Genomic DNA, 57671 nt, shown 5'->3' on the forward strand with positions numbered 1-57671 from the left:
AAATCTTTAAAGCACCTACATATAGACTTTCGAAAAAAAGAAACAATCTCTCTTATCATTGACATTACATGAGCTTAGCTTGATAGCGATGGGGTAGTTGCACATGCCCATCAACTTAAAAATGAAAACAAAGTGTACTTTCATTTTGTGGAGGTAAAGCATTCCTAAAATAGAAGCATACTCTTAATAATATGCATACCAAATAAACCCTAACGGGTTTCCTTTTTTAAATTATGCAACTTTCTTTTGTTTTTTCAACCCATTATACTCATAAACAACACCCATAATATCAAAAACAGTCTTCTTCTCATATCGATGAGATTTTCTTCCGTTCTTCTGTAGGAGGTGGAACAGGCTGATTAGGATCTTTGTTATTTCTTGGATGTTTTGTTGTATGGCTTGATACAAACTCGATAAGTGATCTTGAATCATTCCAATTGCTTTATATTCACTTAATTCTTGTTTCTTCTTTTGTAAAATTAATTGTCGCATCTTAAACATAGTAGAAGAACATAGAAAAATGGCAATGAGTTTTCCATAAACATGGCATTCTAATCGCTCTTGTTTAATATGTTGCCAATGATGAATTTGAAATAAGGATTTCCAAGTTTTAAAAATGATTTCAATTTGCCAGCGGAGAGAGTAAAAATTATGGATTTGTTCCATCGGAGCAATCTCCCAAGGTGTATTGGTAACATATAGGTTCATGCCAGCTAATCGTTTGCTTTTTTCCGAATATGTAATCCCTTTTTTACTTTCTGTGTACACTTGTTTTTTCATACGCTCACGAAGTTGTTTTTCTGTTAATCGATACATAATCACCCGAGTAAATAGTTTTTTATCCTTTCCAATATAAGCTTCTTTTATTTCATAGGACTGTCCTGGTTTTAAGGTATCCATGATGTGCTCTAAATCAACTTTGATGTACTGAGATTGTTTTTTTATTGTTCCGTTTCGAAAGTATTCAGGAAATTCATTTTTGACATATACCCTATTGTTTAATTTGAGTCGCGATATATAGTACACACCACGTTGATCCATTTGATCTAAATCATCCAGTGAATAATAGCCTAAATTCCGAATACATAGGTCACCAGGGCGTAATGTTGATAAACACTCTGTTCCAAAGGTTTTATCATTATTTTTCCCTGGTTCCACTTGGAAATTTAAAAACTGACCACTATGTAAATCATATTCTAACTGGATTTTTATACCCGCTGTTTGTGCACAACCACCTGATCCAGGATATACATTGGCCAAGTGTTTTGGTACGTGAAAAATGGTTGCATCTAAAATACGAATTCGCTGAAAATAGGTAAGTGAAGCACTTGGAATTGCTGACTTTCCACAAACTTTATTTTTTAATAATGTGGAGAAAATATGTTTCAAAAAGAACACTGCCTTTTTATTAAAGCGCTTATTTAGTCCTTCAGGACTCATAAGAGTTCCTGTTGATGCATGTAGCTGACTACACAATCGGACTAATGAATCACTCGCTACTCGTTGACTAATCCAGACACATATAGTAGCTAAATCATACCCTGAAAATTTACGTTTTCGTTTTACAAAACCTAGCTCTCTAGCGAGATTTTCCAAAAATGAAGGGGTAAGATGTTCATATAATTCTTCAGCAAATAATTGTAATTCGTCAGAAATTGATAGATACATACAAAAACGCCATCCTTTCCTATGATTCTACAGAAAGAATAGCGTATTTTTTGGTTCTGGTGCAAAGGTAGTGGAAAAGAAAATATAACATATATATTTCTAGCATAATGGTAGGATAATCCTGGTTCCTCATCATTTCTACTAAATCACGAAAAATTAAGTTGTACCGTACCAACGTACAGTTAACAAAATAATATCTTGCTGATAATGCTTCCATTTGAACAAATTTTCCTTTTCCATACCGATCACACATCTTTTGTAGAGTAATAGTATCAGCATATCCCAGTTTAAGAGGTTACTTACAAAATATTTAGAATTTTTTGCGAGAATCCTCCGAAATGTAATACGGACTTTAAATATTTTCATTTATAATTCTCTATTTGTCTATACTTTTCATATCGCTGTTGTATAAGCTCTTCCGAGGATAATAGTATCAATTTTTTTAGAGATGATTCGATTACAGATTCAATCATTTTTGCCTGTGATTTTATATCATTTTGTGCTCCACCTTTAATTTCAGGAATGATTTCATCAATAATTCCTAAATGTTTTAAATCTTTTGCTGAAATTTTCATATGTTCAGCAGCTTCTGGAGCATACTTAGCGTCCTTCCATAGGATAGATGCTGCTCCTTCTGGCGAAATTACCGAGTACCATGAATACTCTAACATATGGATATGGTTACCGACACTAATGCCAAGAGCTCCACCACTTGATGCCTCTCCAATTACAATACAAACAATTGGCACTTTAAGTGTAGCCATTTCAAATAGATTTCGAGCTATCGCTTCAGAAATTCCACGTTCTTCAGACCCTTTCCCTGGATAGGCGCCTATTGTATCAATAAATGTAATAATAGGGCGATTAAATTTATCAGCTTGTTTCATAAGTCTTAGCGCTTTTCTATAACCTTCTGGATGTGCCATTCCAAAATTTCTTTCTATACTTTCCTTTGTATTTCTACCTCTTTGATGACCAATAACCGTAACGGGCATCCCTTTAAATTTTGCAATACCACCTATCATTGCTTTATCATCACCATATAATCGATCACCATGAAGTTCGAGAAAGTTTGTAAACAATAAAGGTATATAGTCCAATGTCGTGGGCCGGTTACGTAGCCTTGCAATTTGAACTCGTTGAAAAGGTGTAATATTAGAATAAATTTTATCTTGCATTTTATTTAAACGTTTTTCTAATACATGAATTTCTGACGATAAATCTACATTATTTTCTTTCATAATTTTCTTTAATTCATCAAATTTCTCTTTTAATTCAATAATAGGACGTTCAAAATCCAAACTCATTTTATCCTCCAAATGTTATGATTTACCTCACTCTAATCAAAAGGCTTAGAAATAGAATCAATAAATAATTCAAAACCATCCACAACTATTTTTTGTTCTGATTCTGATAAATTATTGAGAATACTTTGATAAAATGTAATGGATTGCTCTCTTAAGCAATTAACAGTTATGTGACCTTTTTCTGTGAGGTGCAGAAAAAGTTCTCTTCTATTTTTTTCATTTACTTCACGATAAATAAGCCCCTTTTTTACTAACTTATCTACCAATCTACTTACAGTTGAAGTCTCTAATCTAAGTTTATTGGATAGTTGCCAAACAGTTAATTTTTCCACCTCTAGTTCCTCTAACGCCATCATTTGAGAAGTTGGTAAAGGTTTTTCAAATGGTCCATTGGGCAAATTTTGAGATTCAAAAACCCCAGTTATTATAATCATTTTCTTAATATCTGTTCTTAGTTTTAAGGCATCTTCTCTTTTCAAAAAGGTCACCCTCCTACAACTAATGTATCATACATCAATTGTATTATACATGAATATGATTTTTTCACAAGCTTAACGTAAGCCAATATTACAACATGGACGAGATATTTCTTCTTGTTAAAATGGTATAAGTGGATTGTTTTCTACAAATGGCAGAACATCAATTATGTATCAGGGGCCTTTATGGGGTACCGCTCATCGCAATCAAGCTAAGAAAATAAAACTACCCCAAAAACGAAATTTTGTGATAACTTGTAACAAAAAACTCATAATTTTTGGGGGGAATTCTAAATTCTTAAGTTGATGGGCATGGGGTAGTTGCAGCTATAGGTATTTTTATCCTTTCAATTATTTTTCTATATTTTAACCCTTATAGCAATCAAATGCTTGATAAGGAAGTATATATCACTGTATTTTTCATATTTTTGCTGCCTTCTTTTTTGGCAGTAATTGCGGCAGTTGCTAGGAAAAAGACTTTTATGATTGCTTGTAGCATTTGGTTGTTACCAGGATCTTTTTACTTTGGGATAGCAGTGATTCCGGGTGTTTGGAATTTATATATTGTTTTTCTAATTATTTATTTTATATCTATTGCTAGGATCAAAAAGGAGAGAAGAGTTTAATGAGGAGAGAATTATCTAAATTAGCAGATGTATTAGTGAATCATTTGACTAAAGTTAAACCTAACGATCAAGTGTTGATTCAAAGTGTTACTGAAATAGATCCTATGGTAGTTCGCGAAATTATTAAAGCTGTTGAAAAAGCAGGGGGATATGCGCATGTATCAATGCGTGACGTTTCTGTTACGAGGCAATTGATTTTGTCAGGATCAGAAGAACAATTTAAGTTATTTGCAGATTGGGAATGTTATCGCTTAAGTAAGATGCAAGTATATATTAATCTCCGTAGTCCTAGAAATGCATATGAATTAGCAGATGTACCATCAGAAAAAATGAAATTATATCAAAAGATATTTGGAAAAGCTCATAGTGAAGCAGTGTATAAAACAAGATGGGTGACAACTCGAATTCCGAATGCAGCTTCTGCGCAAGAAGCGAATATGAGTACTGAGGCTTATGAAAAATTTTATTTTGATGTATGTACGCTAGATTATAATAAGATGTCGAAAGCAATGGATCCGCTAAAAGAATTAATGGAAAAGACAAAACAAGTAAAGATTATTGGGGAAGGTACAGATTTGAAATTTTCAATTGAAGGAATTGGTGTTTTAAAAGGAGATGGCACAGATAATATACCTGATGGTGAAATATATACAGCACCTGTCAAAGATTCAGTAAATGGAGTAATAACATTTAATACAGTATCTGTTCAACAAGGTTTTGCGTTTCAAAATATAAAGTTACATATTAAGCATGGGAAAATAATAGAGGTATACGCAAACGATACAGAGCGAATAAATCAAATTCTTGATACGGATGAGGGAGCAAGATATATTGGAGAATTTGCACTAGCTTTTAATCCTTATATATTACAACCGATGAATAATACGTTATTTGATGAAAAAATAAATGGTAGTTTTCATCTAGCAATTGGAGATTCGTTACAAGGTGCAGACAACGGGAATAAATCAGCGATACATTGGGATTTAGTAAATATTCAAAGGCCAGAGTATGGCGGGGGTGAAATTTGGTTTGATGACGTACTGATTAGAAAAGATGGGAATTTCGTTTTACCAGAGTTGTTCGAATTAAATGAAGAAAATTTGAAAAGGTAAAGTATTTTATTGAGAGTGTGTAAAGTAGATTAAAACACAACATATCAAACTAAGCGATTGATTGTATAACTTTACATTCAGTTAATATCAATAGGTAAATAGAAAAATTGACGCCAATTGTTAAACGGATAGTGTAAAAAAGACAAAATCTCTTAAAAAATACTTAAATTTTTACTCCATCTATCTTTACAATCCCTCCTTATAATGTGAATTGGACAAGCACCTAAGAGAAAGCAGAACATGTCAGTTTATACATTCTATTATTAGGGGGAGAAATTGTATGAAAAAGGCAGTTGCTTCATTAGCTGTTGTGGCGGCATTATTACCGACGTTTTCAGCGCATGCGGAAGGGAAAGAGCAAGTTCGAAAATCAGCTACAACTTTTAACGTTATTAGTGATATTCAAGGGGATTTAGGGGATTTTGATCACGTATTAAAAGATATGAGCAAAGTGACGCCACTTTCTAGAGCGCTTATTATGAATGGGGATATAACGCCAACTGGACAGCAGTCACAATATGATGATGTGAAGCGTGTGTTAAACAAAAATAAGCATCCGGAGAATGTATGGTCAACGGTTGGGAATCATGAGTTTTATGCCGGGAAATGGAAAGCTGATGGAACATTAGCTCAAAATACATGGCCAAATGGTGTACCGGAAGAAACACTATTCAACCGCTACTTGCAATTTAGCGGGCAAGAAAAGGTATATCATAAAAAAGAATTAGACGGTTATCCGTTTTTGTTTTTAGGAACTGAAAAATATATGAGGTACCATGATTCAAAAATGTCAGATCAAGTGTATTTAAGTGAGGAACAATTAGGTTGGTTAAAACAAAATTTAGAAGATTACAGCCAAAAAGATAAAAATAAACCAATCTTCATTTTCTCTCATCACGTATTACCTGATTCGGTATCTGGATCAAGGCAATCACCATACTTACAAGATTATTTAAATGTAGATAAATTGTACGATATTTTAAAAGACTATCCGCAAGTTGTTTTCTTCACGAGTCATACGCATTGGGATTTAAATTTACCGGACTGGGCTGGTAAAAAGAAAATTGCAGGCGGAGATGAAAAAGGATTTACGGTTGTAAATACGGGCGGTATTGAAACAGGATGGAGGTCAGCTGGTCCAAATGGCGGCGAGATTCATGCTCCGGATGGTTCTTCTTTCAAACAAGGATTGCAAGTGAAAGCGTACGGTAACGATGTAGTTGTGACAGCTTATGATTATAAACGTGATAAGGGCATAAAGAACTTATTAATTAGTGATGCGAAAATTGCACAAATGGCACCAAATGTAACGGCTGATGATAGTAAAAATATAATCGTTGGTGCAACAGAATATATGGAGTACTCTATAGAAGGAACGAACGAGTGGTATACGTATAATCCAGGAAAACCACCAAAATTTAATGGGGACAAAATTGTATATGTACGCCATAAAGGAGAAATGAATTTAGAGCCAGGATTAACACAGCTTCTTCGTTTTTCGGAAAATAAGTGATTGGAGAGAGCCCGCATTTAAATGTGTGGGTTCTTTTTTGATTGATGAGAAATGGGGTTTTTATGTTGTTTTTTGTCGGTAAGTCGATATTCTATGTCGAATAGTCGATAAATTTGAATTATCGCCGATATAAATTTCATTTACCGAATTTCAATACATTTTTAATCCAGAAAGATGACTTCATCATTTTTACATGTAATAATAGTATGGTTACATATATTGTGAAAGAAGTACAAAAGGAGCGTTACAATGAATTTAGCTAAATTTCCGAGGAAAAAATATACAGAATCACATACACCAATTGAAAAGTTAAACAATTTTTCTGAGGCACTTGGTGGACCAACCATTTATTTTAAACGAGATGATTTACTTGGTTTAACAGCTGGTGGTAATAAGACGAGAAAGTTAGAATTTCTAGTTGCAGATGCACAGGCGAAAGGTGCAGATACGTTAATTACAGCAGGAGGTATTCAGTCTAACCATTGCCGTTTAACACTTGCAGCTGCGGTAAAAGAGAAAATGAAATGTATTCTTGTGTTAGAAGAAGGGCTTGAGCTAGAAGAAAAGCCCGACTTTAACGGAAACTATTTCTTATATCATTTATTAGGTGCTGAAAACGTAATTGTTGTGCCAAACGGAACAGACCTTATGGAAGAGATGCATAAAGTAGCGCAAGAAGTAAGTGAAAAAGGTAATACACCATATGTAATTCCAGTTGGTGGATCAAACCCTACTGGCGCAATGGGATACGTTGCTTGTGCGCAAGAAATTATGGCTCAATCATTTGAGCAAGGAATTGATTTCAGTTCAGTTGTTTGCGTAAGCGGTAGCGCTGGTATGCATGCTGGTTTAATTACTGGTTTTTCCGGAACGCAAAATAACATCCCTGTAATCGGAATCAACGTAAGTAGAGGAAAAGCGGAGCAAGAAGAGAAAGTTGCAAAACTTGTAGCGGAAACTTCAGCTCACGTTGGTATCCAAAACTCTATTTCACGTGAAGCTGTTACATGTTTTGATGAATATGTAGGACCAGGTTACGCGTTACCGACAGCGGAAATGGTAGAAGCAGTTCAGTTACTTGCGAAAACAGAAGGTATTTTACTTGATCCTGTGTATACAGGTAAAGCAGTAGCGGGACTAATTGACTTAATTCGAAAAGGTAAATTTAATAAAGAAGATAATATTTTATTCGTACATTCAGGTGGTTCACCAGCTTTATATGCGAATACGTCTTTATTTGCGTAAGGGTAAAAAAGCATTGGGTATCCAATGCTTTTTGTTTTGAATTAACATTGAAATTTGATACAATTTCGTGAATATGCGATGTTTTTTCAACGTTTATTAGTAAACAACGATATACATGTTTATAAAGGAGATTGAACTATGACGGAATTTTGGGAAGCGAGTTTTATAGAAAATCAAATGATGTGGGGATTTGAAGCTTCAGACTCCGCAATTTTGACGAAGGACTTTTTCCTTGAAAAGAAAGTGAAGGATATATTGATTCCTGGTATTGGATATGGAAGAAATGCAAAGGTTTTTATTGATAACGGAATACGTGTAACAGGTATTGAAATTTCTAAAACAGCGATTGAACTGGCAAGGAAAAATGAACTTAATGCTGATTTCTTCCATGGTTCAGTAACTGATATGCCTTTTGATAACAAACTGTATGACGGTATATTTTGTTATGCACTGATTCATTTATTGAATGAGGATGAGAGGGAGAAGTTTATTAAAGATTGCTATAACCAATTAAAACCAAACGGATATATGATTTTTACTACTATTTCAAAAGAAGCCCCAATGTTTGGAAAGGGCAAACAACTGGGTAAAGACTACTTCGAGATAATGGAAGGGGTAAAAATGTATTTTTATGATATTGACTCGGTAAAACAAGACTTTGGAAAATATGGACTGATAGAATCTACGGAAATTGTTGAGCCACATAAGAATGCGGAAAATAAGCCTCCATTTAAATTTATAATGATCAAGTGTCAAAAAAACTTTAATTACATAATAGAAACACCGAAATAGAAGCGAAAGCTGTGGTATATCAAATTTGGATTAGTTCTAAGTATAAAGTAGAAGTAATGGCGGGAGATAATCGGTATGCTCAATTAACAGAAAAAAAGCAGCCACTTTGTTTGGGATTGTTACAGGTGAGAAGTTATCTGAATAAAAGTATATGGGAGATTTTGCTCTTTTTATTGGTGTTCCATCACTTGCAGGCCTATTCATTTTATCAGCAACAGCATTTATTTTAGCTGGCATTGTACTTTTTATTATGTTTTGCCCAGATCCATTAGATATTTCAAAAAAGATATTAGCTTATAAAAAGAAATTTGAGAAGATCAAATCAATGGAAAAGGAAATATTTTGTTGAAATGTCTGGGATACGGACCTATTCTCTCGCTCTAATTAACTAAAAGAAGAACTTGCCCATGCCAATTAGACTACTAATCATTCCTATTCCATTCATGGTGCTTTTTCCTACTGTAAGTAAGTTTCCAAACATTCCCGGCTGGCCGTTACCTCCGTTATTCCCCCATCCCATGGGATTTACCTGTCCTCCCCAGCCTGCAGGGTTTCCAAAAACACCCCAGTTATTGGTACTAAAATTAAAAGGATTGGCTGGCGGCGATAGCAAAGCGGCAAGATGCCCTTGTGCGAACATCCCCGTATGATTGAATGGGTGGGCCCAAGGGAAGAGGGATTTTTGAAAATTGAAACCTGCATGGCCGGCTAATGGAGCCCAACTAGCAGGATGTCCTTGGGGCATCATCCCTGCATAATTGATTGGCTGGGCCCAAGAGAAGGGGGAGGTTTGGGAATTGAAACCAGTATAATCGGCTGATGAATTCCAGCCAACCGGATAGATTCGAAAACTCCAATTCTCAGGAATCCCAAGACTATTTATTCCCTCAGCTTTGGTTATTTGGGGCTGTGAATATAATGATGATATTGAAATTTGGTTATTATATAGTTGCCCGTTCCCCTTTGAATTCAAATACCAATATTGGTGCATACGCTTATTCCCCTCACTTTAAAAATGTAATGTTAGACTTAGCCTATGTAATATTCCTTTTTATGGATGGTTAAATAACTAGATCTACAAGCCCATATTTAAAGGAATGGGTGCGTGGACTTGTTGATTTATTATCAAGTGAAGGAAAAAAATCTAAACGACAAACTTTGTGAAGAAAGTTCATTCGTTTGTTCGTAATTTTTTCATAGAGTCTTGCAATTTGTAATCTAATTATCTTTTGATTTTTTAGAACCTTTCTTTTTGCGTAACAAAGACTTCTTTAAAGGTTAATCTATTTTCAGCTTTTCTCACCCATTTAGGAATTTCGTATGATAAGAAAACTTTTTTACAAAGAAATGCTTATTTCTTGTAAGTTAAATAGCTTATTTTTCATTTAACATTTCCGACGTTAAGGACAAGCAATGAATTATCAAATAGCCAACAGCACTAATTGCTATAAGAATGAAAAGAATAAGTTCTAGTGTAACAGGCATTTTATCTAATCCTAATCCCTTAATTGGTTTTTTTGCATAATAAGTCTATATATATATAATGATATATAGACTTATTAACATTTCCACTTTCAATTACCAAAGTTTCTAGGTTCTTGACTTATTTTAGAAGGGCATTTTCAATTGCTTCTTTTGTTTATTTCAGCCCTAATTTAATTTCGGTTAACAAACGCAGTATAGCGTCTCCTTTTTTCATTTTCAAAACAAGCTCATTTATAAATGCATTCAAAATCTTATTTAAATGTTTATAAAGGTTTAGTCAATGAAGAAGATTTAAAATGTTATGTTGAGAAAATGGAATTGCTAAAAAGAGAATATCTATTTGAAGAGTTTGGCAAAATACTGCGAGGGTAAAGTATTTTTGTACAGATATGCAAACGATTTAAACTAATCAATGAAATTTATAATGAAGGAGCAAACAAATATATGAGTGAAACATTACATAAAAGAAACCCACCATATTTAATGCTTGTAATTCTTTTTATTGGGGCATTTGTTTCATTTCTAAATAACTCGCTTTTAAATGTAGCTTTGCCATCAATAATGAAAGATTTAGGCATTAAAGATTATTCAACGATTCAGTGGCTTTCTACAGGGTATATGCTTGTTAGTGGTATATTAATTCCAGCATCAGCATTTTTAATAACCCGCTTCTCAAATAGGAGCTTATTTATTACATCCATGATAATTTTTATTCTTGGTACTGCCTTAGCAGCTTTAGCGCCGAACTTTGGTTTATTACTTACTGGCCGGATGGTTCAAGCAGCAGGTTCTTCAGTCATGGGGCCTTTGTTAATGAATATTATGCTAGTAAGCTTCCCAAGAGAAAAACGAGGAACAGCAATGGGGATTTTTGGATTAGTTATGATTACAGCTCCAGCAATTGGACCGACACTATCAGGTTATATTGTAGAGTATTATGACTGGCGTTTGCTTTTTGAAATGATTTTACCGTTAGCGATTATTAGCTTACTGTTAGGGATTTGGAAATCTGAGAATGTCATGAAACAAAACAAAAATGCAAAACTTGATTATCTCTCATTACTATTATCTTCTATCGGTTTTGGCGGTTTGTTATATGGATTCAGTTCTGCAAGCTCAGGTGGTTGGACGGATACAGTTGTCTTAACAACCTTAATCATAGGCGCTATTGCCCTAATTGCTTTCGTTATCCGTCAATTAAAAATGAATGAGCCGTTATTGGATTTACGTGTTTACAAGTACCCAATGTTTGCACTTGCGTCTGTAATTGCAATTGTCAACGCTGTGGCCATGTTTTCAGGTATGATTTTAACACCAGCTTATGTACAAAACGTCCGTGGCATTTCGCCGCTGAACTCTGGGCTGATGATGCTTCCGGGTGCAGTAATAATGGGGGTTATGTCACCAATCACAGGTAAACTATTTGATAAATATGGCCCTCGGCTTCTTGGCATAGTAGGACTTTCCATTACAGCTGTTTCAACTTATATGTTGGCAAACCTGCAAATTGACTCTAGTCACACACATATTATTCTTATTTACACACTGCGGATGTTTGGGATGGCAATGGTGATGATGCCACTTATGACAAACGGTCTTAATCAATTGCCAACTCGCTTAAATCCGCACGGTACGGCTGTTAATAATACAGCTCAACAAGTGTCCGGTTCGATTGGTACTGCTATTCTTGTTACGATTATGAATTCTGTAACAACAACACAAGCTGAAAGTCTAATGTCTGATGTAGATCCAACAACCTTCACAGAAACTACGAAGGCAATATTAACTCAGAAGGCTTTATTATCCGGAATTCAATATTCATTCTATGTAGCGCTTGGCATGAATGTTGTTGCACTACTATTAGTTTTTTTCGTCAAACGTGTAGATACAAGCGCGGAAGCTGTCGAGAGGTTAAATCGGTAGAGAAAAATAAAACTCTAGATAATGATTCCTACAAGTTTTTTGCTGATTAGTTAGACTATGAAGAAATGCAAATTTCTGCTGCTAAGGCGCCGGTATTTAAAGCTGGAAAAGAACTGAAAGAAGCAGTGAAATAATTGTATATAGTGAAAAAGGATCTGATATTCATATCAGATCCTTTTTCACTAGTAACACAGTATACTTGCTTATCGTATTTGTTTAACTAGACATTAGAAACTACCGGTTTTTCAAATACTACAATCTTAAGCTCGTCAACTTCTTTATTTTGGGGTACTCGTTTTACTTAGCTTAACGGGTATGTAGCGCAACTGTAGCTTTAAAATAAAGTTTGATCAAAATATGTGGGGAGTTTTTAGTGTGGAATTTGATTTATAAACAAATACAAGAGATGATATCTGCTTTCAATTTCTGATAAACAGTATAATGCTCCAATTATAATAATTCGCTTCATTTTAAGTTAGTATTTTTTTCTGCCAGTTATAACTCTAATGCCAACAAACAACTTAGATTACCAACCTTATAAGCAATATCATAATCATGAATAGTTAGGGAAAAGATAAATAAGGTAATCAATTACATATCTTTATCCCAGGCGATTCATTGCTATCTTCTCTTTATTGAATGGGATATTTTATTTCATGCTTTTTTGAAAGGGTGTTTCTAATGGAAAAAAAAGTATCAGCCATTCCTCAGCCGAAAACATATGGACTGCTGGGTAATCTCCCATTAATCGATAAAGATAAACCGACTCTATCGTTTATTAAGCTGGCGGAAGAGTATGGTCCCATTTTTCGAATTCAAACTTTAAGTGATGCCATCATTGTCGTTTCTGGACATGAACTGGTAGCAGAAGTCTGTGACGAAACACGGTTCGATAAAAGTATAGATGGTGCTTTAGCAAAGGTTCGTGCCTTTGCTGGGGACGGATTATTTACAAGTGAGACTCACGAGCCTAACTGGAAAAAAGCTCATAATATTTTGATGCCTACATTCAGCCAACGGGCAATGAAAGATTACCATGCCATGATGGTTGATATTGCCGTACAACTCGTTCAAAAATGGGCACGACTTAATCCGAATGAAAATGTGGATGTTCCGGAGGATATGACCCGCCTTACATTGGATACAATTGGTCTATGTGGTTTTAATTACCGATTTAATAGCTTTTATCGTGAGACCTCTCATCCTTTTATCACTAGCATGAGCCGTGCTCTAGATGAGGCGATGCACCAATTACAGCGACTGGATATAGAAGACAAACTCATGTGGAGAACGAAACGTCAATTTCAGCATGATATCCAATCCATGTTTTCTTTAGTAGATAATATTATTGCTGAACGTAAAAGGAATGGAAATCAGGAAGAAAATGATTTACTTTCCCGTATGTTAAATGTGCAGGATCCGGAAACTAGTGAAAAATTAGATGATGAAAATATTCGTTTCCAAATTATCACTTTTTTAATAGCTGGGCATGAGACAACAAGTGGATTGTTATCTTTTGCAATCTATTTTTTATTAAAGAATCCGGATAAATTGAAAAAAGCCTATGAAGAAGTAGATCGGGTTTTGACAGATCATACTCCAACATACCAACAAGTTATGAAACTTAAGTATATACGGATGATTTTAAATGAATCGCTACGTCTATGGCCTACTGCTCCAGCATTCAGTCTCTATGCAAAAGAAGATACAGTGATTGGTGGGAAATACCCAATTAAGAAAGGAGAAGATCGTATTTCTGTTCTTATTCCACAGCTACATAGGGATAAAGACGCATGGGGAGACAATGTGGAAGAATTCCAACCTGAACGATTTGAAGAGCCGGATAAGGTTCCTCATCATGCTTATAAGCCATTTGGAAATGGTCAACGAGCATGTATCGGTATGCAGTTTGCACTTCATGAAGCCACTCTCGTAATGGGAATGCTTCTTCAACATTTTGAATTAATCGATTATCAAGACTATCAGCTGGACGTAAAACAAACATTAACGCTAAAGCCCGGTGATTTTAAGATTAGGATTCTACCCCGAAATCAAACTATCAGCCATCCTACTGTCCTTGCACCTATAGAGGAGAAGCTGAAAGAACATGAAATCAAGCAGCAAGTTCAGAAGACTCCTTCTATTATTGGAGCCGATAATCTTTCGCTTCTTGTTCTGTATGGCTCGGATACAGGGGTAGCAGAAGGTATTGCAAGAGAACTAGCAGATACAGCTAGTTTAGAAGGTGTTCAAACGGAAGTGGTAGCTCTTAACGATCGAATTGGAAGTCTGCCAAAAGAAGGAGCAGTTCTTATTGTAACTTCTTCTTATAATGGAAAGCCGCCAAGTAATGCGGGGCAGTTTGTGCAGTGGTTGGAGGAATTAAAACCGGATGAGCTAAAAGGTGTTCAATACGCAGTTTTTGGTTGTGGAGATCATAATTGGGCTAGTACCTATCAGCGGATTCCAAGATACATTGATGAGCAAATGGCTCAAAAAGGAGCAACAAGATTTTCTACACGTGGAGAAGCGGATGCAAGTGGTGATTTCGAGGAACAACTCGAGCAATGGAAACAAAGCATGTGGTCTGATGCGATGAAGGCATTTGGATTAGAACTCAACAAAAATGTGGAGAAAGAGCGCAGTACTTTGAGTCTACAATTCGTCAGTCGTCTTGGGGGATCTCCTCTTGCGCGGACATATGAAGCAGTTTATGCATCTGTACTGGAAAATCGTGAACTCCAATTATCTAGCAGTGATAGAAGCACTCGACATATCGAGATATCTTTGCCAGAAGGTGCTACCTATCAAGAAGGAGACCACCTTGGGGTGCTGCCAAGTAATAGCCAGAAAAATGTCAACCGAGTTTTAAAACGCTTTGGATTAAACGGGAAAGATCAAGTTATACTGAGCGCAAGTGGGCGCATTGTAAATCACATACCTTTGGATAGTCCTATTAGTTTATTTGACCTTCTTAGTTATAGTGTTGAAGTTCAGGAAGCGGCCACTCGAGCACAAATACGGGAATTGGTGACATTCACAGCTTGTCCTCCTCATAAAAAGGAATTGGAATCATTATTGGAAGAAGGAGTTTATTATGAACAAATATTAAAAAAACGTATTTCGATGTTGGATCTTCTTGAAAAGTATGAAGCTTGTGAAATCCGATTTGAACGCTTTTTAGAACTTCTTCCTGCGCTCAAACCGCGTTACTATTCTATTTCAAGCTCTCCACTCGTTGCACAGGATCGTCTGAGTATTACGGTCGGTGTTGTTAATGCACCTGCATGGAGTGGACAAGGGACATATGAAGGAGTTGCTTCTAATTATTTAGCTCAGCGTAATAATAAAGATGAGATTATCTGTTTCATTCGAACACCACAATCAAACTTTCAATTACCTGAAGATCCAGAAACACCAATTATCATGGTTGGGCCAGGTACTGGAATTGCACCATTCCGTGGATTCTTACAAGCGCGTCGTGTTCAAAAGCAAAAAGGTATTAACTTAGGACAAGCGCATCTATATTTCGGTTGTCGTCATCCTGAAAAGGATTATCTCTATCGTACAGAACTGGAAAATGATGAAAGAGATGGATTAATCTCTTTACACACAGCTTTTTCTCGCTTAGAAGGATATCCAAAAACATATGTACAGCATTTAATAAAACAAGATAGAACCAATTTAATTTCGTTATTAGATAATGGAGCTCATCTTTATATATGTGGTGATGGAAGTAAAATGGCTCCGGATGTAGAGGATACCCTTTGTCAAGCATATCAAGAAATTCATGAAGTCAGTGAAAAAGAGGCAAGGAATTGGTTGGATCATTTGCAACATGAAGGGCGATATGGAAAAGATGTTTGGACTGGAATATAAATTATTCTTAATTAGATAAGTAATACTTAACTAATGAACTTCTTTCGACTAAGTGTTACTTATACAAAATAAACTTATTTATAAAAATCCCGTATTCTTTATGAAATACGGGATTTTCCTGTTTTAAATAAGCTGGACTGATAATGTTGCCGTTGTCATAAAATTCACTTGCTTACAAGCTTCCAACACCATTGTTTTTCTTCGCAAATTCTTGTCCAATTGCTTATGCAATTATAAAAAACGAAACCAAAACAAATAGTTGTCTATATACTTCGTAACCACACCATTAAAACGTTCCATCCATTCATATGCAAGAAAGTTTAGTTAGCTAATAGCATATGTTTTATTGAAAGGGTGTGATTGAATTATGGATCGGCCGAACTGGGGAATTGGAGGATTAGTATTCGTTGGCTGCATGTTTCTTGGTGGAGGAGTGGGATCTATGTTAGGAAGTGCCCAAACTGGATGGATGATAGGAATGGGTGTTGGATTTCTTGGAATGGCTTTAACGAGAATGATTAGAAAGTAATGGAATAAGGGTTCTTCTTCCAGTGAAAAAGGAAATATGCATGTAAGTAATTACTTACATACGAGCTCTATAATATGTAGTAATGGTACTTATACAAAGCCACTCTCTAACAGAAAGTGGTTCTTTTTGTTGTCGGTTCTGTTAAATTGCATTTTTGATTTTTATGTATTTACCAAAGTAAACTTTTGAATAGAAATTTACTTTCATTTCCACTAAAAGAAAAATGGAAGATGGTATTAAATAGGTCATCTTTTCTTTATGGAGTAGAATTATGAAAATACAGATTTACAACACTAAGCGATTTGTTGGTGCTACCTCATGCCCATCAAGCTAAGATTTTGAAACATCTCTAAAACGACAAAGCTAGATTCCTTGGATACTATCGATAATAAGATGTTATATAAATTAAGAATGAATATTATATACATCATTTAGACTCTGGTAACAATTCATATGATCAAAAATAATTTGGCTAACAGATTTCGTTAGTTTGCCATCATCTTTTTGTAACCAAATAGATTCATTACCGTTTCAGACCTATGTATGAATTCATAACCTAACAGTAAAAGGGAGATGATTGAAGGTATGACAATTAATGATGAATCAATTTGTCAACAGTTTGCAAGAATTATCGGTGGTCAAAAAGGATTCGCCGGTGGGAAATGCGTGGTAACAATAAATCGGGATGAAATACAAGCAACAATCTTGGGAAAACGTTTTAGGGTAACGACTTCTTTTTCATTCGAATCAAGAGATAATAAAACTGGACGGGCATTATGTCTAGGCCGGATAGCGCTCTTACAAAAGGAAGTCACTGAATTTGTTGCTACAATTATTAAACAAGGAATAATAGTTTCGTCTATACACAATGAGTGGTTATGTGATGATCCAAATTTGATTTACGTTAATATCGAAGACGTTGATGATCCACTAATTTTCGCAAGAAAAGTCAGAAGAGCGTTATGCAATTAACCAATATCTTTAGTTAAATGAGTGATTGTGTTAATTAGAATATTTCAGAGTGTTGAATGGTATATTTGGAAAATAGATTTAAGTGAATGATTTTATAAAATAAAAGAAGGCGTTCCATATTTGGAATGTCTTTTCCTGGTGTTGTGTTGTTTGTGTTCTTTTTAATGACAGGAACGAAAATTATATCCGGGAAAATGGCAGATGAGTTCAAACGATTTGGTTTACCTTCTTTTTTTAATTTCTTAACTGGAGCTTTTGAGATTGTAGGAGCGATTGGAATGTTGATAGGGATTTGGGTTCCAATACTAGCTTTATTGGCAGGATTGTTATTAGGCGGTACGATGCTTGCAGCTGCACTTACTCTTATTGTATTAGCGAGAGATCCCTTTAAGAAGGCAATACCTGCGCTTGTCTTGTGTGTCCTCAGTTTAGGGATAAGTTTTTATCATATTTTTTAAGCATACTCTAAAATAGTTAAACTCTATGTGTTTTGTAATTATTTTATAGATAGGGGGTGTGAGAACACATGAATGGATTATTATTATTTAACGTCTTAGCGGTGCTCATTCATTAGTAGTATTAATGTATTTAGATGAATAATAATTAACCGGACAATGTAGAATCCACTAAATAAAAAACAGGATCTGATATTCATATATCAGGTCCTGTTTCACTATGTATTATTATTTCACTGCCGCTTTTAATTCTTTTCCAGCCTTAAAAGCAGGTGCCTTTGAAGCAGCAATTTGCATTTCTTCACCTGTTTGTGGGTTACGTCCTGTACGTGCAGATCTTTCACGCACTTCAAATGTACCAAAACCAAGAATCTGTACTTTCTCTTCATTTGCTAGCGCATTTGTTATAGTATCTAATACAGCTTGTGTCGCTGCAGCTGCATCCTTTTGTGTAAGTTCTGCTTTTTCTGCTACTACTTTTGTTAATTCTGTCTTATTCATTTTCTGCACCTCTTTACATATAATTAGGTGACTATTATAACGTGCCTATACTCCTGATGCAATCAAAAACAGTACAAGCATCTCCGTGTAAAGCAGGTGTTTTAATATATAGGGGTACCGCCACATCAATATTAAGCTACCAAAATAAAATGCCCCATAACGAAAAAACGGTATTTTTTCTATCTAGGATGAGTACCGAAGTTCATTTTTAGCGTTTTTGGAGCGACTTGTTCTGTTAGATTGATAGGCATAGAGTGGGAACACTTTTTATAATGATTTATTACTTGTAAGGGACTATTTAGCGTGAATTGAAAAAAATATCTACCATTTTTATGTGTCGTTCTATTAAGAAATCTAAATAAAATCAATTAATTGCGATAAAATCTAGTCAAAAATAATGAAATTTCAGGAAAAATAAGGTACACTAGTCAATGGTTTTGGTTTAAAATCGATTGACGTTAATGTATACGGGGGAAAGATTGATGAACAACAATACAGTAAATGAATCAGTTGAAGAAGTTGATAGAAAACGAGTAAGATCAAGCAAACGTTTTACAAATTGGAAGTTTATCGCAGCGGGCATTGGTATAATTGTACTTCTCATTGGGGGAGTGAGTTATTATCAGGCAACTCACTTCAATTCGAATGTTACGATTAACGACACAAAAGTCGGTGGTTTGAGCGCTGATCAGGCAATACAGAAATTAAAAACATCTGGATTAGCAAACAAAGTCTATGTCGATCAACAACAAATTTTAGATGAAAAAGATACAAAAACGGAACTTACGGAAAAAGATTTGCCTCAAGTTAAGAAACTATTAAAAAGTCAGTGGACATTTTTCCCTTCCTTAAAGGAAAAAAATTATTCATTGCTACCAGAAAAGGCGGATCAGTATCGTAGTGAAACGATGAAAAAACTTGTAGAAGAAAAGCTCGTTTCAATGAATAAAGAATTAAAAGCACCTCAAGATGCTATGGCGAAGCTCGAACAAGGCAAAGTTATTATCTCGAAAAGTGTTGAAGGAAAGCAGTATGACATTACTAATCTACTGAAAGATTATGACAAGCAGAAGTATAAAAGCGAAATTCATCTGAAGTCTACATACATAAAGCCTATTAAAGAAGACGATCCGATTGTTAAAAAAGAGGAGAAAGCACTACAGGATCTTCTTCAACAGTCCATTGATTATAAAGTGCAGAATGAAGTGTATCCTTTAAAAGCGAAAGATTTAATTCAAAATGCTTCTATGTCAAAGGATATGAAAGTTACAATCGATGCGAGCGACATTAAGAATAAGATTGCTGAAATTAATAATGCTAAATCAACATTAAATAAAGATTTCACATTTAAAACTCATTCCGGTTCGGTTATACAAGTAAAAGGACAAGGCTATGGCTGGGCACTAGATGTTGAAAAAGAAACAAAACAAGTTCAACAAGCTTTTGAAAAGGGTGAAAAATCGCTATCTGCTTCAAATGTTCATGGAAATGGTTGGGAGAAGGAAGGTATCGGTTATAAAACAACATCGAATAATGGCATCGGAGACACGTATGCGGAAGTTTCAATTGCAGAGCAACAAATTTGGATTTACAAAGATGGAAAATTAGTAGTTACAACAAATGTAGTAACCGGTAAACATAGCACGAGTGAAGATACATCACCAGGTGTGTGGTACGTCCTATATAAACGAACACCATACACGTTGAAAGGCAGCGCAGTAGGTAAAGCTGATTATGCAGTTAAAGTAGATTATTGGGTTCCATTCACAAATAGCGGTCAAGGATTCCATGATGCTGGCTGGCGAACAAACTGGGCGAATAATGCCTATTTAACAGGGGGATCAGGCGGGTGTGTTAACCTTCTTCCTAATGTTGCAAAAACTGTGTATGATAGTTTGAATACTAATGATCCAGTTATTGTGTACTAGTAAATAGCAATTTCGCGTGAAGCGATGTATGTATCTAGAACTTAAATTTATAAAAGAAGCAGGAAATCGCGAGTGATTTTCTGCTTCTTTTTTATTATTTATACTATGCACTTCTCGTGTGCAGGGGGAGAGTTATAAGAAATACAAAATATAAGCTAGGTACATTTAAACATAAAATGTGGTTATCAAGTCAGAGAAAGGCACCCGATGGTGTCTTTTCTTTATTTCCAAAAGGACCTGCTCAATATCATAATGGATTTTTATTGATGGCATTTATATATATATTTACTCATAAGAATAGAACTAGCATAGTATTTACTGGGGGGATTAAGAATGAATAGGGATGAAACCTCATTACATCCTGATACGGGTGTTACGTCTGTAATGTTTGTTGAACGATCATTAAATGAAATTCGTTTTTGGTCTAGAATCATGAAGGAACATTCTTTTTTTCTTCGGTTGGGGTTTAGATGTGAGGATACCCAACTAATCGAAGAAGCTAATCAATTTTATCGATTGTTTGAACATATCGAACAAATAGCGTATTCCTATACAAATGAAACAGATCCTGGGCAAATAAAAAGATTTAATTCAGAAGTACAACAAGCTGCAACTAATATTTGGGGATTTAAACGGAAAATTCTAGGATTAATTCTCACATGTAAATTGCCAGGGCAAAATAATTTTCCACTGTTAGTTGACCATACGAGTAGGGAAGCTGATTATTTTAGAAAACGTTTAATTGAATTAAATGAAGGTAAATTAGATGCCCTTCCTGATGCTATTATTAAAGAAAATGTTTTCTTTTTAAGGATTATGGCAGACCATGCTAAATTTATTGGTCATCTTCTTGACCCATCGGAAAGAAAGCTCGTAGATACAGCACGGAATTTCAGCAATGATTTTGATGAATTAATGTATCAAGCAATTGACTTAGAATCTATGAAACCACAATCTCAAACAGTTCCTCTTTTAGATCAATTTTTAGATCAAAATCGTGTGTCAGTCACATCTCTTCGGGATTTTAAGAAAACGGCACGTGATTTAATTGAGCAATGTAAAATAAAGAGTATCATTCATCCATTATTAGCAGACCATGTATTTCGTGAAGCTGATAGGTTTCTTGAAATAATTGATATGTTTGATGCTCATCTTACCAATATTAAATCACAACCTAGATAGTAAAAAATAAGGAAAGATACTATTTTACCTTAAGCTGAGAAGTTAACAATTTATTGTTAGCTTCTTTTCCTTGTGATTTTTAATATTTCCAAGCAATGTAATGAAGCTTACTTAGCGTATAAGCTACAAGAACAAGGCAAACAGCTTGTGAAAATAGATAAGTGATTTCCTTCTACAAAGATGTGTGGCGGTTGTAGAAACAAAAAAGAAATGTTACTATCTGAAAGAACATATGAGTGTTCGTGTGGACTAAAAATAAGTCGTGGATATAATGCAGCTATCACTATCAAACAGGAAGCCATACACTTATTAGCGCTGACATGATTAGTAATGAAATAATCTTTGGAACAAGGGAGTTAGCTCGGCTATCTTAAGACAAATTCTTTAGCTATCAAAAGTAGCGATGAACTGAGAAGCCCACACTTCAAGTAAGCTCGTAAGAGGTACTAAGTGGTGGGGACTTCACATAACTTTATTAGTCTCTTACACATTATCCAGAAGAAACAAAGTGGAAAGTGATTGAGATGAAAAGAATGGTTATTCAAATCGGCACATTATGGAGACGATCGGAATTATTAAATAAAATTGACAATGAATATCATTTTCATTTAATATGAAGTCGTCACATTTAATTGGAGATGATTTTTGTAAAAAAGTCTACTTTTCTATTAATGTAATAGATTCCCATTAAGGTGTCACTTTCAAAAATTATCACTGATTTTTTATGAATTTAAACGTGGGAAGGGATAAAATAAAAATGAACTGGAAAAAAGGCGGGTTATGGATTATTATTTTTTTCATTGTAAAAGGTACGATTTCTACACTTTTAATTGTTACAGGTGCTAAATATTTTAATTTATCATTTATGCAACTTGTCGTACTAATACTGATTTTATTACTGATTTCCGTAATAGGGCGTAAACTCCTTTACAGACATAAACAAAATAAAAAGCAAAAAGAGCTAAATATATAATGAAGCCCCAGAGACCTTTGGATTTCTGGGGTTTTACTTCGACAGTCTTTTTTTAGGGGATAGCACCACATGCATATCAACTTAACAGAACAGGTTGCCCAAAATGATAAAAATGAAGTTCGGTGCTATAAAAAAATGAAATTTCCATTTATAGTGTACGTTAAAGTCTAAGTTTGATAGCGATGTAGCGGGCTCCCTTTTAGAATAGTAGAGTATAAACGTGAAAAAACTCCTAACAAATCTTGTTAGGAGTTTTTGTAAATACGTGATATTTTATTTATCAATATTTTTTAATCTTCATTATTGATTTCTATTGTGCCTGTTCTAGCACTAACCTTTAAAACATTTAATAGATTCTCAGGTGTCTTGATTTCCACTTCATATTCAAATTTAGATTGTGCTAAGTTGTCATCTTCTAATTCGAATTCTTTTTTCACATTAATAATTTCTCCATTTGTATGAGCTATAGAAATTTCACGAACTTGTTTCTCTGTGTAGTTTTCATTCTTTTTTGCATAATTGTAACCCATACCATAATATCCACCAACAATAGCGATACCGATTACTAAAATAGCAATTACACTTATAATTATTTTCTTTTTATGTTTTAACAATTTCATCTACTCCTTAATGATTAATCATCTATTCCAAATCTTGCTTCAAGTGCATTTTCTGCTTGCTCTAATTGATCTTCAAGTATATCTTGTTCTCTTTCTTGCGTTTGATATTGTTCAACAGTTATCGTTCCAGCGTGATAATCTGCTTCTAGCTGATCATCAGATAGATCTATCTTGTCATCTAATTGGTCAATTTCTTTTTTTGCTACTAAGTACGTATTTAAGTTATCTTCTTTTGCTCCAACTGGTTTCGTGTTATTTGCCTTTTCTACAATAGATGTGACTTCGTTTTTGAAATCTTGTGTTTGCTTAGTATCATTCATAGCAGGCCCTGTTTTGTGTGGTTCTTGTTGTAGTTGAGCACCTTCTTTTTGTGATTTATCGTTTTCTACTTTCAGTTGTTGTACTTCTGTATCGTTATCAGCTTGAGTAGAACAAGCGGTTAAGAATAAACAAGACATTGCTCCAATCATCATCCATTTTCCCATTATGTCCTCCTCCCTTTACATGTGCACCTTATCCATGTCTTTATATTACTGAACAAACATTAAAGGAAGATTAATGTGCAAAAAAATAAAATGATATAATTAAATAGTTTCTAATCTTTCTTTAATGTTTTGGAATTATAGTGATACATATGAATAAGAAAAAAGGAGGATGCTAATGCGAGTTCTTATTGTCGAAGATGAACAAGACTTACAAAATATATTGGTAAAACGATTAAATGCAGAATATTATAGTGTCGATGGATGTGGGAGTGGAGAAGATGCCTTGGATTATATAAGCATGGCTACCTACGATTTGATTGTGCTTGACATTATGATTCCCGGAATAGATGGTTTACAAGTATTACAAAGATTACGCGCGGACAATAATACAACTCCTGTCTTGCTTCTTACAGCTAAAGATACAATTGATGATCGCGTAACAGGACTCGACTTAGGTGCGGACGATTATTTAGTAAAGCCGTTTGCTTTTGATGAACTGTTAGCAAGAATTCGAGTGTTGATGCGAAGAAAAACAGGGAATGCATCTAATGTGTTTGAAATCGCTGACCTAGTGGTGAATTGCAATATGCATAAAGTAACAAGGGGAGATCAAGTTATCAATCTTTCCAGTAAAGAATTTGCTATTTTAGAATATATGATTCGTAATAAAGAAGTTGTGTTGACACGAGATAAAATTGAGCAACATGTGTGGAATTACGACTATGAAGGTGGCTCGAATATTATTGATGTTTACGTCAGATACCTTCGTAAAAAAATTGATAGCCAGTTTGAAACGAAGTTAATTCATACAGTACGAGGAACTGGTTACGTATTGCGAGTAGAATCATGAAAAGACTATCAATAAAAATGAGAGTGACCCTGTGGTATACGGGGCTAATTGTAATTATTATGGCACTCGTGTTAGCTTTTATTTTAACTTCTTCAGATAAAGTTTTGCTTTTTAATATGAAAAATCAATTGAAGAGCACAGTAAAAGAAAGTGTTGAAGATATCGAATATAAGCATGGACAGTTAGAGATTGACGATGATTTTGAAACCTTAGAAGATGGAGTAAATATCCTCATTTATAGTAAGCAAGGTGAGCTGCTGGCAGGACATATTCCAACAAGCTTTAATAAAAAGGTATCGCTTAAATCCGATGAAATACAAACCATTAAAGACGGTAATAAAGAATGGATAGTATATGATTTTCTCCATAATGTAGGCGGCGATGAGCAAGTCTGGGCTCGTGGAATAATGACCATGAATCAATTATCATCAACCATGAATACGATTATTGTGGTAACACTCATCTCATTTCCATTACTTATTCTCATTGCGGCAGTGGGAGGATATTTTATTACGCAAAGAGCGTTTCGACCTGTACAACAAATGAGTGATTCAGCCAGTAAAATTGGTGATGGTAAAGACCTTTCGAAGAGAATTAATTTACAAGGTTCATCGAAAGACGAAATGTATCATTTAGCACAAACCTTTGACAAAATGTTTGAACGATTGGAGACATCATTCGAAAGCGAAAAACAATTTACATCTGACGCATCTCATGAATTAAGAACACCAACATCTGTTATTATTTCGCAATGCGAATATGCTTTATCGCAGAGGAATAATCCGAAAGAACTGGAAGAATCGTTAGAAGTAATTTTAAGGCAATCGCGTAAAATGTCCGCTTTAATCTCGCAACTCTTATTATTAGCACGAGTTGACCAAGGAAAGTATAATACTTTTCAATTTGAATATATCGATATGAGTGAATTAACGGAAATCGTTGTAGAAGAGCTTTCATTAATGGTTCAAGAAGCTTCGATTGATATAACAACTAATATAGAGGAAGACCTGTTTATTAAAGCAGATCAAACATTGATGATGCGTTTATTAATGAATTTACTAACGAATGCGATTACTTATAGCAAAGCGAACGGCATTGTGAATATGCAGCTGTTCCGTGATGAAACCAACATAATAGGTAAAGTCTCCGATAATGGTATAGGCATCAGCGAGCAACATATTGCGAAAATATGGGACCGCTTCTATCGAGTTGACGCAGCAAGAACATCTTCAAACAATGGAAACACAGGTTTAGGATTGTCGATGGTAAAATGGATTGTCGAACTACACGGAGGAGAAATTACCGTTGAAAGTGAATTAGGAGAAGGCAGTACTTTTACATTTAAACTACCAATTGAAAAACGAACATAATTTATGCTCGTCTGTAGCTTCAGAATAAAGATTGGTTAGAAAACTCTCTTCAATCCTTATTTAAAAGTAAATACAAAAACTCCATTTTGAAAAAGAGTGATCAAAATGGAGTTATTCTTTTTAGTTATATATAAGATTTTTATAAAAAAATTGATTACATAAAGAGGGCTCACCACATCGCATCAAGCTAAGGGGCTAAGAGAGTGTATGTGAGTGTGATTGTTTGAGATTTTTACCACTACACTAAAGATATGCATAACAAATAAATCGATCAAAATCCCGATCCTTTTCTATCTCTCCGTCTCAAAAAACTCAATCCACTCTCCATCAGGACCAGCAAAAAATATGTAACGTGTTCCATCTGGTAATGTCTCGATTTCTTCTCCTAGTAAAAATGTTACTTCGTGTTTTCTTAGTCTTTCAATTTCATCTTCTAATGAATCTACCTTAAAGCAAATGTGATGTACTTTTCCTTCTGCTGGAAGGGAAGAGTTGTAGCCTTCAATTAGTTCGAGTATCGTTTCCTTTGATTCTTCCACACCTAAAAAAGCGAGTTTTAAGTCTGGATTTGGGTGACCCATACGTTTAATAAGCTGTAAGCCGACTACTTTTTCATAAAATGAAATAGATGTTTCTAAGTTTATAACCATAAGTCCGACGTGTTCAATTCTTCTAACTGGCATGTGTACTCCTTCTTTCTGAAAATTATATATAAAATAATATTGAATATTGAGAAAATAAGCAAGGTAAAAACCTTACAAATTTTAGAGCGTTATATGTTATAGTGAGAAAGTATGTTTGGGGAGACGGAAGGAGCTTATTTTATGAATACAACTACTCAAACTCCTTCATTATCGGAAACGATGAAAGAGTGGCATTATGCATTAGCTTATGAAATTAAACATTGGAAAACGATAGGTGGTAGTAAAATTTCTATCATTAACGGTCGTTTCTTATATACAGATTATGAAAGTACAGTATACGTATTTCAGCTTATTTCGGAAGTAAGCTTACCTGAAGGTTCACCGATTCGAATTGAGTTCGATGGTGAGGAAGCGACGGGGGAAGTATTATCTGTACATGGATTAGAAATCGAATTGAAATTAAATGATTATATACAAGGTGAAATAAGAGAAGCTGTTTTATACAGTGAACCGTGGCAATTGTTAGAACAGCTGCAAGAGAGATTGAAAGAAGCACATAAAGATAAGCTGAAACGTAATCGTATAAAGCGTCTTGTTGATGGGACGAGCAGTCCGAAACACCTTGAAAAGATGAAAAATACGAAAAATGAATTGGCTTACCGTTCTTTTTACAATCCGACAACGTATGTGTGGGGACCACCTGGAACAGGGAAGTCGTACAATTTATCACGTATTATTTCGGCTCATTATCAAAAAGGAAAATCGGTACTTGTGTTAGCTCATAGTAACGCGGCAGTTGACGTATTAATGAGTGAAGTAACGAAGCAAATTGAGAAGAAAAAGAAATGGACACCTGGTGAAATCGTCCGTTACGGTTTTAGCCAACATGAACATATACGAAATCATGAAACGTTACTTGCATCGAAGTTAGTTGAAACGACGAACGGATCTTGGGGAGAAGAAAGACTTTATTTAGAAGAGACACGACAAGATCTTCGTGAAAAGATTTTATCATATAAAGCGACTTCTGCTGATAAGAAGCGTATACAAGAGATTGAAAGTGATCTTCGAAAGCAAAAAGCGAAAATTAAAGAAGTAGAAAAAGAATATATTGAAAATGCGCAAGTAATCGGTGCGACTTTATCGAAATGTGCAATTGATTCGCTTATTTATGAGCGCACATTTGATTTAGTTGTCGTAGATGAAGTGAGTATGGCATATGTTCCGCAAATCGCATTAGCTGCTTCTCTTGGAAAACGTATTGTCGTTTGTGGTGACTTTTTACAATTGCCTCCGATTGCGATGGCGAATCATGAACTCGTTCGAAAGTGGCTCGGCGAAGATATGTTTTATCATGCAGGGATTGTTGATTCTGTAAATAAATCAGAAGCACATCCCAACCTTTTTATGTTGCAGGAACAAAGACGTATGCATGCTGATATATCGAAGTTTACGAACTCATTTATTTATAAAAATAGAGTATACGATCATCCGTCTGTTTCAGAGCGTAAAGAACTTGCGCAACTACAACCGTTCGCAAATGAGGCGAGTGTTTTATTTGATACGAGCTTAATGGGTGCATTTTCGTTAAAAGACGCTGCTTCAGGTTCGCGTTTTAATATTATGTCTGGTTTAGTGGCGATGCAAATGATGTTAATTGGACTGTTAGATGGTGTTCAATCAATTGGTATAGTTACACCGTACCGAGCACAGTCACGCTTTTTATCAACGTGTATTAGAGAAATGTTACAGAGAACGAAATATCAAAACATACCAGTATTAGCGGCAACCGTTCATAAGTTCCAAGGTTCTGAAAGAGATATGATGATCTTTGATACAGTGGATAGTTATCCGCAAGAACGTCCTGGCGTGCTATTCTTTGACCATAAAAACCATCGTCTCGTCAATGTAGCAGTAACGAGAGCGAGAGGGAAGTTCATTCAATTATCGGATTGCCATTATATGCGTAAAAATCTTTCAAGAAAACAAGCGTTATCACAATTAACAGCTCATATAGAACGTCACGGAGATGTGTATGATCGCACGACATCAAGACAATTATGGGAGAGAAAAATATCGAAACGATTACGCTGGTTTATGGAAATGAATCTTGAAGAAACGAAAGGGCTATTAAAAGATATTTTAGCCGCAAAACGAAAAATCATTATTTCACTTCCAAGTACGAAGCAAGTAGATAAACGAGTATGGCAAGCGTTAATGCGTACAAATGCGCAAATAACGGTTTATAGTGATGGACCAGTTCCATTAAAAAACGTAAAGTTACAAAGACAAAATAAAGCATTCCCGTTCCTAGTAATTGATGATGAAATTTTTTGGGCAGGGGCACCTCTCACATCGCAAATGATGTTTGAAGGTAGTACGGAATTCCCGTACATATGTGCAAGACTGCAAGCACCTGAGACAATTGGTGTATTAAAAGGATTTTTAGATATTCGGTAAATTCGGATAGGAATTCCTTGACTTTTAGTTGAAATGAACTTAGAATGAAAATAATTTAATATAATTTTATGAAAATTCTTATCACGAGAGGTTGAGGGACTGGCCCTATGACACCTCGGCAGCGGATTCTGTATGAATACTGTGCCAATTCCAGCAAGCGTACGACTTGAAAGATAAGAAAGAAGCTCATTTTTGAATGTATATTTCAAAGCCTCTTTCTATCTTTTAGAAAGAGGCTTTTTTACGTGAAAATAAAAGGAGGAAGAAAAAATGGGAGCGACAGGGATAACGTCACAAAGAAAAACAATTGAAGAGAGTATAGAAAGAAATAAGGAAAAGTACATACAAACAAGTCACGACATTCATGCGAATCCGGAGATTGGTAATCAAGAATTTTATGCATCAAGAACGTTAAGCTTATTACTAGGTAGTGCAGGATTTCAGTTACAGCACAATATAGCCGGTCATGAAACAGGTTTTATCGCACGGAAAAGTTCAGGAAAAAAAGGACCAGTTATCGCATTTTTAGCTGAGTATGATGCTTTACCAGGACTCGGTCATGCGTGTGGTCACAATTTAATTGGCACAATTAGCGTTGCGGCAGCAATCGCATTATCAGAAACGCTTGAAGAAATTGGGGGAGAAGTTGTCGTATTCGGGACGCCAGCAGAGGAAGGCGGACAAAATGGTAGCGCAAAATCGAGTTATGTAAAAGCTGGTTTATTTAAAAACATTGATGCGGCGCTTATGATTCATCCGAGCGGAAAAACAGCGACGACGAGTCCTTCACTAGCAGTCGATCCACTTGATTTTCATTTTTACGGAAAAACAGCTCACGCCGCAGCTTCACCAGAAGAAGGGATTAACGCATTAGATGCGGTAATTCAGCTCTATAACGGTATTAACGCACTTCGCCAACAACTTCCGTCAGATGTGAGAATTCATGGCGTTATTACAGAGGGTGGAAAAGCACCGAACATTATTCCTGACTATGCTGCAGCAAGGTTCTTCATCCGCGCAGCAACGAGAAAAAGATGTGCGGAAGTAACAGAAAAAGTAAGAAACATCGCAGAGGGAGCAGCACTAGCAACAGGTACAAAAGTGAAAATTCATCAATTCCAAAATGAAATCGATGAATTACTCGTAACAAAAACATTTAATGACGTCGTAGCCGAAGAACTAGAATTACTAGGTGAAGACGTAAACCGTAAAGAAAGAGTAGGAATCGGTTCAACAGATGCTGGAAACGTAAGTCAAGTCGTACCGACAATTCACCCGTACATTAAAATTGGACCAGACGATTTAATTGCGCATACGAATGAATTTAGAGAAGCGGCTCGTTCAGAACTAGGAGACAAAGCATTAATTACATCGGCAAAAGCATTAGCGAATACGGCGTATCGATTAATCACAGAAGAAGCTCTGTTAGAGAAGGTGAAGGAGGAGTTTAGAGAGGCGCAGAGGAATCAGGGATAGGGAAGAAGGAGAATTATACCCGGGATTTTTTAGTAGGAAATTGAATAAAAAAAGAACCAGCCTATGGCTGGTTTTATTATATTATAAAAGAATTTTTCCACATAAACTTGATATCTGCTACTCCTCTACTTTAGTACCCTCTTATTAGAACGACAATTTCTCTTCAAATTCACTCTTTAAAACAATTAAAGGAGACGATAATCCAAATTGCATTAAAGAATCTAAAAATGCAGCGAGAGAATCCATCGAATCGCTCATGACCTTCATCATATAATTAAACTCCCCGCTAATTCGATATAAATCTGTTACTTCAGGAGCAGCATTACAAAATTGGATAAAATCAGAGCATTGGCTTGTTTTGAACATAATGAATGATTGGATGTTTTTATTAATTTTGGAAGGCTCAAATTTCGTTCGGTAAGCCGCTATAACCCCTTGATCTTCAAGCTTGTTAATTCGTTCTTTTACAGCAGGCTGCGTCATTGATATAATTCGTCCTATTTCTGAAACAGAGATTCTCGCATTTTCATATAGCAAGTTCATAATTTTATGATCGATTTCATCCAGTTTTACTGTATTTTGCATTGTGTAGCCTCCTCATTTTGTTTTCTAAAGCAAAACACAAATTATAACTATAATATCATAAGTGAACGAACTAAATTACCTATAAATCTATATTTAAAATTAGTAGTATTTGAATAAAAATATAAGTATAGGATTTATTAAACGGAAATTTAGGGAGGATGGAAAAAATGAAAAATCTTGATGGGAAAGTAGCGTTAGTAACAGGAGCGAGTCGCGGCATTGGCCGTGCCATTGCAATGAGATTGGCGAAAGATGGGGCATTAGTTGCGATTCACTACGGCCGAAATAAAACAGCTGCAGATGAAACGATTAGTGAGATTGAATCTAATGGAGGAAAAGCGTTCGTAATTGAAGCTGAGCTCAATTCAATTGATGGTGTCAAAAAGCTAGTAGAACAATTAAAAAATGAATTACAAACAAGAGTTGGTACATCGGAGATTGATATTTTAGTAAACAATGCAGGCATAGGTACACAAGGAACGATTGAAAATACGACAGAAGAAGTTTTTGATGAAATTATGGCCGTAAATATGAAGGCACCGTTCTTCTTAATTCAGCAAACATTACCATTACTACGAGCAGAAGGGCGCATTATCAACATTTCATCAGCCGAAGTACGACTTGGTTTTACGGGATCAATTGCATATGGTTTAAGTAAAGGTGCACTAAATACGATGACACTTCCTCTAGCTAAACATCTTGGAGAAAGAGGCATAACTGTTAATACAATTATGCCCGGATATACGAAGACAGATATTAATGCGAAATTGCTAGATAATCCAGAAATACGAAATTTTGCTACGAATTCATCTGTTTTTGGACGAATAGGGCAAGTTGAAGATATTGCAGATGTGGTTGCATTCCTTGCTTCTTCTGATAGTCGTTGGGTAACGGGGCAGATTTTAGATGTTTCTGGAGGGTTTTGTTTATAGGGAGAATCACTCTATAATTATTAACTTAAGATTATTTAATGGCTATAGAGACTTCACCTCTCGAAAATATTTTAACTATTGAGTTGTAAAAAAAACCGTAGTTTTTCATATTTGGAAAGGCTATGGTCTTTTTTACTGGTGGCACGGATATGATGAGAGGAAGTTGGTTTATACTAATCAAAAAAAATTGATTAATCAGTTGCATAAAGAACTCATCAGCGTATATACTATAAATATCAAAAAAACTTGATGAAAGGGAGTGAATTATAGTGGCACAAGATTTCCAGCTATATGAGAAAAAATTCAAAGCGTTGGCTGATCAGAAACGTTTAGAGATTATGTATGAACTTTGCCAGCGAGGACAGACGTGTGTATGTGATTTAACAGAGATTTTTGAAATGACACAATCTAAGTTGTCATATCATTTGAAGATTTTATTAGATGCCGGTTTAATTGTAAAAGAAACAAAAGGTACGTGGAGTTATTATGATTTAAATGATGCGGAAGTTAATAATTTATTATCAGAAGAATTGTGCTGTGTTTTTAGAAAAACAGGAAAAGGTAGCTGTTGTTAAAATTTTACGCTATTAATCAAAAAAAATTGATTAATAGTATGTAAAGGAGAAGGATTAACTATGAGATATGTTCATGTCGGTATAAACGTTACTAATTTAGAGAAGTCTATTGAGTTTTATGAAAAGGTATTTGGTGTATCACCAGTTAAAGTGAAAACGGATTATGCAAAATTTTTATTAGAGACGCCAGGACTTAATTTCACGCTGAACGTACGAGATGAAGTGAATGGAAATCAGGTAAATCATTTTGGTTTCCAAGTGGATACAGCTGAAGAAATCACATTACATAAAGAAAGATTAGAAAAAGAAGGTTTCTTTGCGCGTGATGAGATGGATACGACTTGTTGCTATGCAGTGCAAGATAAGTTTTGGGTAACGGATCCCGATGGTAACGAGTGGGAGTTTTTTTATACAAAAGCAGATAGTGATGTTCACAAAATAGAAGAGTCATCTTGTTGCACGACTTCTAATGCGGTAGCTAAAAATTCTTGTTGTTAATAGGAGATGGAAAATAAAATGAAACGTTTATCTTTTCTAGATCGATATTTAACACTATGGATTTTTCTAGCGATGGCTGTTGGAATTAGTTTAGGATTTGTGTTTCCTAGTGTAGTAGACGGGCTGAATACATTACAAGTTGGAACGATGTCTATTCCGCTTGCTGTTGGTTTAATTTTAATGATGTATCCACCATTAGCAAAGGTTCGCTACGAGGAAATGGGACGGGTATTTAAAGATGTGAAAGTGTTAGTGCTATCTTTAGTACAAAACTGGATTATTGGCCCTGTACTTATGTTTGTTTTAGCAATTATTTTTCTTCCTGATAAACCAGAATATATGGTCGGACTCATTATGATTGGCTTAGCACGTTGTATTGCAATGGTAATTGTTTGGAATGATCTAGCTGATGGTGATAAAGAATATGCAGCTGGTTTAGTTGCTTTTAACTCGGTATTCCAAATGTTGTTCTTCTCGGTTTATGCATACGTGTTTGTAACAGTAATCCCGGAATGGTTAGGAATTGAAGGGGCTATCGTTAGTATTACAATGGCAGAAGTTGCGAAATCAGTGTTTATCTACTTAGGAATTCCTTTTCTTGCAGGTATGTTGACACGCTTTGTACTAGTGAAGCTAAAAGGAAGACAGTGGTATGAAAAGGTGTTTATACCTAAGATTAGTCCACTTACATTAATTGCATTGTTATTTACAATCATCGTTATGTTCTCTTTAAAAGGAGAAATGATTGTTAGCGTGCCACTTGATGTAGTAAGAATAGCGATTCCGTTATTCATTTACTTTATCGTGATGTTTTTCGTTTCTTTCTTTATGGGAAGAAAAATTGGTGCAAATTATTCGGTAACAACAACGTTAGCATTTACAGCAGGTAGTAATAACTTCGAGTTAGCGATTGCTGTAGCTGTTGGTGTGTTCGGTATTCATTCCGGTGCGGCATTTGCAGCTGTCATCGGGCCTTTAGTCGAAGTACCTGTAATGATTGCACTTGTAAATGTCGCTTTTTGGTTTAAACGTAAATATTTTAATGATCAACCAGTCTAAATTTAAAAACGAAGGTGGAAAACAACATGGAAAACAAAAAGACAATCTATTTTTTATGCACAGGAAATTCATGCCGCAGTCAAATGGCAGAAGCCTGGGGGAAGAAATGCCTAGGAGACAAGTGGCATGTATATTCTGCAGGCATTGAAGCACATGGAGTGAATCCAAATGCTATTAAAGCAATGAATGAAGTAAATATCGACATAACAAATCAAACATCAGATATGATTGATTCAACTATTTTAAATAATGCCGATTTAGTCGTTACTCTTTGTAGTCACGCAGATTCTGTCTGTCCTTCGACACCTCCGCACGTAAATCGTGTTCATTGGGGGTTTGATGATCCAGCGGGAAAAGAGTGGCCTGAGTTTCAACGTGTTCGCGATGAAATCGGTGAACGAATTCAACAATTTTCTGAAACAGGTGAATAAATAAAGGAAAGAGTCAATCTTCTATTGTATAGGGGATTGGCTCTTTTTTCTATACATAGTCACTACTGCATTGGTTTACAACAACTATCTCAACGAATGCAGAATATTATGTAAGAATGATATAGTTAGAATGGTAGTCTGCCTCTATTAAATTTATATATAGAAAAAAACACTATTGGTAATTAACGATGAATAAAATTTTGGTTTTTAGAGTAATCGAGATAGTAATCATAAAAAATAGCGTGTAATAAAAATTTTTTCACATGAAAGGAAAAAAGGATGAAACACATAATAAAAGACTTATTAATGAATTATTTTAAAGAAATTCATTCACTAGCAGTGGAAGAAGAATTACATAATAATAATTGGAATACAGATTTACACTATAAAATTATGGTGAATGGAAAGCGATATTCCGCACGGTTTATGAATAGCAAGCGAACAATTAATCCAGCTTTTGGGGCGTTATCAAACGAACAACTGAAAGAGCAAGTACGTTTTACGTATTATTTACGCAAGCATGGGGTTCCATTTATGCAGATGAACAAGAATAGGGTGGGAGATTCATTTACACTTGTCACTTGGAATGATGAACAGTACCGATTTGTATTGGCTAATTGGATTGAAGGAAAACATATTACACATTGTACAGAAGCTATCGCAGAAGCATTTGGAAAGGAAGCAAGAAAGATTCAAGATATTTCTAGTGCATTTCAAAGTTCGATTTTTCAAAAGAAATCTCATTTGGATGGGTATGTTGAGTTTATTAATATGTTAGAAAGTAAGGCAAGCGCATGTAAGGAATTGCGGGAGTATATAGATCTTGCTAAATATCATATAGAGTGCGCATATACGAGTGAATTAGAGTTTATCGTACAAACAGACTTAAATCCTTTGAATGTTTTATGGTGCTCAAGTCAACAGGTAAAAGGAATTGTAGATTTTGAATCTATTAGTTATGTTGACCGTATTGAAGGGTTAGCCTTTTTAATAAAGTGGTATTCCCGAACAGAAGGAATACCGTCTCATGAAGTATGTTCAAGTGTTGCTAGGGCATTTTTAGAAGGGTATAAGGCTCATAATATTGTAACCTCAAATGATTACAAAAGACTTTCTTCATTATTATGGTTATCCGGTAGTTTGAATTGGAATTTTGTGAAGAAAACGTTAAGTGTGTTAGATGATGAGAGAGGATTAGAGGAACATTTGAAAGTTTATAGAGTAAGGGGAGAAAGTTTGGCTTCATTGTTAATTTGTAGATAACATTTCTTCTCCTTTGGGATTTATAAAACAAAACATATGAGGTGTTCTAAAAATGAAAATACAAATTGTATTGTTTGACGGCTTCGGAGAGATTGTCTCTTTCACGCCGTTTGAGGTACTCAAAAGAGCGATAGAAGAAGGGGCTCCATTTACGGTTGAATTCGTATCAAGTGAACCGAAGCATGAGGTTACTACTTCGTTTGGAGTTACGGTTAAACTACATGATTTTTTACGAATGGATAATCGTCCAGATTTGTTAATTGTACCCGGAGGTGGCTGGAATCATAAAGCTGAACGTGGGGCGAGAAAGCAAGCAGAGATTGGAACTTTGACCAAAATGATTAGAGAGATGCACAATGAAGGAGCAATTGTTGCTGGAGTTTGTACAGGAGGTATGTTACTAGCTGCATCCGGTATATTGAATAATAAAAAGGCAACAATGCATCATTTGGCGCAGGATGAAATTAGTAAATATGGAGCAGAACTTCTTCATTACAGAATTGTGGATCAAGGCGATATTATTACTGCAAGGGGAGTTACTTCAGGAATTGATTTAGGTCTTTGGATCACGGAAAGGTTTGCAAGTCCCAAAATTGCAGCTGCTGTTGAATATAGAATGGAATACGAGAGGCGAGGTGTTGTTTGGAAGTGATTTGACTTTAATCATAGTTTTTTGCTGTAGAGCGTATTACATGTTCTAAAAGAGAAAGAGCCAACTCATACGAGTAGGCTCTTTCGTTTATACACTATATTGCCGTTTTTTACAGTAATATCCTTTCCAGAAGATCATAGAATGGATAATGTATTTTGTTTCATAGTGATAATGATTTTTATTATATATTCATAAATTAGTAAAAAGTAGTTTACAAATTTGTATTAGGCTTATATAATTTGACTCATATAAAAAAGTTTCCTCAAGGAAACTTAGGTGTGAATTTACATTCATATTATATTTTTTGTTCGAAAGTTGCCTTTGTGCAAAATAATTATATTAACGAAAAAAAGAAGGGGTAATACATAAAAAATGAGTGAGGCTATAATCGTCAAAGATTTGTTTGTATCCTATCAAGGGAATCAAGTAGTTCAAAACGTTTCCTTTGAAATTGAAAAAGGAAAACTCGTTGGAATTATTGGTCCAAACGGAGCGGGAAAATCTACTTTAATGAAAGCTGTATTAGATTTAATTCCAAATGATAAGGGATATGTTCAAATTCTTGGAGAAGATATTCGAAGCGTTAGAAAGAGTGTTGCATATGTACCGCAAAGAAGTGATATAGATTGGGACTTCCCGATTACAGTTTTAGATGTCGTGTTAATTGGAACGTATCCATCTTTAGGTATGATGAAAAGACCGAAGAAAGAGCAGCGGGATTGGGCATTTGAATGCTTAAAGAAAGTCGGAATGGAAGAGTTTAAAAACCGTCAAATTGGTGAGCTTTCAGGTGGACAACAACAACGTGTCTTTTTGGCGAGAGCTTTAGCACAAAAGGCGGAGATATTCTTTTTAGATGAGCCGTTTGTTGGAATTGATGTAACGAGTGAAGAGACAATCATTACAATTCTGAGAGAATTACGTAAAGAAGGAAAAACAATTGTCGTTGTACATCATGATTTAAGTAAAGCAGAATCGTATTTTGATAAATTACTATTATTGAATAAAAGCTTAATTCATTACGGAGAAGTACGACAAGTATTAGAACCAACCGTTATGTCAAAGGCATATGTAAATCAAGGAATATTGTTTAATAATGCAGCGGAGGTACATTCCTCATGAAGATTGTAGAATTTATAGATGCATTAACGCAGTACAGTTTTCTGCAGAAGGCGTTATTAACTTCCGTTATGGTAGGAGTTATTTGTGGTGTAATAGGATGTTTTATTATTTTACGAGGTATGGCATTAATGGGTGACGCCATCTCACATGCTGTTCTTCCAGGAGTAGCGCTTTCTTATATGATTGGAATGAATTATTTCATAGGAGCGGTTTTAACAGGTGTTATTACTGCAGTTGGAATTGGATTTGTAAGTCAAAATAGTAGAATTAAACATGATATGGCGATAGGGATTATGTTCACATCTGTATTTGCTATAGGGATTATTTTAATTACGTTTATGAAGAGTAGTTCTGATTTGTATCATATTTTATTCGGAAATGTCCTATCAGTTCGTTCTTCTGATATGTGGATGACACTTATTATCGGAGTGGTCATTATTGGGCTTGTGATGTTGTTTTACAAAGAATTACTCGTATCCACTTTTGATCCAACGATGGCGCAAAGTTACGGATTACCGAACAAATGGATTCATTATGGCTTAATGATTCTACTTACAATGGTTACAGTAGCATCACTTCAAACTGTAGGGATTATTCTAGTTGTCGCTATGCTTATTACACCAGCGGCTACAGCGTATTTATTAACAAATCGTTTATGGGTCATGATTTATTTAGCTGCAGGTATTGGTGCACTTTCATCTGTAGTAGGGCTATATTTTAGTTTCTCTTATAATCTTGCTTCAGGTGCAACAATTGTTCTTGTCGCAACATTCTTGTTCGCATTGGCATTCTTTTTCTCACCGTCACAAGGTTTGTTTTGGAGAGCTATCAAAATTAGAAAAAATAGAGCAGAGTTGTCATAATTGATTGGAGGATAAAAATGAAATTTAAAAATGTTTTATTATCGGTGATTTGTATTTTCGTATTTGCATTAACAGCGTGTTCTAGTAACACAAATGGAAAAGAAGAGGGTAGTGGAAAATTAAAAGTTGTAACTACATACTCCATTATATATGATATGGTGAAGCAAATTGGCGGAGATAAAGTTGAGATTCATAGTCTTGTTCCAATTGGGGCTAACCCGCATGAATATGATCCACTACCAAAAGATGTTATGAAAATGACTGATGCAGATATGGTGTTTTACAATGGATTAAACCTAGAAGAGGGCGGAGCATGGTTTAAAAAACTATTGAAAACTGCAAACAAATCAGAAAAAGATGCACCGGTTTATAAAGTAAGTGAAGGTGTAGAGGCTATTTATTTAGAAACTAAGGGATTAGAAAAAGAACCAGATCCACATGCATGGATGAATATTAAAAATGGTATTTTATATGCTGAAAATGTGAAAAAGGCATTAATTAAAGAAGATCCTAAAAATAAAGAGTTCTATACTAAAAATGCCGACAAGTATGTAGCAGAACTTCAAAAGTTACACGATGAGACAGTGAATAGAATTCATCAAATCCCTGAGGAAAAACGTTTTTTAATCTCTAGTGAAGGTGCTTTTAAATACTTTGGAAAAGCATATGACATTAAGACGGGATACATTTGGGAAATTAACTCGGAAAACCAAGGTACTCCAGATCAAATTAGAGATGTTGTAGGTGTAATTCAAACAAACAAAGTGCCAGCCTTATTTGTTGAAACAAGTGTAGATCGACGTAGCATGGAAACTGTTTCAAAAGAAACAAACGTGCCGATTGCAGGGACAATTTTTACAGACTCACTAGGTAAATCAGGTGAGGATGGAGATACTTACTTGAAAATGATGAAATGGAATACAGATACAATTATTAATGGGTTACAAAAATAAAATCTAGCTAGTGTAACTATTGAAGTTCTATAAGATCAGAAAGAGCCAACTCATGTGAATTGGCTCTTTCTTTTAAGTATCATGTTTATTAATAATTTGGCTGAATATATCTTAGTTATATTCGCTTCGTAACAGCTTCTAAAGAAGATGAAACAATATTACAAGAAGCATCACCTTCAAAAATCCCATTAGCCTGTAAAATGAGGGAAGTTCAACATAATGGACATAAACGGTGCTTATACATGTAAAGTAAGAGGTCACTAAAATGAATAAAGACTGCTAATATTGTAGGATTTGGTTGGGAGAATTTAAAGAATTATGAAAGATTAAAGGATAAAATACAACTCTTGCGCTTGCTAAGTATGAAGATGCGTTACAATTTTACGTATCTACTAAAATCAATATAAATTTACATCGTTCACCAAGTGATCAGGAATTGAATTGTAATTCTGTAAATATCCAAGCATATTCAGTAAATAATAGGACGTTTGAAATTAATGCCGTAGGTTCTTTTCAATTAACTGATATACGCCCAGATGTATCAAAGCATTATACACCAGGTGTCGAAATAGAAACTTTTTATAGTGCATCGGAGTATTATTTGGAACATGTACAAGAAAGAAAACGTATAGCAAAAAATGGGCTGGATAGGACTTTGAAAAATCACACATATGATAAACGAATGCTACAATTATTAAACTATATTAATTTCATGGGCGTGAAGATGTAGTCTAATTATTAACTTAAATATATTAGCATTGGTAAACATGAAGTTAAGCGTTTAGTGCTTTCAACTAGAGTTAACTCTCGCATTCTATAAAAATCATTTACGAAAAAGAAATTTGGATAATTTTGTCGAATTTATTTATTCTGAAAAAACAATTTCGTATTCGAACTAATTTACATCTAATAATTAGAGGAGATTAAAAATGAATCACTTTTTTGTAGAATTTGGCGAATATCAAGCAAGTGTTTGTGAATGGGGGGATAAAAGTAATCCTCAAATCATTTGTTTTCATGGTTTAGGAAGTACAAAATTAAGTTTTATAGAAATAGCGGAATTTTTAAAAGATAAATATCATATTGTATCGTTTGATCTACCTGGACATGGGAAAACACCAAATTTTGAGAAGGATGAAGATTACGGTGCATCCCATTTAACAAATTGGGTAGTAGCATTACCTGAGCAGATAGGAAAAGAAACATTTCATATAGTAGCACATTCATGGGGAGCAAGCGTTGCACTTCACTTTGCGGCAGAACGTCCAGAAAAAGTGAATAAAATGGTTTTGTTAGATGGTGGTTATCATCATGGTGAAATGAATGCAGATTATTTTGCGAAGTTATATAAAGATGCGAAAGAAGGAGAGTGTCCACCGCGATCATTAGAAGAAGAAATCAACCATTATGAAAAAGATTTTGATGAATATATTTTTGATAGCAAAGAAGCATTCTTCCAATCAGAAAAACTGGCTTACAGCAGGTGGTCACCATTAATAGAACGTGCGGTTTATGACTTAATGCGAGAAGAAGATAGTAAAGTAAAATGGCATGCTACTGGCGATACCGCTAGAGGGGTAATTAAGTTTCAATATACGGTGTATAAAACATTGAAATCTCATAAAATTAAAAGCGATATTTTATTATTGTATTGTGATCTTCCCGATAATTATTTGAAAATAAGAGAATTGCAGATTGCGGAATTTAAGAAGCATATTGATATTACGACTAAGCTTTATAAAGATACAGGGCATTTAATGCATTGGGATAGACCAGAAGAGATTGCTGAGGATGTTTTAAATTGGTTGATATAAAGAAGGTCCGTTGTTCGAATGTGAGCAACGGACTTTCTTTTGAAAAACTTAATTCAAGAGTGATAAGGGGACAAGCAAGAGCATTAAAGTTCTATCGCCAATTCTTTTTTTGATATAATAGATGTGAAGCAGGAAATAGATAGAAAGATACTGCTAGTAATTTATACTTAAAATGTAGGGAGATTGAACAGAGTTATGGGGAATGAAAAAGAAATTAGTTCCGCTAAATTAATATGGAAGATGACGCGCCCACATACATTAACGGCGACGTTTTCTCCTGTAATTTTAGGGACAGTGGCATCACTTTATGTTGCCGAAATTCATTGGCTTTTATTTATTGCGATGATGGTTGCATGTTTAGCATTGCAAATAGCAACGAATTTATTTAATGAGTACTATGATTTCAAACGTGGATTAGATACCGCTGATTCTGTTGGCATCGGTGGTGGAATTGTCCGTCATGGATTGAAACCAAAAAATGTTTTAACAGTTGCGCTTTTATTGTATGTAGTAGCAGCGTTTATTGGAATTTATATTTGTATGAATAGCAGCTGGTGGTTAGTCGTCATTGGTTTAATTGGGATGGCGGTTGGCTATTTATATACAGGTGGTCCATTACCAATAGCGTACACTCCATTTGGAGAATTAGTTTCTGGATTGTTAATGGGGACATGTTTTGTACTCATTGCTTTCTTTATTCAAACGAATACTATAACGATTGAAAGTATATTGATTTCCATTCCAATTGGAATTTTAGTAGGTGCAATCAACATGTCGAATAACATCCGAGATATCGAAGAAGATATTAAAGGTGGAAGAAAGACGTTGGTAATCCTCCTTGGGAGAGAAAAAGCAGTGGTAACACTAGCTGTAGCTTTTTTAATTGCTTATTTATGGATTGCCGTAATTGTGTTGATGGGTTATATAAGCCCTTGGGCATTAGTTATGTTCCTAGGTTTGAAAAAGCCAATCTCTGCTATTCAAAGCTTCCAAAAAGGAGCAAAGGATCCCGGGTATATGCGCATCGCGATGAAATCAACAGCGATGACAAATACGATTTTTGGTTTCTTATTATCAGCAGGATTATTAATTAGTTATCTATTTTAAATAAAAAACTATTGTTAAATGACTAAACTCCAATTTCTTAATTTTAATATAGAGAAATTGGAGTTTTTATCATTTTTAAACAAAATCGACATTATCTGCACTTTATCTTTATCAGCATTCATTACTATTTTCATTAGAAACTGAATGAAAAGCTGATAAGGAGATTGTTAAAATGAAAAAAAGAGCGATATTGCTTTTATTTATTATATTAATAATGGGCACAGGAGTTAGTTTAATACATGCTAAGGGGCATAAAAATATATCACAAGAGGATTTACGATTAAGGGGAAAAACAATTGTAATTGATCCGGGGCATGGTGGAGGAGATAGAGGGACGAAAGGAAAGAAATTTGGAACGATTGAAAAAGATCTTAATTTAAAAGTAGCACAAAATATAAAGAAAGAATTAGAAGAAAGAACGGATGCAAAAGTTATATTGACACGTGAAAAGGATACTAGCTTACTTCCAGAAACAAAGCAAAAGGAAGAATTACAAGCTCGTGTCAAAGTAGTTAAAGACCATTCGGCAGATCTTTATATTAGCATTCATCATGATGCTTTTAAGGATACAAGTGTAAATGGAATAACAACTCATTATGGGGCTAATAAAAGAAAAGATAAAAAGTTAGCTAAAATCGTACAAGAAGCTATTTTTGATCAAAATATAGATAATCACGATAGAGGCATTCATGGAAGTGATTTTCTTGTCTTAAGAGAAAATCCTTCCCCGGCAATTTTAATTGAGTTAGGGTTTACATCTAATGCGAGTGATGAAAAAAGAATGAATTCAGAAGAATTCCAAACAAAATCGCAAAAGGGTATTGTGGATGGCATTATTAATTATTTTATTATGTAATAAAAGGGGCAAATAGAAAAATACTATTCTTTCTAAATCTTAATTAGAAAGAGTAGTATTTTTCTATTTTGGATGTATATTCAGTTTTCAAATTTAACTGTATTAGAGAAACCAATATCTTGCTAAAGAGTGGATGCAATAAGTTATTCTTTAACTAATTTCGACATTATCTGCATTTTACCTTTATCTATCTCTATTAATCTATTTATTGTAAATACCGGTTGAAACTAATGATTCAGTCGAGGAAAGGCTCAGCCTTATAAATAATTAATATGAAAATCAAGAGGGAAGGATCGAAAAATAATGAAAGAATCACAAAATAAGAAAAAAACAAGTGTAGTAACTAAGGCAATAATATCTCTAGGAGTTGTTTTAGCAACGACCTTTTTCACGTTCTTTTTAATTGGGGAATGGAAGTCTATCCCAGCGAAGGGAGTAGCTAATGAAAGTATGAAACAAGTTAATACTCAACAACAAGAAAAGAAAAAGAAAACATCACCAGCAAAACAGAAAAGACCTGATGGAAAGCCAGTAGGAAAAGTTGTTTATTTAACATTTGATGACGGTCCTAGCGAATTGACTGGGAAATTTTTAGATGTACTAAAAGAGCAAAATGTTGCTTCGACATTTTTTATGCAAGGTAGCAATTTACAAAATACAGGTTTTCAGGAAAATGTAAAACGAGCAGTAAAAGAAGGACATTATATTGGTGCACATAGTATGACACATAATAGTGATAAGTTATACAAAAAAGGACAATTTGTACCAGAGATGAAAGAAGCGTTAGATCTTATCCATAATATTACGGGTACAACTCCTAAACTAGTCCGTCCACCATATGGATCTGCACCAGGATTAAAGGGTGAGGAAATTCGTAATCAAATTGTAGAAGCTGGAATGAAAGTTTGGGATTGGACAATTGATTCAAATGATTGGAAATTAAAAGATAATCCAACTCAGATTATCGAAAATGTAAAGAAACAGACAACAGAAGAAGTAGAAGTTGTTTTAATGCATGAAAAGGCACAAACATTACAAGCTCTTCCTGAAATTATTAAATTTTATAAAGAGCAAGGATATGAATTTGGGGTATATAATGATGAAAATCATTTTCGTCTAAACTTCCAGAAAGATCAACGTTTATAGTATAAACATAGTTATCTTAAAAAGGTGTTTTTTATTACTAAATTAACAACTAAACTAAAGTCGATTTTCTATACGTTAAAGAAATCGGCTTTTTCTTTATAAAATTTTATTTTAAAACGATATTTGAGGGCTCGTATTATTTTTTCTAAACTTATTAGTTAAGATTATTCGACAATTATATTAATAATAATTAAAGTATAGAATATACACATCTTAGGGAGGTGATATATGTGAAGAAATGGATGAAAATTACTCTATACTCTTTACTAGGCATCTTAATTGTAGGAAGTATTACTTTTTTGACTTGGTCTCAGTTTACTTACAAACCAACTAAAGAGGCTTTGGCTTTAGTAGATAATAAAAAAGATGAAGAGAATATAGTATTTGGACAGAAAGATGCTAAGGTAGGGATTGTTTTTTATCAAGGTGCTAAAGTAGAAGTTGAGTCTTATAGTTACTTGGGGGAAGCTCTTGCAAAAGATGGGCATTTTGTAGTAATGCCTAAGTTACTATTAAACTTAGCGATACTTGGAACAAATGTGGTAGACAGTATAATTGAAAAGTATCCTGAAGTTCAAAAATGGTATGTTGCTGGGCATTCAATGGGGGGAGCTATGATTTCTAGGTATGCCTTTCAACATGAAGAAAAGGTAGACGGTATTATTCTCTTAGGTTCTTATCCTGCAGATGATTTCTCTAACAAGCTGATGCCAATGCTATCAATTTATGGGGAAGTAGATGGCTTAGCCACTGTAGAAAAAATAATGAACAATAAAAAATTAATGTCAAAGAATACAACTATGCACATGATAAAAGGGGGGAATCATGCTAATTTCGGCATGTATGGCGAGCAAAAAGGTGATAATGCTAGCTTAATTACGTCAAAAGCACAACAAGATGAAACAGTTAAAGTAATTGAACAATGGTTATTAAAACAATGATAACTAATTTGATAAATCTCCTAAAAGAATTATCCTTCCTCCAGCATGTGAAGAAGGATAACCCAATGGTAGGTAGGAGAGGTAATAAAGAGCTAGCTCATACGAATAGGCTCTTTTATTTATCTTCTATCTTCAATTTCTCCCTTAGTTTCTCCGGAATGTCCTTTTCAGAAATAATGTCGTAAGAATAGACATACTTGCCTTTTACATGAACTTTTAAGTACGTTTTTCTTATAAAATCATTAGGAGTGTTCGTTCCTACTGTATATTCTTTCTCATTCCCTGATTCATCAATACCTTTTAGTGAGTATATAGCTCTTCCTTAAGGAGGCCTATTCCTAATATGTAAAGTAAAAATTTCTTCATGATTGTTTCTCCTTTTGTTAATTTACATTTTCAGTATAGAAAAAACTTCTTATGAATATAGAGGGAAATTCCTTAAGTTTTTCTTAACAAGATTTTTAAAGTGCGGTTATTTTAACCAATGTTTTCATGAAAATACCTGACAAAAGAACGAATGTTCTTTTGTCAGGAGTGATAACCTTAGTGAAAGCGCAATATCGAGTGAATAAAATAATACAGTTAATGAGTAAAGAAGGACAAAAAATCAATTTTAATTCAGTTTCAGAAAAAGCACTTGTTTCTAAAGCATATTTATATAGAGAACCCTTAATTAGAAAAAAGATTGAAGAGTTACTTCAACAGCAAGAAGGAATACATGATTTTAAAAAGACAAAAAAAGACATCCGATGCCTCAAAAGATGTAATCATAAAAACTTTGAAAAATAAAATCAACCATTCAAAACATAGGAACAAGTTATTAGAAAGTGAAAATGAGCATCTAAAAACACAACTAAAAAAAGAATTAGGAAAAGTATATGGAAATTTATAAATAGGAAGAAACATCGTATCATTTTTCAGATAACATACTTAACAGTACTAGGGTCTTTGCACACTTTTATGTTCAGAAAAAGAAGTTAAATCATAATTATACATAATAAAATCTTTTGCAAATATCTCTTGAACCAACTGAAGTGTTTCTGCGTCATAAAAACTATCATAAGTAGGTAATCGTGGGAAAAGAGGCTTGGTAATATCAGCTTCTGCATAAATCCCTTTGTAAATCATCTTGCTACTTTGATGATGCCAAGATTTTGATAATAGATCTAATGGTGATTTTTTTAATTTATAATCCTCTTCTAGTTTCGAAATTCCTGTGTTGAAACTTTCTAGATAAATATAGTTTGTAACAAATTCCTCTTCCCCTTGTATATATTGGTGGGTAAAGTGAGGATCTACTAGATCTAATTTGGTCATGTGTGCTTTTAAATAATACAAAAATAGTTTAAAGGAAATGGGTTTATTGCAGGTTTCGTCACCATACAGAAATAGTCGAATGGGCTTCCATGCGGGATGCTCAATATTTAGCGATGGAATCAGAGCAGCAAAAGAACTTACTGCTCTTCTATAAGGGTTTCTTACTAGTTTATACGTATTCTTTTCTTTTGCTTGTAATCCGTTGGCTAATTGTATTAAATGATCTGTAGAGTTTGTGTATACTTCATACTCATAATTATGAATAAAAGGGTCATAATTTATTGCTTCTTCAAATAAATTAATTTGATAAAAAAACCAGTGTGCTAGCGACGTACAACCACTTTTTTGGCTCCAAAATAAGATTAGAGGAAAATCTTTATGAAAATGAGGTACGCGTCCTCTCTTAAGTATAAAATTATATAGTTCTGTATGATCCATTTTGAACCTCCATTCTTATATAACAAAAGCATAAAACGCTTTCAATAAGAGGTGACTAACTTTAGTCCACTAATACAAATAATGATAGCTAGAAATATTTGAAGAGGTTTAACGGGGATTTTAGTGGAGCATTTACTACCAAGTATGACTCCTGGAATAGAACCGATAAGTAAATTAATTGTTAATATATAATCGACGTTTCCTAAATTCATATTTAATATGCTTGCCACAGTAACTAATATGAAAGCATGTGTAATATCTGTTCCTACTAATTCAGATGTTTTCATTTGATATAAATAGATCATTGCAATAGCAAATAAAGAACCAGAGCCAACCGAGGTAAGTCCAACGATAAAACCAAGTATAGCACCAATAAAAATAGTTAAATTCTTCTTTTGTTCTAAAGTTTGTTTTTGAAAATAATTTTGTGTAGATTCATTATAGAAAAAGGCTTTTATAAAAATAGAGATTGCTGCAAAGATTAAAACATAACCTAATACATATTTTATGATTCCCTCTCGATTGAAATGAAAAATTGGTAAAAAATGAATAGTTATTATTGCGATAACTGCACTAGGTATGCTCCCCATAGCTAGATATTTTACTAATCTAAAGTTTATAGTCTTCTGTTTCCAGTGTTGGGATATTCCAAACATTTTAGTGATAGAATTATATACTAGATCTGTTCCAACAGCGATGGAAGGACTTATACCTAATGTTAGGAGAAATGGAGTCAATAATGCTGCGCCTCCTATCCCTGTTACCCCAACTAATACCCCTATGATGAAACCCATCATTATAATAGAAACACTCATTATAATTCCCCTTCCATACCGCTGGCTTTTAGTAGTGGTTTTCGTTTTTAAAGAGACTCTATGCATAGTGGGGGTTATAGGTATATTAGTTAAAAATTAATTTCATTCTTTTTATATCCATATGCTTCAAAATCGTCATTATATATTTCTGAAACAAGCTTTAGAGCTTCTTCATCATAAAAACTTCGATAGGTTGGTAATGAAGGGAATTGTGGATTTGTAATATCTCTATTTGCATAGTTTTCTTTATAAATCATTTGATGTGCCCTATGATGAGTGGAGTTTGTAAGGAGTGATATATCAGAAGAAAGTAATCCATATTCTTTCTCCAGCTTCGGAATTATTGTATTAAAATTCTCTAGTTTTATATTTTGTTTGATGACCTTTTCTTCCCCCTCAATATATTGTTGTGAAAAATGTTGATCTAACTGACTGGATTTAGCTCCTATTTCTTTTACATAATATAAAAATTGCTTAAATGAAATTCCTTTCGAATCATTTTTATCATTATAAAAATATTCTCTAATCTGTTCCCATTGTTTCGAGGCATAAGGGTTGTCATAAAGTATTAAAAATGAGCTTACAGCTCTTTTATAAGGGTTGCACGCAAGTTTTATGGTATCCTTACTTAGTTTCAAGAGTTGCATTTCTAAATTTGTGTAGTAATCAATTTTATTTTTGTATATTTCAGATTCATAGTAATGAATGAACGGTGCATATTTCATTGCTTCCTCATATAACCCAATTTGGAAGAAAAACCAATTCGTCAGGGAAGTGCAACCGCTTCTGTGACTCCAAAATAAAATTATAGGGAAATCCTTATGATAGTGCGGAATCCGTTCGCCATACTCAATCAATTCTTTAACATTGTCCTTCATTATTTATGATATTTCATACTGGCAGTTATAACGAACGCTTAAATATAATGGTAACTACTCATACCATTGTATTTAAACATTACTGTAAAGGTACTCATTTGCATATAAAATCCCAGTGTATTAAAAATAACTTATATATGTACCTGAATTTTCTAAGCATATTGAAATGTAATAATTACTTATCAAATTTTAAAATATAGAAATCTGTTATAAGGAGAATTATGTATGAAGATATGTGTACAAAGATAGAGGGATTAATATCGCTACAATAATTTGAAAAATGTCTTGATAATATGGTGAAGTGGCAACCGTTTGCTAGTATGCCAGAGCAGTTTGTAGCTATTAAAGAAATTATAAGTGAGCAAACGAAAGTCCCGCGTCCAATCTTAACGCAGGATGCAAAGGAAATGATTGAAAATAAGCTGCTATGTTCATTTTTAGGTGAAGAAGAGTTTTTACTTACATATTATAAAGATGGCTATCTATATAAAAATTACATAACAGTGGTTGATATTAATCCGTTAAATGAGACGATTACTTGCACAGATGCTTTTCATAATCAAAGAATGTTTAAGTTTGTTGATGTGATTGAAGTGAATTAGAGGGGGGGAAATAAAAGTGATTATCTCTTCCTAACTTAATTATACCACGTAAATAACGTTCGAAATAGACTGTTTATTCTCATTTACTATTGCTACAATCAAGAACACATGCATAGTGAGGAGAGATGTTAAATGAGTTCTTTCGTTCTCGATTTTCAGGAAATAAAAAAGACGCAGCTTTCGCTCGTTGGTGGAAAAGGATTGAATTTAGGGGCGTTAACAAACATTCAAGGGATACAAGTGCCAGAAGGATTTTCTGTTACAACGATAGGGTATCAACAAGCCATCGAACAAAATGAAGAGCTTCGAACTTTGTTACAGCAGCTAACAAAGTTGAAAATAGAAGAGCGAGCTCAAATTGGTGAAATTAGTAAGAAGATTAGAGAAATCATTATGGCAGTAGACATTCCAGTTGATGTAGCGGAATCAGTAGCTCAATCTCTCTCTCGTTTTGGCGATGAGCATGCCTATGCAGTGCGTTCTAGTGCTACTGCTGAAGATTTACCATATGCCTCGTTTGCTGGTCAACAAGATACGTATTTAAATATCATCGGAAAAGAAGCGATTTTGCAGCATATTAAAAAATGCTGGGCTTCCTTATTTACAGATCGAGCTGTTATATATCGAATGCAAAACGATTTTGATCATAATCAAGTTTCTATATGTGTTGTCGTTCAAAGGATGGTATTCCCGGAGGCTTCGGGAATTTTATTTACTGCGGATCCGATTACTTCTAATCGAAAGGTGTTATCAATTGATGCCAGCTTTGGACTTGGCGAGGCGCTAGTATCTGGATTGGTATCTGCCGATAATTATAAAGTAAAAGAGGGCGAAATCGCCGGAAAGATGATTGCAACTAAAAAAATAGCTATCTATGGACGGAAAGAAGGCGGAACAGAAACAAAGCAAATTGCACCTAATCAGCAAAATGTTCAAACACTTACTGAACAACAACTATTACAACTAGCACGTATCGGAAGACAGATTGAAGCTTATTTTGGTTGTCCGCAAGATATCGAATGGTGTTTAGTTGAGGGTACATTTTATATTGTCCAAAGTAGGGCGATAACTACTCTATATCCAATTCCAGAAGCAAACCATCAAGAAAATCACGTGTATGTATCCGTTGGTCACCAACAAATGATGACCGATGCGATGAAACCACTAGGGTTATCTTTTTTCCTGTTAACGACTAGTGCTCCTATGCGTAAAGCGGGGGGAAGGTTATTTGTTGATGCTACACAAAAATTAGCTTCACCTACTAGCAGAGATTACTTAATAAACACTTTAGGAAAATCGGATCCGCTCATACGAGATGCATTAACGACTGTAATAGAGCGAGATAATTTTATCAAATTGTTACCGGAGGATGAAAAAGAAAAGAGTGTTGGTAAAAGTATGCCACCTGCAAGTTCGCAACCACAAATCGAAAACGATCCAGCAATCGTTACGGATTTAATAAAGAATAGTCAAGCATCGATCGAAGAGTTAAAACAAAACATTCAAACGAAATCAGGGGTGGATGTACTTGATTTTATTTTGGAAGATATTAAGCAATTAAGGAAAGTATTATTTAGCCCGCAAAGTATATCTGTCATTATGGCAGGTATGAATGCTTCATTATGGATGAATGAAAAGATGGAGCAATGGCTAGGAGAAAAAAATGCAGCAGACACACTTTCGCAATCTGTACAAAATAATATTACTTCAGAAATGGGTTTAGCATTAATGGATGTTGCGGATGTGATTCGTCCTTATCCGAATGTCATTGAATATTTACAACATGTAAAAGATAATAGCTTTTTAGATGAATTAGTTCAGTTTAAAGACGGAGAAAAAGCTCGAGATGCAATCGATGCTTTTCTAAATAAATACGGAATGAGATGCAGCGGAGAAATCGACATTACGAAAACGCGCTGGAGTGAAAAGCCAACAACCATTATCCCGATGATTTTAAATAACATAAGAGACTTTGAAGCTGGTGCTAGTAAGCAGAAGTTTGAAGAAGGACTGCAGGAAGCTTTGAAAAAAAAAGAAGAGTTATTAGATCGATTGCAGCATTTGCCGGAGGGTAAACAAAAAGTAGAAGAAACGAAGCGAATGATTCGTAATATCCGTAATTTTATCGGTTATCGTGAATACCCGAAATACGGCATGATTAATCGCTATTTCATATATAAGCAGGCAATATTGAAAGAAGCCAAGCAACTCGTGCAAAATAGCGTTATTAATGAAATAGAAGATATATACTATTTGACTTTTGAAGAGCTTCACGAAGTCGTCCGCACGAATAAACTAGATTACGAGCTTATTCATAAACAAAAAAATGATTACAAAGTATATGAAAAACTAACGCCACCGCGTGTGATGACGTCTGATGGAGAAATCATTACAGGTAAATATAAACGAGAAAATCTCCCGGCTGAAGCGATTGTAGGTCTGCCTGTTTCCTCAGGGGTTATTGAGGGGAGAGCTCGCGTTATTTTAAATATGGAAGATGCGAATTTAGAAGATGGAGATATATTGGTTACGGCATTTACTGACCCTGGCTGGACACCATTGTTTGTGTCTATAAAAGGGTTAGTCACTGAAGTTGGCGGGCTCATGACGCACGGAGCAGTTATCGCACGTGAATATGGATTACCAGCAGTCGTCGGAGTAGAGGACGCTACGAAACTAATAAAAGACGGGCAACGAATTCGAGTACATGGAACAGAAGGGTATATTGAAATATTGTAGTTGCGCTTCAAATGAAAGATCATCCGTTATGTGTAGTGGATGATCTTTTTATTTTTTTAGTCAGCTGCATACACGATTCAAATTCACATGCAAGAAGCAACCGTAAACATCGATGAATCAGAATGTATATCAATCTAAACCAAAGAATATTTTCAAAAATATTACAAATTAAGACAAAGTATTGTGAATTAACAGAATATTCTTTATTATATAAACGTTGGAACGTATTTAATATCGGGGAGGAATAGGGATGAAGAAAAAGCCTTTTAAGGTGCTGTCTACGCTCGCGGCGACAGCTGTGCTTAGTTGCACATTTGGATTTGGTAGTCAATCTGTTTATGCGGCAATGCCGTCTAATGCAGGAACTTTAAGTCCAATTGATGAAAATTTAATTCAAGAGGATCGTTTAGCAGATGCGCTCAAGAAACGCGGTGTAATTAGTGAATCTACGTCGAAAGAAGACACATTAAAAGCTGTTGAAAAATACGTAGAGAAGAAAAAAGGCGAAAATGCTGGAAAAGAACCAGCAGCAGGGGACAGTGTTACGAGAGAAGCTTCTGACTTTTTGAAAAAAGTTAAAGATGCAAAAGCAGATGAGAAAGAAAAAACAAATCAACCTGTTAGTGGTCCGGTAGCTGGACAAGAGTCGGTTAAAGGGGGATTAAACGGCAAAGTACCAACTACTTCAGCGAAGCAAAAACAATATAATGGTGATGTTCGTAAAGATAAAGTTCTTGTATTGCTAGTAGAGTTTGCGGACTTTAAGCATAACAATATTGATCAAGTACCAGGTTATATGTATTCAAATGATTTTAATCCAGAACATTATCAAAAAATGTTATTTGGTGATGAGCCGTTTACACTCTTTGATGGTTCAAAAGTCCCAACATTTAAACAATATTATGAAGAGCAATCTGGTGGTAGTTATACAGTCGATGGGACAGTAACAAAGTGGTTGACAGTTCCAGGTACAGCAGCGGATTATGGTGCAGATGCAGGAGATGGCGGTCATGATAATAAAGGACCAAAAGGACCTCGTGATTTTGTAAAAGAGGCATTAAATGCAGCTGTAGAAAGTGGTATTGATTTATCTGAATTTGACCAATACGATCAATATGACAATAATGGTGATGGCAATAAAAACGAATCAGATGGTCTTATTGATCACTTAATGGTTATTCACGCTGGAGTTGGGCAAGATGGAGGCGGTGGTAGACTAGGTGATGACGCAATTTGGTCACATCGCTGGAACCTTGGAGCACCGTATCCAATTGAAGGAACAAAAGCAAAGGTTGATAACTGGGGCGGTAAAATGGCAGCATACGATTACACAATTGAACCAGAAGACGGAGCAGTTGGTGTATTCGCACATGAATTTGGTCATGATTTAGGTCTTCCAGATGAGTATGATACAAAGTATTCAGGAGCAGGTGAGCCAATTAACTCTTGGTCTGTTATGAGCGGCGGTAGCTGGGCTGGTAAAATTGCAGGTTCAACGCCACCGAGTTTCTCTCCGCAAAACAAAGAGTTCTTTCAAAAGAACATGGGTGGGAACTGGGCAAATATTGTAGAGGTTGACTATGATAAATTAAATCGTGGTATCGGTTTGGCGACGTACTTAGATCAAAGTGTAACGAAATCAAATCGTCCTGGCCTGATTCGTGTTAACTTACCAGATAAAGATGTAAAAGGTATTCAGTCTGCATTCGGTAAGAAATATTACTATAGTACAAAAGGGGATAATCTCCATACAACATTAGAAACACCAGTGTTTGATTTAACAAATGCAACACTGGCGAAGTTTGATTACAAATCATTGTATGAAATTGAAACAGGTTATGACTTCCTTGAAGTACATGCAGTGACAGAAGATGGTAAGAAAACGTTAGTGGATCGAATTGGCGAAAAGAATGTGAAAAATGGTCTAGACACAACGGATGGTAAATGGGTAGATAAGTCATATGACTTAAGCCAATTTAAAGGTCAAAAAATAAAACTAGTATACGAATACATTACAGATGGTGGTTTAGCACCGAACGGTTTTACTTTTGATAACGCTACATTAACTGTAGATGGAAATGTTGTGTTCTCTGATGATGCAGAAGGCGAATCGAAATTAAAATTAAATGGTTTCGTTGTATCAAACGGTTTTGATAAGAAGAAACATAACTACTATTTAGAGTGGAGAAACTACGCTGGTGCTGATCAAGCATTAAAATATAGCAGTGGTGTACCGTATAATACAGGTCTTGTTGTATGGTATGCAGACTCTAGCTTTACAGATAATTGGGTTGGTATGCATCCAGGCGAAGGTTTCTTAGGGGTTGTTGACTCTCACCCAGAGGCAATTGTTGGAACGCTAAACGGCAAACCAACTGTTCAAAATAGTACACGATACCAAATCGCAGATGCTGCGTTCTCCTTTAACCAAACGCCAGCATGGAAAGTTGTATCTCCAACACGTGGAACATATGATTACAAAGGGTTACCAGGTGTAACGAAGTTTGATGATTCTAAATCGTATATGAACGATTTAATCCCAGATGCAGGACGTAAATTACCGAAGCTTGGATTGAAATTTGAAGTAGTTGGACAAGCAGATGATAATACTGCAGGTGCAGTTCGTTTATATCGTTAATAATGGAGAAGCTGTTGAATAGGATTCCTTTCAACAGCTTTTTTCATAGGAACATAAATTTCTAGCTATTAATAAATACACAGCTATAGGGTATTACTCTAATGAAAATTACATAATAGTAGTTGATATAAAACCATTAAATGAGATGATTACTTTTACAGAGACAGAGATGTTTTTCGTAATAAATGCATCTGTAAGGTTATTGATGTAATTGAGGTTGATAAAAACATAGTTCAATGCGACTGACTTATTTTTTTAAACCTGCTGCATAGAAAGGTCCATGAACTGCGATTGTTGATAAAATACGAGCAATTTCCTCAGGTGTTTCTTTTTGTCCATTATTTAACCATTGCTGAATGACACCTATATGTGCAGAAGCCATATAAGAGGTTAAGTATTGGCTTGGGACAAGCAAATTCTCCTTATTAATGAGAGCTCCATTCGTATCTTCAAATAGTGTTTTCCACATAAAGTCTTTCAGTTTTGTTTGGAAAGATAAATCTCCTTTTGGGCTTAGTACAGCTTTCATAAAACCACTATTTTCATTTAGAAATTCAAGTATAGAAGCGATAAGTACAAATGGAGTTGTTGGGGAAGGGTTTGATCCAAGATCCGCAATAACTTCCGGAAATTTCTTTTTTGCAATGCTAGAAAATTCATGCATAATTTCTTCTTGGCATTTCGTCATTAAATCAAATTTATCTTGATAATGTGTATAAAACGTACCGCGGTTTATGTTCGCTTTCGTTGTAATATCTTTCACTGTAATGGCATCAAAGCCTTTTTCCTCGATTAACTCCACTAATGCATTTCGTATTGCCGTTTTTGTACGAATTACGCGTAAATCTAGATTACTATCTCGCAAAGTATGTTCCTCCTTAATTTTTTTCAACACATTTATCAATTGTGTCTTATAACCGACACAATCACGATTTTTGATTATTGAGTAAGGTTTAGCTCAAACATATAATTCAAAATATAAATAAACAACACGTCGTTCATTTATTGTAACTAAAATTAAAGGGGGAGAAAAGAAAATGTTTAAAAATAAGCTTTTATTATTATCACCAGTCATTGCACTACTTGTTGTTTTCATTTTTTCATTAACATTATTCCCGACAGTTCAACCTCAGCCGAAAAACTTGCCAATTGCAATTGTAAATGAAGATCAAGGAGTAGAAATTCCGAATCAACCTAAAATGAATATGGGGCAAACAATTGTTGATACGATGAAAAACAAATTGAAATCAGATGAAGAACCTGCGGTGAAATGGGTAGAAGTAAAAAATAAAGAAGCCGTTCAAAAAGGTTTAAATAATAAAGAATATTATGCGGCATTAGTCATTCCGAAAGAATTCAGTGCAAAACAAGCATCATTACGAACACCACAGCCATCTTCACCAGAGGTAGAAATATTCATAAATCAAGGAATGAATACAGCGGCATCAACTATGGCAGGGCAAATATTAAATGGTGTAGTTGATAATATGAACAATACTGTTCGTACACAACTATTAGACGGATTGAAAGCAAAAGGAGCTACTTTAACAGCTGATCAAGCTTCAAATTTAGTAACACCTATTGCGAAGAAAGTGACAAATGTGAATGAAATTGGCAAAAATAGTGCGAACGGTAATTCACCAGTATCTTTATTCCAACCGCTATGGATTGCAAGTTTAGCTAGTGCAGCGATTATCTTTATTGCGATTAGCAAAATGCCGGTAGGTACAAGAAAAGAAAACTTTGTATTAAAACTAAAACAAATATTAGCTGGAGCTATCGCGGCGCTTGTAATTGGATTTGGACTAACGTGGATCGCGGATGGCATGGTAGGATTAAATATTTCAAACTTCAGGGATACGGCTCTATTCTTATCCATCACTTCTTTTAGTTTCTTCTTAATGATTTCGGCGGTCCTTTCATTAGTTGGACTAAAAGGTATCGGTTTATTTGCACTCTTACTATTCTTCGGAGCACCGTTATTATCATTAGCACCTGAAATGTTGTCTCCGTTTTATCAAGATTGGATTTACTCATGGTTACCAATGAAATTTATGATCGAAGGACTTAGAGAAATATTCTTCTTCGGAAAAGGGTTAAGCTGGAGTACACCTGTTACTGTGCTTGTTTGGATTGGTGTGGTAAGTATGGCTATCGTTTTAATAACGGCCTTCAAGCGTAGTGCGATAAAGGAACATAAAACTGAATTAAGTGCTTAAAAGGTAAAGAACGTTTCACTTGTAGTGAAGCGTTTTTTTTGATGAATTCATTATGAATTGATAAGGAAATTAAGCAGCGATAGATAGGCTTTTTCAATATTTTAAAGGTGATTGAAGAAATAGTATTTGCGGTTCTTTTTTGTATACATGCTCCTACTATTTCAAAGTGCATAAAATGTTATGCGAAATTATGGAGGGGATACGATGTATAATTCGAATTATCATGATTGGTATAGGCAGAATGATAAGTTGATAAGTGATATTGAAAAAGCTATAAACGGAGAGTTTACTGCCATAAATTGCTATGCTAAATTAGCTAACATGGCTCCAAATCAAGTAGAACAAAAACAAATTCTTGAAATCCGTAATGATGAAATAAGGCATTTTCAAAATTTTGTACAAATCTATACGAATTTAACTGGCAGGCAGCCGAAACCGCAGATCAATGAAGGATGTCCTAATACGTACTTACAAGGATTAGAATTCGCTATACAAGATGAGCAAAAGACTGTAGATTTTTATTTAGAAATTTCAGATGAAACATCAGATGCATCTATGAAAGATTTGTTGCGGAGAATAGCTGCAGATGAACAAAATCATGCGGTATGGTTTTTATATTACTTTGTGAAGTCGAAGTGAGCATTAAGAATGAATGGCTGATGTGGTGAATATATTAGGAATTATTTTAAAACGCAGTGCAACAATTGAATAAGATATTTAAATGTAAGCAGAAGGAAACCGTTTCGCTAGTAGTGGA

At 34.7% G+C, this 57671-nt stretch carries 50 protein-coding genes, 6 pseudogenes and 1 riboswitch; of the genes and pseudogenes, 41 read left to right on the forward strand and 15 right to left on the reverse strand.

Going from position 1 to position 57671, the window contains the following annotated elements:
• Positions 1 to 231: 231 nt before the first annotated feature.
• The 4 genes and pseudogenes from ACFVQC_RS18430 to ACFVQC_RS18445 form a co-directional block, all read right to left on the reverse strand.
• The gene (locus ACFVQC_RS18430) at positions 232 to 1668 is read right to left on the reverse strand and encodes an IS4 family transposase (RefSeq protein WP_377898869.1); all 1437 of its coding nucleotides are present in this window, start codon (positions 1666 to 1668) and stop codon (positions 232 to 234) included.
• A 121-nt stretch (positions 1669 to 1789) separates the two neighbouring features.
• Positions 1790 to 1908: pseudogene (locus ACFVQC_RS18435) on the reverse strand (IS6 family transposase); the annotation flags it as partial.
• A 122-nt stretch (positions 1909 to 2030) separates the two neighbouring features.
• Positions 2031 to 2975, reverse strand: coding sequence for an acetyl-CoA carboxylase carboxyltransferase subunit alpha (locus ACFVQC_RS18440; protein ID WP_016091897.1), 945 nt, complete (start codon positions 2973 to 2975; stop codon positions 2031 to 2033).
• Positions 2976 to 3007: 32 nt separating this feature from the next.
• A complete protein-coding gene (locus ACFVQC_RS18445; protein ID WP_000817662.1) occupies positions 3008 to 3454 on the reverse strand; it encodes a MarR family winged helix-turn-helix transcriptional regulator in 447 nt (148 codons plus the stop codon).
• A gap of 622 nt (positions 3455 to 4076) precedes the next feature.
• On the opposite strand from ACFVQC_RS18445, the gene ACFVQC_RS18450 reads away from it, so the two are divergent.
• From ACFVQC_RS18450 to ACFVQC_RS18470, 5 genes and pseudogenes are all read left to right on the forward strand, one after another.
• On the forward strand, positions 4077 to 5189 hold the full coding sequence (locus ACFVQC_RS18450) for an aminopeptidase (protein WP_377898870.1): 1113 nt from the start codon (positions 4077 to 4079) through the stop codon (positions 5187 to 5189).
• A gap of 280 nt (positions 5190 to 5469) precedes the next feature.
• The gene (locus ACFVQC_RS18455; protein WP_377898871.1) at positions 5470 to 6702 is read left to right on the forward strand and encodes a DUF4073 domain-containing protein; all 1233 of its coding nucleotides are present in this window, start codon (positions 5470 to 5472) and stop codon (positions 6700 to 6702) included.
• A gap of 249 nt (positions 6703 to 6951) precedes the next feature.
• Complete coding sequence (gene cuyA, locus ACFVQC_RS18460) at positions 6952 to 7947, forward strand: D-cysteate sulfo-lyase (RefSeq protein ID WP_377898872.1); 996 nt, start codon at positions 6952 to 6954, stop codon at positions 7945 to 7947.
• Positions 7948 to 8085: 138 nt separating this feature from the next.
• The gene (locus ACFVQC_RS18465) at positions 8086 to 8739 is read left to right on the forward strand and encodes a class I SAM-dependent methyltransferase (RefSeq protein WP_377898873.1); all 654 of its coding nucleotides are present in this window, start codon (positions 8086 to 8088) and stop codon (positions 8737 to 8739) included.
• 151 nt (positions 8740 to 8890) lie between these two features.
• A pseudogene (locus tag ACFVQC_RS18470) lies at positions 8891 to 9046 on the forward strand (MFS transporter); the annotation flags it as partial.
• 81 nt (positions 9047 to 9127) lie between these two features.
• Here ACFVQC_RS18470 and ACFVQC_RS18475 read toward each other — a convergent pair.
• A complete protein-coding gene (locus ACFVQC_RS18475) occupies positions 9128 to 9730 on the reverse strand; it encodes a hypothetical protein (protein WP_377898874.1) in 603 nt (200 codons plus the stop codon).
• 938 nt (positions 9731 to 10668) lie between these two features.
• Between ACFVQC_RS18475 and ACFVQC_RS18480 the strand changes: the two genes are divergently transcribed.
• From ACFVQC_RS18480 to ACFVQC_RS18505, 6 genes and pseudogenes are all read left to right on the forward strand, one after another.
• Complete coding sequence (locus ACFVQC_RS18480) at positions 10669 to 12147, forward strand: DHA2 family efflux MFS transporter permease subunit (RefSeq protein WP_377898875.1); 1479 nt, start codon at positions 10669 to 10671, stop codon at positions 12145 to 12147.
• A gap of 59 nt (positions 12148 to 12206) precedes the next feature.
• Positions 12207 to 12281 (forward strand): annotated as a pseudogene (locus tag ACFVQC_RS18485) (HU family DNA-binding protein); the annotation flags it as partial.
• Between the two features lie 547 nt (positions 12282 to 12828).
• Positions 12829 to 16026 (forward strand): bifunctional P-450/NADPH--P450 reductase, encoded by a 3198-nt coding sequence (gene cypD / locus ACFVQC_RS18490; RefSeq protein WP_377899170.1) that lies wholly within the window; start codon positions 12829 to 12831, stop codon positions 16024 to 16026.
• A 367-nt stretch (positions 16027 to 16393) separates the two neighbouring features.
• Positions 16394 to 16555 carry a hypothetical protein gene (locus ACFVQC_RS18495; protein ID WP_002146781.1) on the forward strand — a complete coding sequence of 54 codons (162 nt, stop codon included), beginning with the start codon at positions 16394 to 16396 and terminating at the stop codon, positions 16553 to 16555.
• Positions 16556 to 17128: 573 nt separating this feature from the next.
• Positions 17129 to 17527 carry a DUF1259 domain-containing protein gene (locus tag ACFVQC_RS18500; protein ID WP_219919241.1) on the forward strand — a complete coding sequence of 133 codons (399 nt, stop codon included), beginning with the start codon at positions 17129 to 17131 and terminating at the stop codon, positions 17525 to 17527.
• 125 nt (positions 17528 to 17652) lie between these two features.
• Positions 17653 to 17985: a DoxX family protein gene (locus ACFVQC_RS18505; RefSeq protein ID WP_377895047.1), complete on the forward strand. Its 333-nt coding sequence runs from the start codon at positions 17653 to 17655 to the stop codon at positions 17983 to 17985.
• A 225-nt stretch (positions 17986 to 18210) separates the two neighbouring features.
• Here ACFVQC_RS18505 and ACFVQC_RS18510 read toward each other — a convergent pair whose 3' ends face one another.
• Positions 18211 to 18483, reverse strand: coding sequence for an HU family DNA-binding protein (locus tag ACFVQC_RS18510; RefSeq protein WP_098141724.1), 273 nt, complete (start codon positions 18481 to 18483; stop codon positions 18211 to 18213).
• A gap of 482 nt (positions 18484 to 18965) precedes the next feature.
• Between ACFVQC_RS18510 and ACFVQC_RS18515 the strand changes: the two genes are divergently transcribed.
• From ACFVQC_RS18515 to ACFVQC_RS18530, 4 genes and pseudogenes are all read left to right on the forward strand, one after another.
• Positions 18966 to 20411, forward strand: a complete 1446-nt coding sequence (locus tag ACFVQC_RS18515) for a L,D-transpeptidase family protein (RefSeq protein ID WP_377898876.1) — start codon at positions 18966 to 18968, stop codon at positions 20409 to 20411.
• Positions 20412 to 20744: 333 nt separating this feature from the next.
• Complete coding sequence (locus ACFVQC_RS18520; RefSeq protein WP_002146788.1) at positions 20745 to 21593, forward strand: DUF2935 domain-containing protein; 849 nt, start codon at positions 20745 to 20747, stop codon at positions 21591 to 21593.
• Between the two features lie 108 nt (positions 21594 to 21701).
• A pseudogene (locus ACFVQC_RS18525) lies at positions 21702 to 21917 on the forward strand (zinc ribbon domain-containing protein); the annotation flags it as partial.
• A 433-nt stretch (positions 21918 to 22350) separates the two neighbouring features.
• On the forward strand, positions 22351 to 22566 hold the full coding sequence (locus tag ACFVQC_RS18530) for a hypothetical protein (RefSeq protein WP_002146789.1): 216 nt from the start codon (positions 22351 to 22353) through the stop codon (positions 22564 to 22566).
• 290 nt (positions 22567 to 22856) lie between these two features.
• Here the strand turns inward: ACFVQC_RS18530 and ACFVQC_RS18535 are convergent, their stop codons facing one another.
• Both ACFVQC_RS18535 and ACFVQC_RS18540 read right to left on the reverse strand, forming a co-directional pair.
• Positions 22857 to 23180: a PepSY domain-containing protein gene (locus ACFVQC_RS18535; RefSeq protein WP_377898877.1), complete on the reverse strand. Its 324-nt coding sequence runs from the start codon at positions 23178 to 23180 to the stop codon at positions 22857 to 22859.
• A 20-nt stretch (positions 23181 to 23200) separates the two neighbouring features.
• On the reverse strand, positions 23201 to 23671 hold the full coding sequence (locus ACFVQC_RS18540) for a hypothetical protein (protein ID WP_377898878.1): 471 nt from the start codon (positions 23669 to 23671) through the stop codon (positions 23201 to 23203).
• A gap of 175 nt (positions 23672 to 23846) precedes the next feature.
• Here ACFVQC_RS18540 and ACFVQC_RS18545 point away from each other — a divergent pair, with 175 nt between their 5' ends.
• Together ACFVQC_RS18545 and ACFVQC_RS18550 are read left to right on the forward strand one after the other, a co-directional pair.
• Entirely contained in the window at positions 23847 to 24521 is a 675-nt protein-coding gene (locus tag ACFVQC_RS18545) for a response regulator transcription factor (protein ID WP_377895058.1), read from the forward strand.
• Positions 24518 to 25891, forward strand: a complete 1374-nt coding sequence (locus tag ACFVQC_RS18550; protein WP_377898879.1) for a sensor histidine kinase — start codon at positions 24518 to 24520, stop codon at positions 25889 to 25891. The genes ACFVQC_RS18545 and ACFVQC_RS18550 overlap by 4 nt, the downstream gene beginning before the upstream one ends.
• A 290-nt stretch (positions 25892 to 26181) precedes the next feature.
• On the opposite strand, the gene ACFVQC_RS18555 is transcribed toward ACFVQC_RS18550, so the two are convergent.
• On the reverse strand, positions 26182 to 26574 hold the full coding sequence (locus tag ACFVQC_RS18555) for a VOC family protein (RefSeq protein WP_377895062.1): 393 nt from the start codon (positions 26572 to 26574) through the stop codon (positions 26182 to 26184).
• A 111-nt stretch (positions 26575 to 26685) separates the two neighbouring features.
• On the opposite strand from ACFVQC_RS18555, the gene ACFVQC_RS18560 reads away from it, so the two are divergent.
• Both ACFVQC_RS18560 and ACFVQC_RS18565 read left to right on the forward strand, forming a co-directional pair.
• Positions 26686 to 28995, forward strand: a complete 2310-nt coding sequence (locus ACFVQC_RS18560; protein WP_377898880.1) for an AAA domain-containing protein — start codon at positions 26686 to 26688, stop codon at positions 28993 to 28995.
• A 75-nt stretch (positions 28996 to 29070) separates the two neighbouring features.
• Positions 29071 to 29175: riboswitch (SAM riboswitch) on the forward strand.
• A 90-nt stretch (positions 29176 to 29265) separates the two neighbouring features.
• On the forward strand, positions 29266 to 30471 hold the full coding sequence (locus tag ACFVQC_RS18565; protein ID WP_377898881.1) for a M20 family metallopeptidase: 1206 nt from the start codon (positions 29266 to 29268) through the stop codon (positions 30469 to 30471).
• Positions 30472 to 30615: 144 nt separating this feature from the next.
• On the opposite strand, the gene ACFVQC_RS18570 is transcribed toward ACFVQC_RS18565, so the two are convergent.
• Positions 30616 to 31056, reverse strand: coding sequence for an Lrp/AsnC family transcriptional regulator (locus ACFVQC_RS18570; protein ID WP_377898882.1), 441 nt, complete (start codon positions 31054 to 31056; stop codon positions 30616 to 30618).
• A 167-nt stretch (positions 31057 to 31223) separates the two neighbouring features.
• On the opposite strand from ACFVQC_RS18570, the gene ACFVQC_RS18575 reads away from it, so the two are divergent.
• From ACFVQC_RS18575 to ACFVQC_RS18650, 16 genes and pseudogenes are all read left to right on the forward strand, one after another.
• Complete coding sequence (locus ACFVQC_RS18575) at positions 31224 to 31988, forward strand: SDR family oxidoreductase (protein WP_377898883.1); 765 nt, start codon at positions 31224 to 31226, stop codon at positions 31986 to 31988.
• 269 nt (positions 31989 to 32257) lie between these two features.
• Complete coding sequence (arsR, locus tag ACFVQC_RS18580) at positions 32258 to 32563, forward strand: arsenical resistance operon transcriptional regulator ArsR (protein ID WP_289399268.1); 306 nt, start codon at positions 32258 to 32260, stop codon at positions 32561 to 32563.
• Positions 32564 to 32623: 60 nt separating this feature from the next.
• Positions 32624 to 33061, forward strand: coding sequence for an ArsI/CadI family heavy metal resistance metalloenzyme (locus ACFVQC_RS18585; RefSeq protein ID WP_377898884.1), 438 nt, complete (start codon positions 32624 to 32626; stop codon positions 33059 to 33061).
• Positions 33062 to 33079: 18 nt separating this feature from the next.
• A complete protein-coding gene (gene arsB, locus ACFVQC_RS18590; protein WP_377898885.1) occupies positions 33080 to 34120 on the forward strand; it encodes an ACR3 family arsenite efflux transporter in 1041 nt (346 codons plus the stop codon).
• A 26-nt stretch (positions 34121 to 34146) separates the two neighbouring features.
• Positions 34147 to 34551, forward strand: a complete 405-nt coding sequence (arsC, locus tag ACFVQC_RS18595; RefSeq protein ID WP_377898886.1) for an arsenate reductase (thioredoxin) — start codon at positions 34147 to 34149, stop codon at positions 34549 to 34551.
• A gap of 279 nt (positions 34552 to 34830) precedes the next feature.
• A complete protein-coding gene (locus ACFVQC_RS18600; protein ID WP_377898887.1) occupies positions 34831 to 35814 on the forward strand; it encodes a phosphotransferase in 984 nt (327 codons plus the stop codon).
• Positions 35815 to 35866: 52 nt separating this feature from the next.
• Complete coding sequence (locus ACFVQC_RS18605; RefSeq protein ID WP_377898888.1) at positions 35867 to 36466, forward strand: DJ-1/PfpI family protein; 600 nt, start codon at positions 35867 to 35869, stop codon at positions 36464 to 36466.
• 372 nt (positions 36467 to 36838) lie between these two features.
• The gene (locus ACFVQC_RS18610) at positions 36839 to 37588 is read left to right on the forward strand and encodes a metal ABC transporter ATP-binding protein (RefSeq protein WP_377895080.1); all 750 of its coding nucleotides are present in this window, start codon (positions 36839 to 36841) and stop codon (positions 37586 to 37588) included.
• Positions 37585 to 38451, forward strand: a complete 867-nt coding sequence (locus ACFVQC_RS18615) for a metal ABC transporter permease (RefSeq protein WP_002165479.1) — start codon at positions 37585 to 37587, stop codon at positions 38449 to 38451. The genes ACFVQC_RS18610 and ACFVQC_RS18615 overlap by 4 nt, the downstream gene beginning before the upstream one ends.
• Positions 38452 to 38468: 17 nt before the next feature.
• Positions 38469 to 39404, forward strand: coding sequence for a manganese ABC transporter substrate-binding protein/adhesin MntA (gene mntA, locus ACFVQC_RS18620; RefSeq protein ID WP_377895082.1), 936 nt, complete (start codon positions 38469 to 38471; stop codon positions 39402 to 39404).
• Positions 39405 to 39676: 272 nt separating this feature from the next.
• Positions 39677 to 40134 (forward strand): annotated as a pseudogene (locus tag ACFVQC_RS18625) (glycosyltransferase family protein); the annotation flags it as partial.
• Positions 40135 to 40333: 199 nt separating this feature from the next.
• A complete protein-coding gene (locus ACFVQC_RS18630) occupies positions 40334 to 41218 on the forward strand; it encodes an alpha/beta fold hydrolase (protein WP_377898889.1) in 885 nt (294 codons plus the stop codon).
• Between the two features lie 195 nt (positions 41219 to 41413).
• Positions 41414 to 42325 carry a 1,4-dihydroxy-2-naphthoate polyprenyltransferase gene (menA, locus tag ACFVQC_RS18635; protein WP_113709903.1) on the forward strand — a complete coding sequence of 304 codons (912 nt, stop codon included), beginning with the start codon at positions 41414 to 41416 and terminating at the stop codon, positions 42323 to 42325.
• Between the two features lie 172 nt (positions 42326 to 42497).
• Positions 42498 to 43181, forward strand: a complete 684-nt coding sequence (locus ACFVQC_RS18640; RefSeq protein WP_219919219.1) for an N-acetylmuramoyl-L-alanine amidase family protein — start codon at positions 42498 to 42500, stop codon at positions 43179 to 43181.
• Between the two features lie 303 nt (positions 43182 to 43484).
• Entirely contained in the window at positions 43485 to 44327 is an 843-nt protein-coding gene (locus ACFVQC_RS18645) for a polysaccharide deacetylase family protein (protein ID WP_377898890.1), read from the forward strand.
• A gap of 230 nt (positions 44328 to 44557) precedes the next feature.
• A complete protein-coding gene (locus ACFVQC_RS18650; protein ID WP_377896343.1) occupies positions 44558 to 45268 on the forward strand; it encodes an alpha/beta hydrolase in 711 nt (236 codons plus the stop codon).
• Positions 45269 to 45383: 115 nt separating this feature from the next.
• Here the strand turns inward: ACFVQC_RS18650 and ACFVQC_RS18655 are convergent.
• Positions 45384 to 45590: pseudogene (locus tag ACFVQC_RS18655) on the reverse strand (YxeA family protein); the annotation flags it as partial.
• Positions 45591 to 45814: 224 nt separating this feature from the next.
• On the opposite strand from ACFVQC_RS18655, the gene ACFVQC_RS18660 reads away from it, so the two are divergent.
• The gene (locus tag ACFVQC_RS18660) at positions 45815 to 46057 is read left to right on the forward strand and encodes a DUF6262 family protein (RefSeq protein WP_264538677.1); all 243 of its coding nucleotides are present in this window, start codon (positions 45815 to 45817) and stop codon (positions 46055 to 46057) included.
• Positions 46058 to 46207: 150 nt separating this feature from the next.
• Here the strand turns inward: ACFVQC_RS18660 and ACFVQC_RS18665 are convergent, their stop codons facing one another.
• The 3 genes from ACFVQC_RS18665 to ACFVQC_RS18675 all read right to left on the reverse strand — a co-directional run bounded on the left by ACFVQC_RS18665 (position 46208) and on the right by ACFVQC_RS18675 (position 48716).
• Complete coding sequence (locus ACFVQC_RS18665; RefSeq protein ID WP_377896344.1) at positions 46208 to 47023, reverse strand: sulfotransferase family 2 domain-containing protein; 816 nt, start codon at positions 47021 to 47023, stop codon at positions 46208 to 46210.
• A gap of 41 nt (positions 47024 to 47064) precedes the next feature.
• A complete protein-coding gene (locus tag ACFVQC_RS18670; RefSeq protein ID WP_377896345.1) occupies positions 47065 to 47838 on the reverse strand; it encodes a sulfite exporter TauE/SafE family protein in 774 nt (257 codons plus the stop codon).
• Between the two features lie 89 nt (positions 47839 to 47927).
• Entirely contained in the window at positions 47928 to 48716 is a 789-nt protein-coding gene (locus ACFVQC_RS18675; RefSeq protein WP_377898891.1) for a sulfotransferase family 2 domain-containing protein, read from the reverse strand.
• Between the two features lie 293 nt (positions 48717 to 49009).
• Here ACFVQC_RS18675 and ACFVQC_RS18680 point away from each other — a divergent pair, with 293 nt between their 5' ends.
• From ACFVQC_RS18680 to ACFVQC_RS18690, 3 genes are all read left to right on the forward strand, one after another.
• On the forward strand, positions 49010 to 49318 hold the full coding sequence (locus tag ACFVQC_RS18680; RefSeq protein ID WP_377895957.1) for a YolD-like family protein: 309 nt from the start codon (positions 49010 to 49012) through the stop codon (positions 49316 to 49318).
• A gap of 132 nt (positions 49319 to 49450) precedes the next feature.
• Positions 49451 to 52057: a phosphoenolpyruvate synthase gene (gene ppsA, locus ACFVQC_RS18685; protein WP_377895956.1), complete on the forward strand. Its 2607-nt coding sequence runs from the start codon at positions 49451 to 49453 to the stop codon at positions 52055 to 52057.
• Positions 52058 to 52307: 250 nt separating this feature from the next.
• Complete coding sequence (locus tag ACFVQC_RS18690) at positions 52308 to 54695, forward strand: immune inhibitor A domain-containing protein (protein ID WP_377895955.1); 2388 nt, start codon at positions 52308 to 52310, stop codon at positions 54693 to 54695.
• A gap of 247 nt (positions 54696 to 54942) precedes the next feature.
• Here the strand turns inward: ACFVQC_RS18690 and ACFVQC_RS18695 are convergent, their stop codons facing one another.
• Positions 54943 to 55560: a TetR/AcrR family transcriptional regulator gene (locus ACFVQC_RS18695; protein WP_377895954.1), complete on the reverse strand. Its 618-nt coding sequence runs from the start codon at positions 55558 to 55560 to the stop codon at positions 54943 to 54945.
• Between the two features lie 172 nt (positions 55561 to 55732).
• Here ACFVQC_RS18695 and ACFVQC_RS18700 point away from each other — a divergent pair, with 172 nt between their 5' ends.
• Together ACFVQC_RS18700 and ACFVQC_RS18705 are read left to right on the forward strand one after the other, a co-directional pair.
• Positions 55733 to 56914 (forward strand): YhgE/Pip domain-containing protein, encoded by a 1182-nt coding sequence (locus ACFVQC_RS18700; RefSeq protein ID WP_377895953.1) that lies wholly within the window; start codon positions 55733 to 55735, stop codon positions 56912 to 56914.
• Positions 56915 to 57118: 204 nt separating this feature from the next.
• Positions 57119 to 57553, forward strand: coding sequence for a ferritin-like domain-containing protein (locus tag ACFVQC_RS18705; protein WP_002146850.1), 435 nt, complete (start codon positions 57119 to 57121; stop codon positions 57551 to 57553).
• Positions 57554 to 57671: the final 118 nt, after the last annotated feature.

It is taken from the genome of Bacillus sp. NPDC057893, from assembly GCF_042796455.1.
In the GTDB taxonomy this organism is placed as follows: domain Bacteria; phylum Bacillota; class Bacilli; order Bacillales; family Bacillaceae_G; genus Bacillus_A.

What these genes read in the sequence shown, in the direction of transcription:
- ACFVQC_RS18430 (WP_377898869.1), bottom strand. Translation starts at nt 1,668, where the DNA reads ATGTATCTATCAATTTCTGACGAATTACAATTATTTGCTGAAGAATTA.
- ACFVQC_RS18440 (WP_016091897.1), bottom strand. Translation starts at nt 2,975, where the DNA reads ATGAGTTTGGATTTTGAACGTCCTATTATTGAATTAAAAGAGAAATTT.
- ACFVQC_RS18450 (WP_377898870.1), top strand. Translation starts at nt 4,077, where the DNA reads ATGAGGAGAGAATTATCTAAATTAGCAGATGTATTAGTGAATCATTTG.
- ACFVQC_RS18455 (WP_377898871.1), top strand. Translation starts at nt 5,470, where the DNA reads ATGAAAAAGGCAGTTGCTTCATTAGCTGTTGTGGCGGCATTATTACCG.
- cuyA (WP_377898872.1), top strand. Translation starts at nt 6,952, where the DNA reads ATGAATTTAGCTAAATTTCCGAGGAAAAAATATACAGAATCACATACA.
- ACFVQC_RS18465 (WP_377898873.1), top strand. Translation starts at nt 8,086, where the DNA reads ATGACGGAATTTTGGGAAGCGAGTTTTATAGAAAATCAAATGATGTGG.
- ACFVQC_RS18475 (WP_377898874.1), bottom strand. Translation starts at nt 9,730, where the DNA reads ATGCACCAATATTGGTATTTGAATTCAAAGGGGAACGGGCAACTATAT.
- ACFVQC_RS18480 (WP_377898875.1), top strand. Translation starts at nt 10,669, where the DNA reads ATGAGTGAAACATTACATAAAAGAAACCCACCATATTTAATGCTTGTA.
- cypD (WP_377899170.1), top strand. Translation starts at nt 12,829, where the DNA reads ATGGAAAAAAAAGTATCAGCCATTCCTCAGCCGAAAACATATGGACTG.
- ACFVQC_RS18495 (WP_002146781.1), top strand. Translation starts at nt 16,394, where the DNA reads ATGGATCGGCCGAACTGGGGAATTGGAGGATTAGTATTCGTTGGCTGC.
- ACFVQC_RS18500 (WP_219919241.1), top strand. Translation starts at nt 17,129, where the DNA reads ATGATTGAAGGTATGACAATTAATGATGAATCAATTTGTCAACAGTTT.
- ACFVQC_RS18505 (WP_377895047.1), top strand. Translation starts at nt 17,653, where the DNA reads ATGTCTTTTCCTGGTGTTGTGTTGTTTGTGTTCTTTTTAATGACAGGA.
- ACFVQC_RS18510 (WP_098141724.1), bottom strand. Translation starts at nt 18,483, where the DNA reads ATGAATAAGACAGAATTAACAAAAGTAGTAGCAGAAAAAGCAGAACTT.
- ACFVQC_RS18515 (WP_377898876.1), top strand. Translation starts at nt 18,966, where the DNA reads ATGAACAACAATACAGTAAATGAATCAGTTGAAGAAGTTGATAGAAAA.
- ACFVQC_RS18520 (WP_002146788.1), top strand. Translation starts at nt 20,745, where the DNA reads ATGAATAGGGATGAAACCTCATTACATCCTGATACGGGTGTTACGTCT.
- ACFVQC_RS18530 (WP_002146789.1), top strand. Translation starts at nt 22,351, where the DNA reads ATGAACTGGAAAAAAGGCGGGTTATGGATTATTATTTTTTTCATTGTA.
- ACFVQC_RS18540 (WP_377898878.1), bottom strand. Translation starts at nt 23,671, where the DNA reads ATGGGAAAATGGATGATGATTGGAGCAATGTCTTGTTTATTCTTAACC.
- ACFVQC_RS18545 (WP_377895058.1), top strand. Translation starts at nt 23,847, where the DNA reads ATGCGAGTTCTTATTGTCGAAGATGAACAAGACTTACAAAATATATTG.
- ACFVQC_RS18550 (WP_377898879.1), top strand. Translation starts at nt 24,518, where the DNA reads ATGAAAAGACTATCAATAAAAATGAGAGTGACCCTGTGGTATACGGGG.
- ACFVQC_RS18555 (WP_377895062.1), bottom strand. Translation starts at nt 26,574, where the DNA reads ATGCCAGTTAGAAGAATTGAACACGTCGGACTTATGGTTATAAACTTA.
- ACFVQC_RS18560 (WP_377898880.1), top strand. Translation starts at nt 26,686, where the DNA reads ATGTTTGGGGAGACGGAAGGAGCTTATTTTATGAATACAACTACTCAA.
- ACFVQC_RS18565 (WP_377898881.1), top strand. Translation starts at nt 29,266, where the DNA reads ATGGGAGCGACAGGGATAACGTCACAAAGAAAAACAATTGAAGAGAGT.
- ACFVQC_RS18570 (WP_377898882.1), bottom strand. Translation starts at nt 31,056, where the DNA reads ATGCAAAATACAGTAAAACTGGATGAAATCGATCATAAAATTATGAAC.
- ACFVQC_RS18575 (WP_377898883.1), top strand. Translation starts at nt 31,224, where the DNA reads ATGAAAAATCTTGATGGGAAAGTAGCGTTAGTAACAGGAGCGAGTCGC.
- ACFVQC_RS18585 (WP_377898884.1), top strand. Translation starts at nt 32,624, where the DNA reads ATGAGATATGTTCATGTCGGTATAAACGTTACTAATTTAGAGAAGTCT.
- arsB (WP_377898885.1), top strand. Translation starts at nt 33,080, where the DNA reads ATGAAACGTTTATCTTTTCTAGATCGATATTTAACACTATGGATTTTT.
- arsC (WP_377898886.1), top strand. Translation starts at nt 34,147, where the DNA reads ATGGAAAACAAAAAGACAATCTATTTTTTATGCACAGGAAATTCATGC.
- ACFVQC_RS18600 (WP_377898887.1), top strand. Translation starts at nt 34,831, where the DNA reads ATGAAACACATAATAAAAGACTTATTAATGAATTATTTTAAAGAAATT.
- ACFVQC_RS18605 (WP_377898888.1), top strand. Translation starts at nt 35,867, where the DNA reads ATGAAAATACAAATTGTATTGTTTGACGGCTTCGGAGAGATTGTCTCT.
- ACFVQC_RS18610 (WP_377895080.1), top strand. Translation starts at nt 36,839, where the DNA reads ATGAGTGAGGCTATAATCGTCAAAGATTTGTTTGTATCCTATCAAGGG.
- ACFVQC_RS18615 (WP_002165479.1), top strand. Translation starts at nt 37,585, where the DNA reads ATGAAGATTGTAGAATTTATAGATGCATTAACGCAGTACAGTTTTCTG.
- mntA (WP_377895082.1), top strand. Translation starts at nt 38,469, where the DNA reads ATGAAATTTAAAAATGTTTTATTATCGGTGATTTGTATTTTCGTATTT.
- ACFVQC_RS18630 (WP_377898889.1), top strand. Translation starts at nt 40,334, where the DNA reads ATGAATCACTTTTTTGTAGAATTTGGCGAATATCAAGCAAGTGTTTGT.
- menA (WP_113709903.1), top strand. Translation starts at nt 41,414, where the DNA reads ATGGGGAATGAAAAAGAAATTAGTTCCGCTAAATTAATATGGAAGATG.
- ACFVQC_RS18640 (WP_219919219.1), top strand. Translation starts at nt 42,498, where the DNA reads ATGAAAAAAAGAGCGATATTGCTTTTATTTATTATATTAATAATGGGC.
- ACFVQC_RS18645 (WP_377898890.1), top strand. Translation starts at nt 43,485, where the DNA reads ATGAAAGAATCACAAAATAAGAAAAAAACAAGTGTAGTAACTAAGGCA.
- ACFVQC_RS18665 (WP_377896344.1), bottom strand. Translation starts at nt 47,023, where the DNA reads ATGGATCATACAGAACTATATAATTTTATACTTAAGAGAGGACGCGTA.
- ACFVQC_RS18670 (WP_377896345.1), bottom strand. Translation starts at nt 47,838, where the DNA reads ATGAGTGTTTCTATTATAATGATGGGTTTCATCATAGGGGTATTAGTT.
- ACFVQC_RS18675 (WP_377898891.1), bottom strand. Translation starts at nt 48,716, where the DNA reads ATGAAGGACAATGTTAAAGAATTGATTGAGTATGGCGAACGGATTCCG.
- ACFVQC_RS18680 (WP_377895957.1), top strand. Translation starts at nt 49,010, where the DNA reads ATGGTGAAGTGGCAACCGTTTGCTAGTATGCCAGAGCAGTTTGTAGCT.
- ppsA (WP_377895956.1), top strand. Translation starts at nt 49,451, where the DNA reads ATGAGTTCTTTCGTTCTCGATTTTCAGGAAATAAAAAAGACGCAGCTT.
- ACFVQC_RS18690 (WP_377895955.1), top strand. Translation starts at nt 52,308, where the DNA reads ATGAAGAAAAAGCCTTTTAAGGTGCTGTCTACGCTCGCGGCGACAGCT.
- ACFVQC_RS18700 (WP_377895953.1), top strand. Translation starts at nt 55,733, where the DNA reads ATGTTTAAAAATAAGCTTTTATTATTATCACCAGTCATTGCACTACTT.
- ACFVQC_RS18705 (WP_002146850.1), top strand. Translation starts at nt 57,119, where the DNA reads ATGTATAATTCGAATTATCATGATTGGTATAGGCAGAATGATAAGTTG.